Origin of the sequence: Nocardia cyriacigeorgica (assembly GCF_029868385.1) — a bacterium.
Classification (GTDB): Bacteria; Actinomycetota; Actinomycetes; order Mycobacteriales; family Mycobacteriaceae; genus Nocardia; species Nocardia cyriacigeorgica_F.
Genome location: NZ_JARWNX010000023.1, coordinates 57,672 through 115,017 on the forward strand (window position 1 = coordinate 57,672; position 57,346 = coordinate 115,017).

The 57,346-nt window shown below is 67.1% G+C and carries 53 protein-coding genes (2 of these 53 only partly in view); 23 read left to right on the forward strand and 30 right to left on the reverse strand.

Annotated elements, in window-relative coordinates; genetic code table 11:
* Positions 1-67 carry the beginning of a peptide-methionine (S)-S-oxide reductase MsrA gene (msrA, locus tag QH168_RS03495; RefSeq protein ID WP_280232921.1) on the reverse strand. Its footprint begins 449 nt before the window's first position, so the window shows 67 of its 516 coding nt (coding positions 1-67); the start codon lies at positions 65-67; its stop codon lies beyond the left edge, outside the window.
* A gap of 241 nt (positions 68-308) precedes the next feature.
* Positions 309-1,859, reverse strand: coding sequence for an alpha/beta hydrolase (locus QH168_RS03500; RefSeq protein WP_280232922.1), 1,551 nt, complete (start codon positions 1,857-1,859; stop codon positions 309-311).
* A gap of 302 nt (positions 1,860-2,161) precedes the next feature.
* Between QH168_RS03500 and QH168_RS03505 the strand changes: the two genes are divergently transcribed.
* From QH168_RS03505 to QH168_RS03520, 4 genes are all read left to right on the forward strand, one after another.
* Positions 2,162-3,985, forward strand: a complete 1,824-nt coding sequence (locus QH168_RS03505; protein WP_280232923.1) for an alkyl/aryl-sulfatase — start codon at positions 2,162-2,164, stop codon at positions 3,983-3,985.
* Between the two features lie 115 nt (positions 3,986-4,100).
* Positions 4,101-4,523 carry a DUF6325 family protein gene (locus QH168_RS03510; protein WP_280232924.1) on the forward strand — a complete coding sequence of 141 codons (423 nt, stop codon included), beginning with the start codon at positions 4,101-4,103 and terminating at the stop codon, positions 4,521-4,523.
* 11 nt (positions 4,524-4,534) lie between these two features.
* Positions 4,535-4,849, forward strand: a complete 315-nt coding sequence (locus QH168_RS03515) for an SHOCT domain-containing protein (protein ID WP_280232925.1) — start codon at positions 4,535-4,537, stop codon at positions 4,847-4,849.
* A 672-nt stretch (positions 4,850-5,521) separates the two neighbouring features.
* Positions 5,522-7,888, forward strand: coding sequence for an arylsulfatase (locus QH168_RS03520; protein WP_280232926.1), 2,367 nt, complete (start codon positions 5,522-5,524; stop codon positions 7,886-7,888).
* Between the two features lie 144 nt (positions 7,889-8,032).
* On the opposite strand, the gene QH168_RS03525 is transcribed toward QH168_RS03520, so the two are convergent.
* The gene (locus tag QH168_RS03525) at positions 8,033-8,704 is read right to left on the reverse strand and encodes a flavodoxin family protein (RefSeq protein WP_280233003.1); all 672 of its coding nucleotides are present in this window, start codon (positions 8,702-8,704) and stop codon (positions 8,033-8,035) included.
* Positions 8,705-9,081: 377 nt separating this feature from the next.
* Positions 9,082-9,660 (reverse strand): TetR family transcriptional regulator, encoded by a 579-nt coding sequence (locus QH168_RS03530; RefSeq protein WP_280232927.1) that lies wholly within the window; start codon positions 9,658-9,660, stop codon positions 9,082-9,084.
* An 87-nt stretch (positions 9,661-9,747) separates the two neighbouring features.
* Between QH168_RS03530 and QH168_RS03535 the strand changes: the two genes are divergently transcribed.
* Both QH168_RS03535 and QH168_RS03540 read left to right on the forward strand, forming a co-directional pair.
* Positions 9,748-10,989: an MFS transporter gene (locus tag QH168_RS03535; protein WP_280232928.1), complete on the forward strand. Its 1,242-nt coding sequence runs from the start codon at positions 9,748-9,750 to the stop codon at positions 10,987-10,989.
* A gap of 55 nt (positions 10,990-11,044) precedes the next feature.
* The gene (locus QH168_RS03540) at positions 11,045-11,434 is read left to right on the forward strand and encodes a nuclear transport factor 2 family protein (protein WP_280232929.1); all 390 of its coding nucleotides are present in this window, start codon (positions 11,045-11,047) and stop codon (positions 11,432-11,434) included.
* 100 nt (positions 11,435-11,534) lie between these two features.
* Here the strand turns inward: QH168_RS03540 and QH168_RS03545 are convergent, their stop codons facing one another.
* Both QH168_RS03545 and QH168_RS03550 read right to left on the reverse strand, forming a co-directional pair.
* Positions 11,535-12,761: an FtsX-like permease family protein gene (locus QH168_RS03545; protein ID WP_280232930.1), complete on the reverse strand. Its 1,227-nt coding sequence runs from the start codon at positions 12,759-12,761 to the stop codon at positions 11,535-11,537.
* A 92-nt stretch (positions 12,762-12,853) separates the two neighbouring features.
* Positions 12,854-13,645, reverse strand: coding sequence for an ABC transporter ATP-binding protein (locus QH168_RS03550; RefSeq protein ID WP_280232931.1), 792 nt, complete (start codon positions 13,643-13,645; stop codon positions 12,854-12,856).
* 56 nt (positions 13,646-13,701) lie between these two features.
* Between QH168_RS03550 and QH168_RS03555 the strand changes: the two genes are divergently transcribed.
* Entirely contained in the window at positions 13,702-14,259 is a 558-nt protein-coding gene (locus tag QH168_RS03555) for a TetR/AcrR family transcriptional regulator (protein ID WP_280232932.1), read from the forward strand.
* A 41-nt stretch (positions 14,260-14,300) separates the two neighbouring features.
* On the opposite strand, the gene QH168_RS03560 is transcribed toward QH168_RS03555, so the two are convergent.
* The 5 genes from QH168_RS03560 to QH168_RS03580 all read right to left on the reverse strand — a co-directional run bounded on the left by QH168_RS03560 (position 14,301) and on the right by QH168_RS03580 (position 19,013).
* Positions 14,301-14,717, reverse strand: a complete 417-nt coding sequence (locus QH168_RS03560) for a hypothetical protein (protein ID WP_280232933.1) — start codon at positions 14,715-14,717, stop codon at positions 14,301-14,303.
* A 114-nt stretch (positions 14,718-14,831) separates the two neighbouring features.
* Entirely contained in the window at positions 14,832-15,395 is a 564-nt protein-coding gene (locus QH168_RS03565; protein ID WP_280232934.1) for an LGFP repeat-containing protein, read from the reverse strand.
* Positions 15,396-15,536: 141 nt separating this feature from the next.
* Entirely contained in the window at positions 15,537-15,752 is a 216-nt protein-coding gene (locus QH168_RS03570) for a dodecin (protein ID WP_280232935.1), read from the reverse strand.
* A gap of 59 nt (positions 15,753-15,811) precedes the next feature.
* Entirely contained in the window at positions 15,812-17,605 is a 1,794-nt protein-coding gene (locus tag QH168_RS03575; protein ID WP_280232936.1) for a hydroxysqualene dehydroxylase, read from the reverse strand.
* Positions 17,598-19,013, reverse strand: a complete 1,416-nt coding sequence (locus tag QH168_RS03580; protein WP_280232937.1) for an NAD(P)/FAD-dependent oxidoreductase — start codon at positions 19,011-19,013, stop codon at positions 17,598-17,600. The genes QH168_RS03575 and QH168_RS03580 overlap by 8 nt, the downstream gene beginning before the upstream one ends.
* A 176-nt stretch (positions 19,014-19,189) precedes the next feature.
* On the opposite strand from QH168_RS03580, the gene QH168_RS03585 reads away from it, so the two are divergent.
* From QH168_RS03585 to narI, 6 genes are all read left to right on the forward strand, one after another.
* Positions 19,190-19,840, forward strand: coding sequence for a TetR/AcrR family transcriptional regulator (locus QH168_RS03585; RefSeq protein ID WP_280232939.1), 651 nt, complete (start codon positions 19,190-19,192; stop codon positions 19,838-19,840).
* 115 nt (positions 19,841-19,955) lie between these two features.
* Positions 19,956-20,246 (forward strand): hypothetical protein, encoded by a 291-nt coding sequence (locus tag QH168_RS03590; RefSeq protein ID WP_175583219.1) that lies wholly within the window; start codon positions 19,956-19,958, stop codon positions 20,244-20,246.
* A 473-nt stretch (positions 20,247-20,719) separates the two neighbouring features.
* Complete coding sequence (locus QH168_RS03595) at positions 20,720-24,403, forward strand: nitrate reductase subunit alpha (RefSeq protein ID WP_280232940.1); 3,684 nt, start codon at positions 20,720-20,722, stop codon at positions 24,401-24,403.
* The gene (gene narH, locus QH168_RS03600; protein WP_280232941.1) at positions 24,403-26,073 is read left to right on the forward strand and encodes a nitrate reductase subunit beta; all 1,671 of its coding nucleotides are present in this window, start codon (positions 24,403-24,405) and stop codon (positions 26,071-26,073) included. The genes QH168_RS03595 and narH overlap by 1 nt, the downstream gene beginning before the upstream one ends.
* A complete protein-coding gene (gene narJ / locus QH168_RS03605) occupies positions 26,070-26,735 on the forward strand; it encodes a nitrate reductase molybdenum cofactor assembly chaperone (RefSeq protein WP_280232942.1) in 666 nt (221 codons plus the stop codon). The genes narH and narJ overlap by 4 nt, the downstream gene beginning before the upstream one ends.
* A gap of 2 nt (positions 26,736-26,737) precedes the next feature.
* Positions 26,738-27,469, forward strand: a complete 732-nt coding sequence (narI, locus tag QH168_RS03610) for a respiratory nitrate reductase subunit gamma (protein WP_280232943.1) — start codon at positions 26,738-26,740, stop codon at positions 27,467-27,469.
* Between the two features lie 47 nt (positions 27,470-27,516).
* Here narI and QH168_RS03615 read toward each other — a convergent pair whose 3' ends face one another.
* The 11 genes from QH168_RS03615 to QH168_RS03665 all read right to left on the reverse strand — a co-directional run bounded on the left by QH168_RS03615 (position 27,517) and on the right by QH168_RS03665 (position 40,852).
* Complete coding sequence (locus QH168_RS03615; protein WP_280232944.1) at positions 27,517-30,213, reverse strand: fumarate reductase/succinate dehydrogenase flavoprotein subunit; 2,697 nt, start codon at positions 30,211-30,213, stop codon at positions 27,517-27,519.
* Positions 30,210-30,947, reverse strand: coding sequence for an ABC transporter ATP-binding protein (locus tag QH168_RS03620; RefSeq protein WP_280232945.1), 738 nt, complete (start codon positions 30,945-30,947; stop codon positions 30,210-30,212). Before QH168_RS03620 ends, QH168_RS03615 begins: the two co-directional genes overlap by 4 nt.
* Positions 30,944-31,951: an ABC transporter permease gene (locus QH168_RS03625; RefSeq protein WP_280232946.1), complete on the reverse strand. Its 1,008-nt coding sequence runs from the start codon at positions 31,949-31,951 to the stop codon at positions 30,944-30,946. Before QH168_RS03625 ends, QH168_RS03620 begins: the two co-directional genes overlap by 4 nt.
* A complete protein-coding gene (locus QH168_RS03630) occupies positions 31,948-33,324 on the reverse strand; it encodes an ABC transporter substrate-binding protein (RefSeq protein WP_280232947.1) in 1,377 nt (458 codons plus the stop codon). Before QH168_RS03630 ends, QH168_RS03625 begins: the two co-directional genes overlap by 4 nt.
* 8 nt (positions 33,325-33,332) lie before the next feature.
* A complete protein-coding gene (locus QH168_RS03635; protein WP_030519968.1) occupies positions 33,333-33,560 on the reverse strand; it encodes a 4Fe-4S dicluster domain-containing protein in 228 nt (75 codons plus the stop codon).
* On the reverse strand, positions 33,561-34,334 hold the full coding sequence (locus tag QH168_RS03640; RefSeq protein WP_280232948.1) for a GntR family transcriptional regulator: 774 nt from the start codon (positions 34,332-34,334) through the stop codon (positions 33,561-33,563). It lies immediately after the preceding gene.
* Between the two features lie 161 nt (positions 34,335-34,495).
* Entirely contained in the window at positions 34,496-35,128 is a 633-nt protein-coding gene (locus tag QH168_RS03645) for a QsdR family transcriptional regulator (protein WP_280232950.1), read from the reverse strand.
* A 43-nt stretch (positions 35,129-35,171) separates the two neighbouring features.
* Positions 35,172-36,965: an acyl-CoA dehydrogenase gene (locus QH168_RS03650; RefSeq protein WP_280232952.1), complete on the reverse strand. Its 1,794-nt coding sequence runs from the start codon at positions 36,963-36,965 to the stop codon at positions 35,172-35,174.
* Positions 36,966-37,178: 213 nt separating this feature from the next.
* Positions 37,179-39,011, reverse strand: coding sequence for an adenylyl-sulfate kinase (gene cysC / locus QH168_RS03655; RefSeq protein WP_280232953.1), 1,833 nt, complete (start codon positions 39,009-39,011; stop codon positions 37,179-37,181).
* Complete coding sequence (cysD, locus tag QH168_RS03660) at positions 39,011-39,943, reverse strand: sulfate adenylyltransferase subunit CysD (RefSeq protein ID WP_280232954.1); 933 nt, start codon at positions 39,941-39,943, stop codon at positions 39,011-39,013. The genes cysC and cysD overlap by 1 nt, the downstream gene beginning before the upstream one ends.
* 9 nt (positions 39,944-39,952) lie before the next feature.
* Positions 39,953-40,852, reverse strand: coding sequence for a helix-turn-helix domain-containing protein (locus tag QH168_RS03665; protein WP_280232955.1), 900 nt, complete (start codon positions 40,850-40,852; stop codon positions 39,953-39,955).
* An 82-nt stretch (positions 40,853-40,934) separates the two neighbouring features.
* On the opposite strand from QH168_RS03665, the gene QH168_RS03670 reads away from it, so the two are divergent.
* From QH168_RS03670 to QH168_RS03680, 3 genes are read left to right on the forward strand one after another with little or no spacing between them, the layout of a single operon-like run.
* The gene (locus tag QH168_RS03670) at positions 40,935-42,098 is read left to right on the forward strand and encodes a hypothetical protein (RefSeq protein WP_280232956.1); all 1,164 of its coding nucleotides are present in this window, start codon (positions 40,935-40,937) and stop codon (positions 42,096-42,098) included.
* Positions 42,098-42,874 (forward strand): SDR family oxidoreductase, encoded by a 777-nt coding sequence (locus QH168_RS03675; RefSeq protein WP_280232957.1) that lies wholly within the window; start codon positions 42,098-42,100, stop codon positions 42,872-42,874. Before QH168_RS03670 ends, QH168_RS03675 begins: the two co-directional genes overlap by 1 nt.
* A gap of 14 nt (positions 42,875-42,888) precedes the next feature.
* On the forward strand, positions 42,889-44,052 hold the full coding sequence (locus QH168_RS03680) for a sulfotransferase family protein (RefSeq protein ID WP_280232958.1): 1,164 nt from the start codon (positions 42,889-42,891) through the stop codon (positions 44,050-44,052).
* Positions 44,053-44,106: 54 nt separating this feature from the next.
* Here QH168_RS03680 and QH168_RS03685 read toward each other — a convergent pair whose 3' ends face one another.
* Together QH168_RS03685 and QH168_RS03690 are read right to left on the reverse strand one after the other, a co-directional pair.
* Positions 44,107-44,775, reverse strand: coding sequence for a PaaI family thioesterase (locus tag QH168_RS03685; RefSeq protein ID WP_280232959.1), 669 nt, complete (start codon positions 44,773-44,775; stop codon positions 44,107-44,109).
* Between the two features lie 52 nt (positions 44,776-44,827).
* Positions 44,828-45,424 carry a TetR/AcrR family transcriptional regulator gene (locus QH168_RS03690; protein ID WP_280232960.1) on the reverse strand — a complete coding sequence of 199 codons (597 nt, stop codon included), beginning with the start codon at positions 45,422-45,424 and terminating at the stop codon, positions 44,828-44,830.
* A 30-nt stretch (positions 45,425-45,454) separates the two neighbouring features.
* Here QH168_RS03690 and QH168_RS03695 point away from each other — a divergent pair, with 30 nt between their 5' ends.
* From QH168_RS03695 to QH168_RS03710, 4 genes are all read left to right on the forward strand, one after another.
* A complete protein-coding gene (locus QH168_RS03695; protein WP_348537569.1) occupies positions 45,455-45,814 on the forward strand; it encodes a hypothetical protein in 360 nt (119 codons plus the stop codon).
* Entirely contained in the window at positions 45,811-46,296 is a 486-nt protein-coding gene (locus QH168_RS03700) for an SRPBCC family protein (RefSeq protein WP_280232962.1), read from the forward strand. Before QH168_RS03695 ends, QH168_RS03700 begins: the two co-directional genes overlap by 4 nt.
* A gap of 368 nt (positions 46,297-46,664) precedes the next feature.
* Entirely contained in the window at positions 46,665-47,924 is a 1,260-nt protein-coding gene (locus QH168_RS03705) for a cytochrome P450 family protein (RefSeq protein WP_280232963.1), read from the forward strand.
* A 118-nt stretch (positions 47,925-48,042) separates the two neighbouring features.
* Positions 48,043-48,555, forward strand: a complete 513-nt coding sequence (locus QH168_RS03710) for a mycothiol transferase (protein ID WP_280232964.1) — start codon at positions 48,043-48,045, stop codon at positions 48,553-48,555.
* 138 nt (positions 48,556-48,693) lie between these two features.
* On the opposite strand, the gene QH168_RS03715 is transcribed toward QH168_RS03710, so the two are convergent.
* From QH168_RS03715 to QH168_RS03730, 4 genes are all read right to left on the reverse strand, one after another.
* The gene (locus tag QH168_RS03715; RefSeq protein ID WP_280232965.1) at positions 48,694-49,497 is read right to left on the reverse strand and encodes an ABC transporter ATP-binding protein; all 804 of its coding nucleotides are present in this window, start codon (positions 49,495-49,497) and stop codon (positions 48,694-48,696) included.
* Positions 49,494-50,165, reverse strand: a complete 672-nt coding sequence (locus QH168_RS03720) for a FadR/GntR family transcriptional regulator (protein WP_280232966.1) — start codon at positions 50,163-50,165, stop codon at positions 49,494-49,496. The genes QH168_RS03715 and QH168_RS03720 overlap by 4 nt, the downstream gene beginning before the upstream one ends.
* Positions 50,166-50,408: 243 nt before the next feature.
* A complete protein-coding gene (locus tag QH168_RS03725; RefSeq protein ID WP_280232967.1) occupies positions 50,409-50,930 on the reverse strand; it encodes a DinB family protein in 522 nt (173 codons plus the stop codon).
* A gap of 271 nt (positions 50,931-51,201) precedes the next feature.
* Positions 51,202-51,831, reverse strand: a complete 630-nt coding sequence (locus QH168_RS03730) for a maleylpyruvate isomerase family mycothiol-dependent enzyme (protein WP_280232968.1) — start codon at positions 51,829-51,831, stop codon at positions 51,202-51,204.
* Between the two features lie 334 nt (positions 51,832-52,165).
* On the opposite strand from QH168_RS03730, the gene QH168_RS03735 reads away from it, so the two are divergent.
* The 3 genes from QH168_RS03735 to QH168_RS03745 all read left to right on the forward strand — a co-directional run bounded on the left by QH168_RS03735 (position 52,166) and on the right by QH168_RS03745 (position 55,291).
* Positions 52,166-52,618 (forward strand): thioredoxin family protein, encoded by a 453-nt coding sequence (locus tag QH168_RS03735; RefSeq protein WP_348537570.1) that lies wholly within the window; start codon positions 52,166-52,168, stop codon positions 52,616-52,618.
* 128 nt (positions 52,619-52,746) lie between these two features.
* Positions 52,747-54,240, forward strand: coding sequence for a serine/threonine-protein kinase (locus QH168_RS03740; RefSeq protein WP_280232969.1), 1,494 nt, complete (start codon positions 52,747-52,749; stop codon positions 54,238-54,240).
* Between the two features lie 136 nt (positions 54,241-54,376).
* Positions 54,377-55,291, forward strand: a complete 915-nt coding sequence (locus tag QH168_RS03745; protein ID WP_348537571.1) for an IclR family transcriptional regulator — start codon at positions 54,377-54,379, stop codon at positions 55,289-55,291.
* A 22-nt stretch (positions 55,292-55,313) separates the two neighbouring features.
* Here QH168_RS03745 and QH168_RS03750 read toward each other — a convergent pair whose 3' ends face one another.
* Both QH168_RS03750 and QH168_RS03755 read right to left on the reverse strand, forming a co-directional pair.
* Positions 55,314-56,987, reverse strand: a complete 1,674-nt coding sequence (locus tag QH168_RS03750) for an FAD-binding dehydrogenase (RefSeq protein ID WP_280232970.1) — start codon at positions 56,985-56,987, stop codon at positions 55,314-55,316.
* Between the two features lie 2 nt (positions 56,988-56,989).
* Positions 56,990-57,346, reverse strand: the 3' portion of a protein-coding gene (locus tag QH168_RS03755; protein WP_280232971.1) for a TetR/AcrR family transcriptional regulator. It continues 282 nt past the right edge of the window; only the last 357 of its 639 coding nucleotides appear in the window; the start codon falls outside the window, past its right edge; the stop codon is at positions 56,990-56,992.

Sequence of the window (57,346 nt, forward strand, 5' to 3'; positions counted from 1 at the left end):
TACGGATCAGGTCCTGCATCCCCCAGAAGCACCCACCCGCCAGCACCGCTTTCCGTGGACTGCTCACACCGTCTCCTTCTCGATCGCGAATTCCTGGTATCGCCGTTCGTCCGGTACGAGCCGCGCCGGGGCGGACCGGGACGTCGGGTCGACGGGTACAACGTGGCAGAGGGTCGGGCGTATTCCATCAGGCAGGCACATATGCGCCGTGGTCGGCGGGCGTGCGAACCTGCCCGAACACGGTTGGGCCCGGCGGCGGGGCAGGTGCCTCGAACGGCGTCGGGGCGACGTCGGCGCGGGGCCGCGGTTCAGCCGGTGAACGGCACGTGTGCGGGTGGGCATTCGGTGGTCGGCAGCTCCAGATCGATCAGATACCGCTGCTGGACGGCTCGCACGCAGGGGCTGGTCGGATCGTGTCCGTATCCGGGGACGACCAGCAGCTGCGCGTTGCCGAGGGCGCGTTGTGCGCGTTCGGCGTGCGGTAGTGGCGTGGCCGGATCGAAACGGTTGTTGATGAGCAGCGCCGGGGTTTGCGTATGCAGCGTCCACGGGCCGGTGTACCGCTGCGGGTAGCCCGCCGGCGGAGCGGGCCAGGAGGCGCAGGCCTGGAGCGGATACAACCAGTACGGCCCGTAGCCGGGCGCGGTCGCGGCGAATTCGGGCCAACGGTCCGGGTCACGGGGGAAGGAGTTGTCGGCGCAGGAAATCGCGGTGTAGGACTCGAGGAAATCCTCGGTGTACGGCGCCGCCGACAGGATTTCGGCGGTGGTGCGTGGATCGCCGTTCGGGCCGCGTTCGAGCTCGGCGAGCAGCTGCGCCAGCGCGGCCCAACCCTGTGCGGAATCGTAGAGCAGGGCCACATGTACCAGCATCACGTCGTGGTAGCTCACCGGCAGCGCGTCCGCACCCGAACCGACGACGATCGGCTCGCGCTTCAGCCGGTCCAGCAGCGCTGTATCGCGTTGTCGCACTCCATCACCCGCGAACGCGCACGCACCGGGACCAGCGAGTTCACACAGCCGCGCGAACTCGGCGAACACCTCCTCGGTGCCGGCCGCGGTGCCGGTGAGCGCCGCGACGCTGTCGTTGGTGTAGCGCTCGGGGTCGATCATCGAACCGAGCTGCAATGCCCGCACCCGCTCCCCGAACAATGCGCCGTACACCTGACCCAGATAGCTCGCATAGGAGTAGCCGATGTAGTTCAGCTGCGCGTCACCGACCGCGCGTCGCAGCAGATCCAGGTCGCGCGCCGCGTCGACGGTGGTCAGATGCGGCAGCAGATCACCGCTGTGCTCAGCGCACCCCGCGGCCAGTTCCCTGGCGCGGGCGGCCGCGGCGGCCCGCTGGTCGGTGTCCACCGGCGGTAACGACAATCCACTCCAGAACCTGTGCTGGGCATCGGGATCGGCGAAGCAGCGAACCTGGCCGCTGCGCCCGATACCACGCTGATCGAAGGTCACCACGTCGAAGCGGCGCGCGAGTTCACCCGACAGGATGTCGGTATCGCGAGCCCAGTCGTACCCGGAGCCGCCCGGTCCGCCGACGGCGGCGAACAACGTACCGATGCGCTGATCGGGATCGGTGGCCGGTCGGCGGATCACCGCCAACGGCAGCGAGCGCCACTCCGGCCGCGCATAATCCAGCGGCACCTGCGCCTGTGCGCATTCGTAGCCGTCGAGTTCGGGTTCGCCGCATGAGCCCCATTCCAGCCGTGGCGTCGGCACGGCATCGGCTTCGGCGACCAACCGCGCCACACGCGGCGACGGCCCATCACCACCGCCCGATTCCGTCTCCGAATCGACGCATCCGGTCAGCGTCGCCGCCAGCACCACCGCAAGAACAGCTCTCGTCCATCGCACCGCTCGATGATCCGTGGGCACGGTGGACGCGACATCCTCCTTTGGATCGATATGCGACCCGGAGATCACCATGACCCGGGGTTCGCCGGGTGCCGGGACGGAGTCGACGGCGGGCACCGGGTGGAATTCACCCGCGACGGGTGAACCGGCCGCTGATATTCCTGGTTAGCGTTCGCGATGTCCGCTGCCGGTCGGCAGTGGCCGGGGCTCGAGCCGATCCGAGCAACCGGCGCGCCCCCGAACCGAGGTCGGCGCCCGCTACGGCGCCCTGACCTGTACCGGAATGTCGAGGTGGAGGAAACATGGCGGCACAGCCGAACTTCGATGACACGACCGACTTCGAGAACGCCGACCGCGGCTTCATCGAGGCGCTCGACCCGCCGGAGATCCGCGCCGCCGACGGACGCGTCATCTGGGATACCGGCGCCTACGAGTTCCTGTCCGGCGAGTGTCCCGCGACCGCGAATCCCAGCCTGTGGCGGCAGGGGCAGCTGTGCAGTAAACAGGGGCTGTTCGAGGTCACCGATGGCATCTATCAGGTGCGCAATCTCGATCTGTCGAATATGACGCTGATCGAAGGGCGCGAGGGCGTCATCGTCATCGATCCGCTGATCTCCGCCGAGACCGCCGCCGCGGCGCTCGCACTGTATCGGCGCCACCGCGGTGACCGCCCGGTCACCGGCATGATCTACACCCATTCGCACGTCGACCATTTCGGCGGGGCACGCGGAATCGTGCCGGAAGGGCACGCACCGGTGCCGATCCTCGCACCGAGCGGCTTCCTCGAACATTCGGTGAGTGAGAACGTCTACGCGGGTAACGCGATGACCCGCCGCGCCATCTTCATGTACGGCACCGGATTGGACAAGGCGCCCGACGGGCAGATCGGCGCCGGCCTCGGTATGACGACATCGACCGGGACCGTCACCCTCATCCCGCCGACGGTCGACATCACCCATACCGGTCAGGTGGAAAAGGTCGACGGTGTGCGGATCGTCTTCCAGCTCACCCCGGGCACCGAAGCCCCCGCCGAGATGAACTTCCTGTTCCCGGACCGACGGGCGCTGTGCATGGCCGAGAACGCGACACACAATATGCACAATGTGCTGACCTTGCGTGGCGCGGTCGTGCGCGACAGCCGGGTCTGGGCGCACTATCTGGACGAGGCGATCGGCCTGTTCGGCGACAAGGCCGATGTCGCCTTCGCCTCCCACCACTGGCCGACGTGGGGCGCGCCGAACTGGATCGCCTGGCTGGTGAAGCAACGAGACATGTACGCCTATATGCACGATCAAACCCTTCGCCTGACCAATCGTGGACTGACCGGCGCGGAGATCGCCGAAGAACTCGCCCTGCCACCGGCCCTCGACGAGACCTGGGCCGATCGGGGCTACTACGGTTCGCTCAGCCACAACGTCAAGGCGATCTATCAGCGCTATATGGGCTGGTTCGACGGCAACCCCGCTCACCTGTGGGAGCATCCACCCGTCGAGCTGGCGCAACGCTACGTCGCCGACTACGGCGGCGTCGACGCCGTGATCGCCAAAGGACGCGAGTACGCCGAGCGCGGTGATCTACGGTTCGCGGCCACCCTGCTCAACCACGCGGTGTTCGCCGAACCGGGCCACACCGCGGCCCGAGAGGCGCTGGCCGAGGTGTACGACAAGCTCGGCTACGGGGCCGAGAACGGACCATGGCGCAACTTCTTCCTGGTCGGCGCGCGCGAACTGCGCCACGGCGCCACACCCGTCGATATCGATACCGCGAGCGCGGAACTGATGTCCGCGCTGAGCGTCGATATGATCATCGACTCGCTGGCCGTGCGCGTGGACGGGCCGAGGGCCGCGCGGTCGGATTTCACGATGGACTGGAAACTGACCGACGAAGACCGCGTCGTCCGATTGACCATGTCGAACGGTGCGTTGACCCATCGCACGGGCACCGCCGACGCGCCATTGCGAGGCTCCGCCGATCTGACCCTCACCTTGACCAAGGACCAGCTGCTGAGCATGTTCGCGGGCAAAGCCACCGCGGGCATCGGCATCGATGGCGACCAGTCGGTCCTGACCACCCTCACCGGCCTGCTCGACGCCCCCGACCCGCGTTTCCCGATCGTCACGCCGTAGCGGCGCTTCTGGGTGTCGCCTCACCGGGAATCCGGGTCCGGCGCTCCTGTGGCACGCGCCAGATCATCCGCATCGGGTGAGGCGCCGGGCGGTCGGGTCTCGGCACGATGAGGTCATGACGCGCTCATCCGAACTCGGGCCGGTGGAGATGGTCGTTCTCGCGTTTCCAGGCACACGCATCGACCGAGCCGTCACCACCGCGCTGGCCGAAGTGGTCGACCGCGGCTACGTGACCGTGCTCGACCTCATCTACCTGGCGATGGACGACACCGGCGCGATCCGCCAGGTCGAAGTGGACGAGCCGCTCACCGATATCGGCCTAGACGGTGTCACCGTCGACTCACGCGGCCTGGTCAGCGATGACGATCTTGACGTCGTCCGAGCCGCGATGGACCCCGGCACTTCGGCGGTCGTGATCGTCTACGAGCAGACGTGGGCACGGAAGTTGGCGGGCACAGTTCGCGGCGCAGGCGGAGAAGTCGCGCTGCACGTGCAGATCCCCCGCGACGCGGTCGAAGCCGCCCTGTCGGTTCAATAGGAGGAGGACACATGGTTTTTCGCGGAGGACGAGCCGGGCGACCAGGTCTGCTCGGCACAGTCGCACGCACGGCTGTCATTTCGGGCACTGCGCGCGCCACATCGAACGCCGTCGACCGACGAGCACAACGCCGTGCGGCCGAAAGCCAGGTGTATGCCGAACAACAGCAAGCCCCGCCGCCACCGCCCCCGATGCCAACGCCACCGCCTACTCCTTCCGGTTCCGAAGACCTGGTGGCGAAGCTGCAACAACTCGGCCGGCTACATGAGTCCGGTGTGCTGTCGGACGACGAGTTCGCCGCAGCCAAGCGTAAATTGCTGGGGTGAGGAGCATGCACGGGCAACGGCATCCACACGGCGCTCACCCCACCGCGAATCCGTTCTCCAAGTGGCTGCGGTCTCCGGTCCGTTTCGCTCGAGACCCGCGTTGATCGCATCGGGCCTCCTGGCCTTGGGAAAGCGTGCTCGATCTCGGTGTGATCGCACGATGACATCGATGCCGTCCTCGGTAGGAGAGCGGCGACCATCAGTTGGATCGCTCAGGGCGTCTCCGGAGTGCGTGGCGACGGTCACGATGGAGTCACGACGGGGCAACGCCGGGGGTGTCGGTGTCCGAAGACTTCGACCGCCGTGCGCTGCGCTCGGCCGCGAATCCACATCCCGGCCGAAGTGGCCGTCCCCGAATGAGAAACTTCGGGAACGCAAGCGGAATCGGCTGGCACACGAAAACTTTCGAGGTCCGCGACTTTACCGAATCGCTCCCGCAGTCGAATTCGATTGCCCCCGTCGAACCATGAAGCCAAACGCCGGAAGTCACGGAATGAACACAGATGCCGAAGAGATGTGCAGTTCGATAACAACTCTCGGTATATGAGGGAATACCGGGAAGCATCGGGTTTTCGAGTACTCGTCTCCGGGATATTGTTCTCGCAGCAGTGCACTCTCGGGCCGGCCGAGGTCTGCGAGCGCTCCGATATCGGCAGAGGAATGTGAGTAGCCATGGTGGAGCGAAAGAACGTGCGTCGCGAGGTACTTCCGATTCCCGATCGGCAGCATCTGGGCCTGACCACCTACGATGCGAAAGATCCCGATACGGCGTTTCCGCCCATCGAACCCTTGTTGCCGCCGGCCGGGGCGCCGAACGTGCTGGTGGTTCTTCTCGATGATGTCGGATTCGGTGCGAGCAGCGCCTTCGGTGGTCCGGCGCAAACCCCGACTGCGGAACGATTGCAACGCGGTGGATTGACCTACAACAGATTTCATACCACCGCGCTGTGCGCACCGACCAGGGCTGCATTGCTCAGCGGGCGCAATCATCATTCGGTCGGCATGGGGATGATCACCGAAACCGCGACCTCCGCGCCCGGTTCATCCGGGCTGCGACCCAATACCAAGGCCACATTGCCGATGATATTGAAGCTCAACGGATATTCGACAGCGCAATTCGGCAAATGCCATGAGGTCCCACCGTGGCAGACCTCGCCGATCGGACCGTTCGACGCGTGGCCGACCGGCGGCGGCGGATTCGAGCACTTCTACGGCTTCATCGGTGGCGAGAACAATCAGTACTACCCAGCGTTGTACGAGGGCGTCACCCCGGTCGAACCGGACACGACGCCCGAACAGGGCTACCACCTCACCGAAGACCTCGCCGACCACGCCATTGATTGGATCCGCACCCAAAAGTCGCTCGCTCCCGACCGGCCCTTCTTCGTCTATTTCGCACCCGGTGCGACCCATGCACCGCACCACGTGCCCACCGAATGGTCGGACAAATACGTGGGAAGGTTCGCCGACGGGTGGGATGCGCAGCGCGAAGCGATACTCGCCGAACAGAAGCGGCGCGGTGTGGCGCCTGCCGATGCCGAACTGACCGCACGCCCCGACGTGATTCCGGCGTGGGATGATATGGACGACACGCTCAAACCGGTGCTGGAGCGGCAGATCGAGGTCTATGCGGGATTCCTCGAGCACACCGACGTCCATGTCGGCCGGGTCATCGACGCCATCGAGGCACTCGGCGCGCTCGACAACACGCTGATCTTCTACATCATCGGCGACAACGGAGCGTCGGCGGAAGGCACGGTCAACGGCGCCTTCAACGAGATGGCCAATTTCAACGGCCTCGCCGCGATCGAAACACCCGAGTTCATGGCGCAGGTCAAGGAAAAACTGGGAACGCCGGAAGCCTATAACCACTATTCGGTCGGCTGGGCGTGGGCGATGTGCGCACCGTTCCAATGGACCAAACAAGTTGCCTCGCACTGGGGCGGTACCCGCAATGGCACGGTCGTCCATTGGCCGAACGGCATCAAGAGCAAAGGCGCGGTGCGGTCGCAATTCACGCACGTCATCGATGTGGCGGCGACAGTGCTCGAGGCGGCCGGGCTGCCCGATCCCACGTTCGTCAATGGCGTTCAGCAGTCCCCGCTCGAGGGGGTGAGCATGGCGTACAGCTTCGACGAGCCCGATGCACCAGAGCAGCACGACGTGCAGTACTTCGAGATGGCGGGCAACCGTGGGATCTACTACAAGGGCTGGAGTGCGGTCACCCGGCACAGCACGCCATGGCTTCCGAACGAGGTACTTCCGTCCCTCGACGACGATGTGTGGGAACTGTACGACGGCAGCACCGACTGGACACAGGCGCGCGATCTGGCCGCCGAGCAGCCCGAAAGGCTCGCGGCACTGCAACGCCTGTGGTTGATCGAGGCGGTGAAATACAACGTCCTGCCCATCGACGATCGCAGGTTCGAACGTCTGAATCCGACCATCGCGGGCAGGCCGCAGCTGGTGACGGGCAATAAGCAGGTGATGTTCCCCGGGATGCGCAGGCTCAGCGAGCACAGCGTCATCGATATCAAGAACCGGTCGTTCTCGGTGACCGCGGCGATCGAGACGTCGAAGGAGGGACCGACCAACGGTGTGGTCATCGCCCAGGGCGGTCGATTCGGCGGATGGGCGTTCTATGTCCGGGAAGGGCGGGTGAAATTCGTCTACAACCTGCTCGGCATGACCGAGTGGGTCATCGGCGCGACCGAAGATCTGACCACCGGTCGTCACCAGATCCGGGCGAGCTTCGCCTACGACGGCGGTGGTCTGGCCAAAGGCGGCGAAGTCACCCTCTACGTCGACGGCCGAGCCGTTGGCAGTGGACGGGTCGAGCAGACCCAGCCGATGATCTTCTCCGCCGACGAGACCACCGATATCGGGGACGATTTCGGTATGCCTGTCAGCGCCGACTACTCCGGGGTCAGCAAATTCAACGGAAGCATCGACGTGGTTCAGCTGGACGTAGGCGACGACGACCACTCCCATCTCATCGACCCCGCTGAGGTGGCTCGCGTCGCGACCTCGCGTCAGTAGCAGTGAATCGTCGAGCGGCGCGCAGCAGGGCGAGGTGGCGCTGGTGCGCGCTGATCTCGTATCCGGCTGGCGGTGATCCCCAGTCGCAGCCGAATGGCCGGGCACTCTCGGTGCGGTCGGACGATGGGCCTGCTGTGCCGATCGTTATCGGTGTTCGGGGTTGGCGAACTCGGGGCGGCAGCCTGCGTCCCATTCGCTGCGCCGGTTGCCCTCCGCGGGGAAGCCTCCGGTGTCCCGCAGCATCGCGGCCAGGTGCAGCAGGTTGTAGGTCATGAAGGTCAGGTTGCGGTTGGTGAAGTCGTTTGCCGGGCCACCTGAGCCGGGGTCCAGGTAGGAGGGGCCTGGGCCGGCTTCGCCGATCCAACCGGCGTCGGCTTGCGGCGGGATGGTGTATCCGAGGTGCTGCATGCTGTAGAGCAGGTTCATCGCACAGTGCTTGATGCCGTCTTCGTTTCCGGTGATCAGGCATCCGCCGACGCGGCCGTAGTAGGCGTACTGTCCGGCGTCATTGAGCAGGCTCGAACAGCCGTAGAGGCGTTCGATCACTCGTTTCATCACCGAACTGTTGTCGCCGAGCCAGATCGGACCGCAGAGCACAAGGATGTGCGCCGACATGACCTTGTCGAACAACTCGGGCCACGCATCATGCGCCCAGCCGTGCTCGGTCATATCCGGCCACACACCGGTCGCGATGTCGTAATCGACGGCACGGATCGCCTCGACGTCTACGCCGTGCTGCCGCATGATGTCTGCCGAACGGTCGATCAGCCCGCCGGTATTGCTGACTTCGGGCGATGGTTTGAGAGTTGCGTTGATGAACTACGCCCTCAGTCCCTCGAACTGGCCGGATACCTCACGCTGTTGTGCTGGTTGATCCACGCTCAGCTCCTTTCTTCGCGGCCGACCACTGGCCGAATTATCCGCGCGGCAGCCGCGCTTCGCACTCCTCGAACGGCACTCCGGACTGGACGCAGTCGTAGAGGCCGCTTTGGACGTCGCCGGAGGTGGGTGGCTCACCGCAGAGAAGTCCGCAGCGTCGATAGCCTGGTACTTCAGATCCATCGGGGAAGTGGCAACCGCTGGTCGGCGAATTCGATGGGGGTGCAAGGCGGCCGTGATCGGGGTGCGGCCGGCCCGATCACGGCTGGCGGGAGTTGCGCCCGCCTTGAAGTCCGGATCTCGCCACGCCAGTTCTACTTGTCAGAGGCTGACCTGCCGGCCAGCGCGCGAACGGCGGAGGAGACGGCCGCCCGGAGCTGATCCGGCGTGTAGTCGGGACCGAGAATCATGCGGCGCAGCTGCGGCATGGCGAGGCTCCATCCGACGAGTCCAAGGGTGAAGAACATGAGGGCACGCGGATCGTCGTCGCGTGCTCCTGTTGCAGCTTCGGCAGCGTTGATTTTATCGAGGTAGTGCTGGGTACGTGCCTGCTCGTCCGGAACCGGATCGTCGCCCATTTCGAGCGCCTCCCACAGCAGGAGCCGCAGGGCCTCGGGATGGGCGTGGTGGTAGTCGAACAGGGCTGCGGCATAGGCGCCGAGGTCGGCATCGTCGCGGGGCGGCACTGCTGCGGCCAGGTCGGTCATCAGCCGTTCCAGCACAGCGGCGAACAGTGCCTTCTTATCGCCGAAGTAGTCGTAGATGGCTCGCTTGTTGGCTTTGGCCGCGGCGGAGATGCGATCCACACGTGCTCCGGCGACACCATGGGCGGCGAATTCCTCCGCCGCCGCGATGAGGATACGTTCCTTGGTTGCCGCTGAGTCGTATGCCATGCCCTCGAGTGTAACGAACCAGTTCGTTTGACAGTGTTGAGCACAGACTCCTAGCATTCGAACTAACTAGTTCGATCGCTTATGGAGATGGTGATGACCACTACTGAAGATCAGCAACTCGCCCCACCCGCCGCCGCCGGTTTGTCCGTGCGCCCGTTGTTGTTCGCGGTGATGGCGATCTGCAGCGGAGTGACCGTGGCGAACGTGTATCTGGCGCAACCGCTACTGACGTTGTTCGCCCGAGGTCTGGGTGTCGCGCCGTCGGCGACCGGTGTGGTGGTGACATGCGCGCAGTTCGGGTACGCCGCGGGGATCTTGCTTCTGGTGCCGTTGGGCGATGTCCGCCGCCGGCGGCCGTTGCTGATCGTCATGCTGGCCGCGACCGTGATCGCGCTGCTGCTCGCTGCGGCTGCGCCCGGCCTGTCGCTGCTGGCGGCCGCTGCGGCGCTGGTGGGCGCATTCACTGTCGTCCCGCAGGTGTTGGTGCCGCTGGCTGCGGAGCTGGCCTCGCCGCAGCGGCAAGCCTCGGTTGTCGCCTGGGTTCAGATCGGGCTGATGACCGGCATCGTCGGTTCTCGCGTAATCGGCGGCGCGGTAGGCGAGGTGTTCGGTTGGCGGGCGGTTTACCTGCTGGCCGCCGTGCTGACCGGCGCGTCCGGGCTGCTGACCGTTGCCCTGGTTCCGCGTGAGCCTGCCCGTGCGGCCACGATCGGCTACGGCCGCCTGCTCGCCTCGCTGCCACGACTGGTGCGGGCCGAACCGGCTCTGCGCCACTCGTGCCTTCTGCATGCGAGCCTGTTCGGCGCCTACAACGCCACCTGGACCTCGCTGGTGCTGGTCCTCACCCACGAGCCGTATCACTTCAGCACCGCCGCCGCGGGATTATTCGGGACGCTAGGGCTGGCAGGCGCGGTCGCCGCGCCGTGGGCCGGGCAGTTCATCGACCGTCGCGGCGCTCTGCCGATCATCACCGCGGCGCTGGCGCTGACTCTGCTCTCTGCCGCGGCTTACGCACTCGGTCGCACCGCGCCGGCCTTCATGATTGTGGCGATCGTCTTGGTCAATATCGCGGTGCAGTGGAGTCAGATTGCCAACCAGGCCCGCATTTTCGCCTACCTGCCCGAGGCACGCAGCCGCGCCAACACCGTCTATATGGTCGCAGTCTTCCTCAGTGGCGCGATCTGCGCCGCTGTGGCGGGAGTCTGCTATGCGGCCTTCGGCTGGCCCGGTGTCTGCGCCTTGCAGGCTGCGCTCGCCATGGCCGGACTGGCGGTGCTGCCCTTCGCCCGCCGCCACGATCGCAGGAACCGCACAACGGTATCCTCCTGAGCCCCAACGACTTCCCTGATTCCACTGTTCCCGCAACCATTCCAGGAGATCACCGATGGCCATGCCCGCGATGCCCACCGCCGTGATGCAGTTCTTCACCGCTTCGCAGTCCGGCGACGCCGACGCCTGGGCCGATGCTTTCGCCACCGACGGCGTCTTCCACGATCCGGTCGGTGAACCGCCGATCGTCGGCCGCCCTGCCATCCGCGAGTTCATCGCCTCGGTGCTACCGAACTTCAATCCCTTCTTGGGCCTCACTCCCCGCGATGCCTACACCGTCGCAAACTCGGTCGCAGTGTCATGGACCGGCGCGGCTGTCACCGGCACGGGCATTCCGGTGAACTGGTCAGGCATCAACGTCTACGACCTCGACGCCGACGGCCTCATCCGGGAAGCTCGCGCCTACTTCAACCGGGCCATCTTCCAGGTCCAACTCGACCGGTAACCCGACCGGCGCGAGCCCAAGGCCCGGTCGGCGGGCCAATGCCTGCTGTCGAGGGCTCGCGCACCCGAGGCATCCCTCGGACTATGTCAGGAAACCCCGATCATGCTGTGGCTGTGTTGATTACGCGGCGGCCCGCTAGTGCGGTCACGCTGAGGGTGATGATCGCGCCGGCAATGATGGAGAGGAGGTAGGGAAGCGGGGCCAGGGCGGCGAGTGGGTTGCCGGTTTTGGTGATCGCGAACGGGACGGTGCTTGCGAATGCGCCGAGGCCACCTGCGACGGCGCTGACTGTGACGGCTGCGGTGGCTTCGCCGATGAGCATCTGCCGCGACTGCGCGGCCGTGGCTCCGATGAGGTGCATGGCGGCGAACTCGGTGCGGCGGCGGGCGATGGAGGCGACGAGGTTGTTGGACAGTGCGATTGCCATGAACGCGGCGATGAGGATCACCACGAGATAGTTGATAGCCGCCAGTAGTTGCCCGTCGCCGCCCTCGGCGCCGTACCGGTTCTCGATGCCCTGCATGGAGAGCGTGCCCGCGGCGACGCCGATGAACAGGGTCAGAAAGGTGACCGCAGGGCGCACTCGCTCCGGGGCAGCGGCAAGGTTGAGTGCCGTCAGGTGCCCGGCCGGGCCCGCGCGTAGGGCGGGGATCTTCCCGAAGACGAACTCGGCCATGGTGATCAGTTCCGGCGCCAGCAGGCTCAGCCCGACCGCGACGAGCACGCATCCGGGGCCGGTAAGCGCGGTGGTCAGGATATCGTCCGGATCGATGGCGAGTACGGGGAACGAGGAAGCGAGCCCGGCGACCAGCAGTGAGATCGCTGCCATCGGGCGGGCACGACCGGTGCGGCCATGTGCCCGCGCCGGGCTCGGGTCGTCGACCGGGCTGCGGGAAGCGATGGCGCGGCTGCCGATCCAGGCGGCGGCGATACTGGCGCCGAGCATCAACCCTGCCCCGATCAGCGGGAGCGCCGCACCAGGGACATAGCCGGTCGCGTCATCGATGAGGCCCGTACCGCGGATGCCGGCAAGCAGGCCGGCGCCCAGCAGCTGCCCGCCGCCGAGGCCAGGAATCGCTGCAATGGCAGCCACCACCGCGGTCTCGGCGACCACCATCCGGCGCACCTGCGACGGGGTCGCGCCGACGAGGCGGATACCCGCGATCTCGCCTGCCCGGCTCTGAAGCGCCACGCCGATCGTGGAGACCATGGCAAAAACGACGATCGCCAGCACCCAGCCACCGAGGATCAGCGGGAACTGGACCAGAAAGTCGCGGTCGCCGGTGGTGGTGTCCGCCGAGAGGCCGGTGCCGAGCAACCCCGCCATGGCGGTGACCAGGGCTGTCCCGACCATCGCCACGAGTCCGGTGGTGACCGCGGACGCGCGGTGGTGCGCGAAAGAACGCACCGCGAGGCCGATCATCGCGCGCTCACATTCGAGGCCCGCTCGGCGGATTCGACCAGCATGGCCATGCGGTTCGCGACCTCGCGAGCGGTCGGCCGCGCGACGCGGTCGACCAGCCGGCCGTCGGCGAGGAAAAGAACCGCATCGGAGTATGAGGCGGCGACCGGGTCGTGGGTGACCATGATGATGGTCTGCCCCTGGTCGGCGAGTCCGCGCATGAGTGTGAGGACTTCTCGGGCGCTGCGGATGTCGAGCGCTCCGGTGGGCTCGTCGGCGAAGACCACTTGGGGGTTCGTGATCAGCGCCCTGGCGATTGCGACGCGTTGCCGCTGGCCGCCGGAGAGCTGGTCGGGGCGGTGCGCGGCCCGCTCGTCGAGGCCTACTCGAGCGAGAAGCGCCCGGGTCGAGGTGCGGTCGGGTCGATGCCCGTCCAGGCGGATCGGCAGTTCGACATTGTCCACGGTCGACAGCGCCGGAAGCAGGTTGAACGACTGGAAAACGAATCCGATCCGGCGTCGGCGCAGCTTCGCCAGCTGATTTTGGTCCAGTGCGTCGAGGGGCTGCCCGTCGAAGGCTATATGGCCCGAGGTCGGCACCTGGAGCCCGGCGGCACAGTGCAGCAGGGTGGTTTTGCCGGAGCCCGACGGGCCCATGACAGCGGTGAACGAGCCCGGCGCGATGTCGAGGTCGACGCCCCGCAGGGCGTGGACCGATCCGCTCTCCCCGGGGTACTCGCAGCGCAGGCCCCGGAGTCGAAGTACAGGTGGGGCCGAAGTAGAGGTGTGCATGGTGTCCCTTCGCAACATAAACAATCGTTATAAACATACGTTATAAACGAACGTTTATCTAATACTATAGACACATGAGCAACCGAGACAAGCTCCTACAGGCAGCGCGCGACTGCCTGCTCTCGCTGGGGTACGCCAACACGACCGTGCGCGAGCTGGTCAAGGCTTCCGGGGCCAACCAGGCCTCGATCAATTACCACTTCGGGTCCAAGGAACGCCTGCTCACCGACACGCTGCACGATCTCAACCGCGAATGGGGCGATATCCTCTTCGCCGCCATCGGCGGTGACGATCCGCCCGGCCCGGCGGGCAACGAGGCGCGCTGGGACCGGATCGTCACCTCTATCCGCAACAACCGCGCGCTCTGGTATGTGAATTTCGAGTCCGTGTCGGCGGCCCGCGACGACGAAGAGATCCAAGCGATGATCGCGGCCGGCCAACGCACCGCTCGCCGCAGCCTCGCCCACGCCTTCGGCGGACTCGACCCCGATACCGCCGACCCGGAAACAGTCGAAGCCGTCGGTTCCCACTACTTCGCACTACTCGTGGGCGTGGCGAGCCAATGGCTCGCCGACCCCGACAACGCCCCGGACGCCGCCCGAATCGTCGCAGCCGACACCCGGAGCCGCTGACCGCTTCACGTCCTGTGGGGTGGGCTGCGCGTCCGTCGGCTCTATGGAGCGGTTCGCTGAAAGTCGAAGGAGCCCGGTTTGTGTGGGGCGTTGGTGGCGAGGGTGCCGGTGATGTGGCCGGGGCCCGGGTCGAATTGGATTTGGGTGCCGCCGGTTCCGTAGATCTGCTGTCGGACTGTTCCGGTGGCGCCGGTGTCGAGATTGCGCCAGTTCACTGCGACTTCGACCGAGCAGGGGGTGATGCCGTGGAGGGCGCTGATCAGGCCGAAGTAGGGGGTGTTCGGGCCGTAGATGAGTGCGAAATCGATATGGCCGACGCAGAAGCCGTTGCTGGTCAGTGTTATTGCGTCGTTGAGTGGGTTGCTGTCGGCGGTCGCGGCGGGGGCGACGGCGAGCAGAGGGGCCGCGACGGCGGCGGCTGCGATGAGGGATCGGGTGGTCCTTTTGCTCAGATGCATTGGTGCCTCTTCCGTCTCGGTTGTCAGCGGAACACGCGGGAGGTCATGCGGCCGATGATGCTTGGCCGCTGACGTCGGGTGGTGGCGGGCCGGGCTCGACCGGCCCGCCACAGCTCACGGCTCCCAGGTGATGCGTCCGCCCTGGAAGTCCTGGGCCTTGCCGCCCTCGTAGTCGAATTCGTCGCCGGTCGGGTAGCCGTAGCGGCCGTTCTCGCCTCCGGCGGCGAGCCAGGTGTCGCGGATGGATCCCCAGATGATGTGGGCGCCGGTGGTGGGTGACCAGTAGATGTCGCCGCCGTTGAAGCGGTTGTAGCGACCGTTGTTCTTGGCGGCGGCCTCATCGGTGATGGGGAAGCCGAGGGGGCTGTTCTCCCAGCCCGCGGCGCCCCATTTGTCGCGGATCGCGCCGCCGATCTGGTGGGCGGCGGTGCCGAGGGACCAGTAGATGGAGTTGTTGCGTTCGAAGGCCTGGAAGCGGCCGCCGGTGGCGTCGAGTTCGGGAGTGATGGGGTTGCCGAAGGTGTTGTAGCCGCCGGCCTGGTCGTATTTGACCTCGATGGCGCCGCCGACGTCGAAGGGGCCGATGGGTCTGGCGCCCGCGGTGGTGGCGAAAACCGTGGTGAGCGCAAGGCCGGTGGCGGCGAGGGCGGTAGCGGTGGTGATGTGGTGGCGTGCCATAGGGAGCCTCCTGAGGTGAAGTGATGCGGGGCCGGGAGTCGGCAGGATGCGGACGTGTGGCATCCCCGAATGCTCATCAGCCCTATCGAGCGACCGATGATCGCCGTTAGCGTGGCCGCCGTCTCGCCGTGGCGGCCGCGCTCAGCCCGCCGGGTCGATCCGGAACCCGATCTTCACGGTGACCTGGGTATGGGCGATGGCGCCGTCGACGATGTGGCCGCGCACGTTCACCATCTCGAACCATTCGAGATGGCGGACGGTTTCGCCCGCGCGGGCGATCGCATTGGCAATGGCGGCGTCGACGCCGTCCGGAGCGGAACCGACCACCTCGATGACGCGATAGACGTGATCACTCATGCGATGAGTGTGGCAGCCATCACATCATCGCGGGGCAGGTTGCGCCGAGATACGGGGATTCATACATCGAGCACGTGTGGCAAGCCCGCCCGGAAGCGGTCGGCGTCGAGCTGCTTGGCCGCCTCGAAGATCGGCGGACTCACCAGCGGATGGATCGTGGCGCGCGGCGCGGGATCACCGGCGGCATCGAGGACGGCATTGGCGGCGGCACGCCCCGCCTCGTTGGCCCCCTCCATGGTGGCCAGGTCGATATGGGTGCGCACATGATCGCCGCCGAAGAACAGATTGGGGATCGCGCAGTGCGCGTCGGGGCGGTTGTCGTAGGAGCCGACGGTGTTGACCAGCAGTGGAGTGTCGTTGTGCGTGGTCCCGCCGGACCAGCTGATACCGGGGTCCAGATGCCAGGAGTGGATATCGTCGGCGCGTAACCAGCCGGTGCCGGTATTGAGCCACTGTTCGAGCTGGGCCCACACCTCGGCCGCGATCTCCTCCTTCGAGCACTGTTTGGCGGTCTTGCCGTAGAGGACGCCGGGAGTGTCCCAATCGGAGACGTCGACCGACAGACATTCCACCGCGCGGCCGTCGCCGTAGCGTTGTGCGAAATCGCCCACCCACATCGGCGCCTGCCGCAGCGCGGTGATCGCCCACGGCGAGCCGAGCGCGGCAATATGGCCCTCCGGGATGTCGGAGGGCCTGGTCAGGTAGTACTGGATGCCGACCATCCAGTCGGTGACCAGTTCGGCCATCCCCGTCAGCCGCGGATCGGCCGCGAGGATGGCCGGGCTCAGCAGCGGCACGGTGCGCTCCACCGGCATGGCGCAGAGATACCAATCCGCCTCGACCGTCGACGCAGCGCCGCCGGAGTCGACGACCGTGGCACCCGCGATGCGGCCGTTGCGCAGCTCGAGCGCGGTGGCCCGCTGGTCCATCACGAACCGCACACCGCGTCCGCGCAGATACGCGACCCACGGATCGATCCACGCCTCATTGGTCGGCCGGTTGAGGATGCGATCGATACCTGCCGAGTACTGCGGAATCAGTCCGGTCCCCGCGAGGACCAGCGCCTCGCCGATGGTGCCGATGGTGCGTGCCGAACTCATATGCGGTTTCGCCGCCACGGTGATGCGGGTCAGCGCCGAGACCAGATAATCGCGGTAGGCCTGCGATTTACCGTCCGCGCGCAGGATCTGCTCCCACGTCAGGTATTCCCACTGCCCGAACCGTCGTTCGGTGGAGGAGGTGAACCACATCGTCATCTGCTTGGCGAAGAACGCCAGCTCGGCGGGTGGCAGCTCGGGGATGAAGCCGAGCCCCGTGACGATCGTGTTCTGGAGCAGTTCCGGTGTGAGTTGCCCGAGCGCGGCGGGCTCCACGGGCAGGAAGACCGGCGGTTTGCCGCGGAATCCGGCGATGGTGCCCTCGACGCGGACGAGATTGTCGGCCACACCGTTGGGATTTCCGGGAAAAGGGATGCGGCGCATCGTGTCCGGCAGATTCTGATAGCAGCCGGGGAAGAAGCGGAACCCGTGCTCACCGGGCAGATCACGGCGACCATCGGCGCCGGTGCCCGGCACACCGAGACTGCGTGCCTTCCCACCGAGATAGGCGGGTTCGTACACGGTCACCGCATAACCGCGTTCGATCAGTTCGTGCGCCGCCGACAATCCGGCGACACCGCCACCGAGAATCGCGACGTTCCGGTTGCCGGGCGAACCGGGGGAGCGGCGCACGGGTGCGGTACCGGCGGTCGCGGTCGTCCCACCGAGTGCCAGCGCCGCCCCGGCGACGACGGCGCCGCGCAGCACATCGCGCCGGGTCCACGATTCGGCCGTATTCGATTGCGGTTCAGACATATTCGTCTCCAGCACGGAAGAGGTGATCGATGGGTGTCGACGGGATGGAAGATCTGCGGTCGACCGCGCGCAACGCGGTGCGTGCCTCGTGCCAGTCGGCGGCCGCCGCACGCAGTTCCCGGGTGACATCGGCGAGCACCGCACCCGCGGCCGTCGGGGTGTGCCGGACCGCACCGGCGGCCAGACCGACCGCGCGACGTGGCGTGAACACCGCACCGGGTTCGGTGGTGCGGGAGAAGATCCCGGTGACCGCGGCCGCCAGTGACCTGTCGCTGGTGGCCGTGCGATACAGCTCGATTTCCAAGGGGTGCATAGCTTCCGCACGCGCGAGCCGATTGGTCCACTGATAGATCGGCAGGCAGTCGCGCACACGCGCATCCGCCCAGTGGGCCAGCGCGATATCGAGCGCCTTCGGATGTTCGAGCAGCGGGGCGGTCGTCTCGCCGAGCAGCCTGCCGTAGCGCAGTGCGTCCCGGATGCCCTGCGCCGTCACCGGATCCTTGAAATGTCCCGCGTCCCCGGCCAGAGCCCAGCCCGGTCCGCTGGAGCGCCGGAAGTAGGAGACGATGCCGGTCGCCGACCGTACCCGGCCGACCCGTTCGCAATCGCGCAGCCGATCGGTGAGACCGGGAAGGCGTGCGATCGCATCGGTATAGCGCTGTTCGGCGCGGCCTGGGCGGAGGCCGCCGTCGTTCGAGACGGGTGGCTGCACCAACGACAGCAGCAGCCCGTCATCGCAGGGGAACGCCGTACCGAGATCGCGTCCGGCACGCCACTGGGCGGCGATGTGCCGCCAGGACCGCGCGCCGTCGCGCCAGTAGGCGTAATAGCATTCGCGCCCGCTCGGCGCGCGCAGAAAGGGTTCGTCCGCACCGCAGAGCCGCGCCACCGTGCTGCGCCTGCCGTCGGCGCCGACCACCAGCGGTGCGCGCACCTCGACGACATTGTCGTCGCGGTCGCGATACCGCACACCGGCGCATCGACCACGCGTCCACCGCAATTCGGTCACCCGACAGCGTTCCCGGACATCGGCGCCCGCCGCACGGGCGGCACCGACCAAGACGGCATCCATACCGGTGCGGCGCACGCACATCGCGTAATCGATGCCATCTGCCGCCGCAAACTCCGAGGGCACCCGATACCCGCCACCGGCGGCGAACGCCGACGTCAGGCGCGGTGCACCGAGGCGTTCGACCTGGTCGAGCACTCCGAGCGCGCGCAATTCGGCGAGTCCGCCGGGCCACAGCAGATGAGTCGAGAGCGTGTCGGACGGGAAACGCGCGCTGTCGAGGACCACCACACGGCGTCCGGCCCCGGCCATCGTGATCGCGACGGCGGAGCCCGCGCACCGGGCGCCAACCACGATGACGTCGGTGTATTCGACCGCCGTACTGGAGGAATCGGCCATTCTCACGCCTCGGTCATCGCGTCTCGGACACTATGTCCGATTGATGGTGAACCTCCGGCGCGCCGCTGTCAACGGCCGATGCCGATCCGCGGTGCCCGAGGCACAATGGGCCGCATGCAGCATTCGACCGAACAGCGAGCAGACCGCGGCTCGACGGCTGCGCGGACGGGCGCCGGATGCCGTCGCTGACCCGGGTCCCCCGCGGCGGACGCAAACCGGCCGACGACCGTCGAGCCGAATTCGAACGCCGGGTGCTGATCGCGGTCGAGGAATTGCTGGCCGATGGCACGCCCTACACCGAACTGGCCGTGCAGAAGATCGCCGCCGCCTCGCACTCGGCGAGATCGACCTTCTACCGATACTTTCCGGACAAGAGCCAGTTGCTGATCCGGATGGCAGATCTGGCCACCACCGACCTGTTCCACGCCGCCGAACAGTGGTGGACCGCCGATCACACCGACGGCGTCGACGGTGTGGTGCAGGCGATTCGGAGCATGATCGCGGGTTTCCGCGCCCACCGGCACCTGCTGCTCGCGCTCACCGAGGTCTCGGCCTACGACCGCGACGTCGGCGCGTACTGGCATGCGCGGGTGGCCACTTTCGCGGCGATGGTCCGGGCCAGGCTCGACGCCGACCGGACCGCCGGACGGATCAGCTCAGCCATCGACCCGACGGCCACCGCGGTGGTACTGACCTCGATGGTGGAACGGTCCATCGCGGTCGCTTTTTCGGCCGATACCGGCGTTTCCGACGAGGTCCTCGCCGATACGCTCGGGCGTGCGATCTGGCTCGTCGTCTACGGCGACGCGCCGCGCGCCACGCCGTGACGCGCCGATCGTTCGTGTGTCTTCCCTCGGATCGCGAAGGCGTGCTGTTCAATTGATGCCGTCAGCGTCTCCGGCATCACTCGACAAGCATCCGAAAAGGAGCATGAACGTGAGCATGATTCTCGTTGCGCTGCACGACAGCTACGGCACGGTGGTGGCCCAGATCGGCAACCCCACCCCGGAAGCTCCGCCGCTGGCGGACAAGATCATGCAGTTGACCAGGTATCTCACCTGGTTCGTTCTGCTGTCGGGCATCACCGCCATCACCTACGGCGGCGGCCGATTCGCCTGGGAGAAGTGGAGCGGCGGCGGTTTGCAGTCGCCCAAGATGGTGGCCGGCGCCATGGCCGGTGGCGTGGTCGCCACCAGTGCGGGCACCATCATGAACGCCGTGATCGGCGCCTGATCGGCGCCCTACCGTGCTGCGGGTGTCCGCGCCGACGCAAGGGCGCCCGCACATCCGAATCGATCGGCCGCGGTGACGACGCCATCGCCTGATCCGTCGGCCATTGTGGCCGAAACGTAATCCGCATCGACGGTTTTACACCCGCGGAACGCGTGCCGACATGTTCTGCTGGGACGGTGACGTCAGTTCCCACTGAAACGCACAACCCCACGGAAACGCCCGATCGGACGCGAGCCCGCGCCGACATCCCGCCGGGCCCGGCCGATCGGCCCCGAATCAGCACCGACACCGGGCGATCAGACCTCATCCCGCCACCGAGCCGCGCGATCGACCTCGCCGCAGGCCCGTCGCCGCGCCGTCCGTCATCGAATCTGCACTGCCCGGTCGTCGCCCCCGCTGTAGTCGAACCACGCGGCCCGTGCACCCGATCCGACGTTGCGGCGACCCCGTAGAGCGGACGAGAAGGAGACCACGTGGCGGCGAGCGAACACACCGACGGCTCCATCGAAGACCTGCTGCTGCGCAGCGGACGGTTCTTCACCCCCGGCGAATTCTCGCCGGACCGCCGCACGGTCACCAGGGACGGCGGCCGCGAAGGCGACGTCTTCTACCGCGACCGTTGGAGCCACGACAAAGTGGTGCGCTCCACCCACGGCGTCAACTGCACCGGCTCCTGCTCATGGAAGATCTACGTCAAAGACGACATCATCACCTGGGAAACCCAGGAAACCGACTACCCGTCGGTGGGCCCCGATCGCCCCGAATACGAACCACGCGGCTGCCCACGCGGCGCCGCGTTCTCCTGGTACACCTATTCGCCCACCCGCGTGCGCTATCCGTATGTGCGCGGAGTGCTGCTCGATCTCTACCGCGCGGCCAAGGCCGAACACGGCGACCCGGTGACGGCGTGGGCGGCGATCCAAGCCGATCCCGATCTGCGCCGTCGCTACCAGCAGGTGCGGGGCAAAGGCGGGCTGGTGCGGGCGAGCTGGGACGAGGCCACCGAGATCATCGCCGCGGCGCATGTGCACACCATCAAGACCTACGGCCCGGACCGGATCGCCGGATTCTCACCCATCCCCGCCATGTCCATGGTGTCGTTCGCCGCGGGCTCACGGTTCATCGAACTGCTCGGCGGGGTGATGACCTCGTTCTACGACTGGTACGCCGACTTGCCGGTCGCCTCACCCCAGGTGTTCGGCGATCAGACCGACGTCCCGGAATCCGGTGATTGGTGGGATGCCGCGTATCTGATGATGTGGGGCTCCAATGTGCCGGTCACCCGCACACCGGACGCGCATTGGATGGCCGAGGTGCGCTACCGCGGCACGAAGGTGGTCAGCGTCAGCCCCGATTACGCGGACAACACCAAATTCGCCGATGAATGGATGCCGTGCGCGGCGGGCACCGATGGCGCGATGGCCATGGCGATGGGGCATGTGATCGCCACGGAGTATTTCGTGCACCGCCGGGAGCCGTTCTTTGTCGACTATGTGCGCCAGTACACGGATCTGCCGTTCCTGATCAAGCTCGAAGAGCGCGACGGTCGCTTGGTCCCCGGTAAGAACCTGACCGCCGCGGATCTGGGGGAGTCGTCGGAAAACGCTGCCTTCAAACCGGTTCTGCTCGACGGCGCCACCGGCGAGGCCGCGGTGCCGCACGGCTCACTCGGTTTCCGGTTCGGCGCCGAAGGTGTCGGCAAATGGAATCTGGACCTCGGCGATCTCGCACCGGCACTGACGGTCGAGTCGAGTGTGGCCGATACCGCCGTCATTACGCTGCCCCGCTTCGACACCGTCGACGGCAGTGGTAGCACCATCGAGCGCGGCGTGCCCGTGCGCACGGTCGCCGGGCATCGGGTGTGCACGGTATTCGACCTGATGCTGGCGCAGTACGGTGTCGCGCGGGCGGGTCTTGCGGGGGAATGGCCCTCCGGCTACGACGATCCCGGCTCGCCGTACACCCCCGCCTGGCAGGAAGCCCTCACCGGGGTCTCCGCGGCACAGGTGATCCGCATCGCGCGCGAATTCGCCGATAACGCCATCGAATCCGGTGGCCGTTCGATGATCATCATGGGCGCGGGCATCTGTCAGTGGTTCCACGGCGACGCCACCTACCGCGCCATCCTGAGCCTGCTGCTGTTGACCGGATCGATGGGCCGCAATGGCGGCGGCTGGGCGCATTACGTCGGGCAGGAGAAGTGCCGGCCGGTGACGGGCTGGGCGACCGTCGCGATGGGCACCGACTGGAACCGGCCACCACGCCAGATGGCGGGCACCTCCTACTGGTATGTGCATACCGACCAGTGGCGCTACGACGGCTATCGCGCCGACGCCCTCGCCGCACCGACCGGACGCGGCCGGTTCCGCGGTAAGCACACCATGGATGTGCTGGCCTCGGCGGCGGCGATGGGCTGGACGCCGTTCTACCCGCAGTTCGACCGTTCGACGCTGGAGCTGGCCGACGAGGCCCGCGCCGCGGGTGTCGATCCGGTGCGGTATGTGACCGAAAAGCTCGCCGACGGCGAGCTGAAGTCCGCACTCGCCGATCCCGACGCCCCACAGAATTGGCCGCGGGTGTTGAGCGTGTGGCGGGCCAACCTGCTCGGTTCCTCCAGTAAGGGCAACGAGTATTTCCTGCGGCATCTGCTCGGCACGACATCGAATGTGCAAGCCGAACAGGCGAAGCCGCCGCTGCGGCCCAACGATGTCGTATGGCGTGAGCAGGCGCCGGCGGGCAAGCTCGATCTGCTCATGTCGATCGATTTCCGGATGACCTCGACCACGATGTTGTCCGATGTGGTGCTGCCCGCCGCCACCTGGTACGAGAAATCCGATCTGTCCAGCACCGATATGCACCCCTATGTGCACGCCTTCACCCCGGCGATCGATCCGCCGTGGGAGGCGCGCTCGGATTTCGATGCCTTCGCCGCCATCGCCCGCCGGTTCTCCGCCATGGCCGAGAAGCATCTGGGCAGGCGCACCGATCTCGTCCTCGGCACCTTGCAGCACGACACTCCCGGTGCCATGGCCTATCCCGGTGGTACCGAACGGGATTGGCGCACCCTGCGCGTGGCGCCGGTGCCGGGTACGACAATGGGGCCGCTGGTGGCCGTCGAACGGGACTATCCGGCGATTGCGCAGAAGTGGTCGGCGCTGGGTCCGCTGGTCGAATCCGCCGGTCTGACCACCAAGGGCGTCACGGTGCACCCGGAGGAGGAGGTCGTCGAACTCGGCCGCAAGCACGGGGTGATGAATTCCGGTGCGGCGGCGGGACGTCCGGCGTTGGATACCGCCGACAAGATGGCCGAGACGATTCTCGCCCTGTCGGGCACCTCCAACGGCAGACTGGCGGTGGCGGGGTTCCGCGAACTGGAACGACGCACCGGTCGCAGGCTCGCGCATCTGGCCGAGGGCAGCGAGGAACGCCGGATCACCTTCGCCGATACGCAGGCCAGGCCGGTGCCGGTGATCACTAGCCCGGAGTGGTCGGGCAGCGAAACCGGTGGCCGGCGGTACGCGCCGTTCACGGTGAACATCGAAGAACTCAAACCGTTCCACACGCTCACCGGCCGTATGCATTTCTATCTCGACCACGATTGGATCGAGGAACTCGGTGAACAGCTGCCGATCTACCGGCCACCGCTGGATATGGCGCTGCTGTTCGACGAACCCCGAGTCGGCCAGGCGCGTGACGGTGTCGGGCTCACGGTCCGCTATCTGACCCCGCATTCCAAATGGTCCATCCATTCGGAGTATCAGGACAATCTGCTGATGCTGTCGCTGTCGCGCGGCGGCCCGACCATGTGGATGAGCCCGGCCGACGCGGCGAAGATCGAGGTCGCCGATAACGAGTGGGTGGAGGCGGTCAACCGCAACGGTGTGCTGGTGTGCCGCGCGATCGTCTCCCATCGCATGCCCGAGGGCGTGGTCTACGTCCATCACGCCCAGGAACGCACCATCGACGTGCCGCTCACCGAAACCACCGGCAACCGCGGCGGTATCCACAATTCGCTGACCCGGCTGCTGATCAAACCCACCCATCTCGCCGGTGGCTACGCCCAGACCTCCTTCGCCTTCAACTATCTGGGCCCCACCGGCAACCAACGCGACGAGGTGACCGTGGTCCGGCGCCGTAGCCAGGAGGTGAGCTACTGATGAAGGTGATGGCGCAGCTGGCGATGGTGATGAACCTCGACAAATGCATCGGCTGCCATACCTGCTCGGTGACGTGCAAACAGGCCTGGACCAACCGTTCCGGCACCGAATACGTGTGGTTCAACAATGTGGAAACCCGTCCGGGACAAGGATATCCGCGCACCTACGAAGATCAGGAGCGCTGGCGCGGCGGATGGGTGCGCGACCGCAAGGGGCGGCTGCGGCTGCGTGACGGCGGCCGACTGGCGAAACTGAGCCGCATCTTCGCCAACCCGAAGATGCCAGCCATGGACGACTACTACGAGCCGTGGACCTACGACTACGAGAACCTCACCAATGCCCCGCTCGGTGACCAGATGCCGGTGGCGCCGCCGCGCAGCCTGCTCACCGGCAAACCGATGAAGGTGGGATGGTCGGCGAACTGGGACGACGACCTGGGTGGTTCACCCGAGATCGTTCCGGGCGATCCGGTTCTCACCCAGGTGAGTGAGCAGATCCGGTTGGAGCTCGAGCAGACGTTCATGTTCTATCTGCCGCGTATCTGCGAGCACTGCCTGAACCCGGCGTGTGTGGCGTCGTGTCCGTCGGGGGCGATGTACAAGCGTACCGAGGACGGCATCGTGCTGGTGGACCAGGACAAATGCCGCGGCTGGCGGATGTGTGTGTCCGGCTGCCCGTACAAGAAGGTGTATTTCAACCACAAAACCGGCAAGGCCGAGAAATGCACCTTCTGTTATCCGCGCGTGGAGGTCGGCATCCCCACCGTCTGCGCGGAGACCTGCGTCGGCCGGTTGCGCTATATCGGCCTGGTGCTCTACGACGTGGACAAGGTGCTCGACGCCGCCTCCGTCGCCGATGACCGTGACCTCTACCGGGCCCAGCTCGACACCTTGCTCGACCCGGCCGACCCGGACGTGATCGCGGGCGCGCGGGCGCAGGGCATCCCGGACAGCTGGATCGAGGCCGCCCGGCGTTCACCGGTGCACGCGCTGATCACGAAGTACCGCGTGGCACTACCGCTGCATCCGGAATACCGCACCATGCCGATGGTCTGGTACGTGCCGCCGCTGTCGCCGGTGGTGGACGCGGTGAGCCGCGACGGGCACGACGGCGAGGACGCGGGCAACCTGTTCGGCGCACTGGAGGCGCTGCGCATCCCCATCGAGTATCTGGCGGGCCTGTTCTCCGCCGGGGACACCGAGGTGGTCGCGGGTGTGCTGCGCAAGCTGGCCGCGATGCGGTCCTATATGCGCGATATCAATCTCGGGCGCGAGCCGCAGGGCCGTATTCCGGCCGCGGTGGGGATGAGCGAAGAGCAGATGTACGAGATGTACCGGCTGCTCGCGCTGGCGAAATATGAAGACAGATATGTGATTCCATCGGCCTATGCCGAGGAGGGGCATCGGCTGGAAGAAGCGGTCAGTGAATGCGCGCTGGATTTCGACGGTGGACCGGGCATGTACGGGGAGGGCCCGTTCGGCGAATCCAGCGGCGGGCCGGTGCCGGTCGCGGTGGAGACCTTCCATGCGCTGCGCCAGCGGCAGACGAGTGAGTCGTTCGGCGCGACCGCGAGCAATCCGTCGCGGGTCAATCTGCTCAACTGGGACGGTAACGGCGTCCCCGAGGGACTGTTCCCTGCCGGTCATGACGGGCGAGGCAAGAGCCGATGATGTGGGGGAGGCGTCGCGGCGCCGCGACGGATCAGCGCAGGCTGGTGTGGCAGTCGGCGTCGCTGCTGCTGGCCTACCCGGACGCCGCGCAGGCCGTGCGCCTCGACACGGTCGAGGCACTGTGCGCTCGGCTTCCCGAGCAGCGCGCCGAACCGCTACGGGCCACCGTCGCGCATCTGCGCCGGACCACCGTCACCGAATCCGCCCGCCACTACGTCGATATCTTCGACCTACAGCGGCGCACCACCCTGCTGCTGACCTACTGGACCGACGGCGACACCCGCAACCGCGGCACCGCGATGCTCGCCTTCGCCCGGGCCTACCGCGCGGCGGGCGCGACACCACCCAGCGGTGAGGCACCCGATCATCTCGCGGTCGTCCTGGAATTCGCCGCGACCGTCGACCCGGAGGCAGGTGGCCGACTGCTGGCCGCGCACCGCCACGCCATCGACGCGGTACACACGGCATTGACCGATCGCGAATCGCCCTACGCCGCCGTCCTCGGCGCGGTCGCGGCGACTCTGCCCGCCGCGACCGACCAGGATGCGCGACGCGCCCGCGCACTGGTCCTGACGGGCCCACCCGCCGAACAGGTCGGTCTGCAACCGTTCACGCTGACGGTGCCGCCGCGTCGCAGTGCCGCGCACCAGGGAGGTGGTTGATCATGTCGGCCGCGGAGATCTTCTGGGATGTCATCCCCTATGTGACGCTGGCGATCCTGGCGGTGGGGACCTGGTGGCGTTACCGCTACGACAAATTCGGCTGGACCACCCGCTCCTCCCAGCTGTACGAGAGCAGGCTGCTGCGAGTCGGCAGCCCGCTGTTCCATTTCGGCATCCTCGTCGTGATCGTCGGCCACATCATCGGATTGGTGATCCCGCGGTCGTGGACCGACGCGATCGGGCTGAGCCAACACGCCTACCACATCCAGGCGCTGACACTCGGCGCCATCGCCGGGATCGCCACCCTCACGGGCGCGGCCCTGCTCGTGTACCGGCGTCGCTCCACCGGTCCGGTGTTCACCGCGACGACCTGGAACGACAAGCTGATGTACGTGGTGCTGATCGCCGCGATCGTGGCCGGTCTGGCGACCACGCTGATGGGGTCGGGAGTCGTCGGCGAGGAACACAACTACCGTGAAACGGTGTCGCCGTGGTTCCGGTCGATCTGGATTCTGCAACCGCGCGGTGACCTGATGGCGCAGGCGCCGCTGTCGTTCCATATCCACGTCGTCATCGCGTTGACGCTGTTCGCGCTGTGGCCGTTCACCCGGCTCGTGCACGCGTTCAGCGCCCCCGTTGCCTACCTGTTCCGGCCCTACATCGTGTACCGCAGTCGCGGGCACGCCCGTCCGGGCGAGCTGGTGGGTTCGCGGCCGCAGCGGCGCGGTTGGTGACGGGACCGGGGCGCGCCGAACACAGGTTCGGGCGCCCCGGCCGCCGATCACCCGGTGAGGGCGCGGCGGGCATAGGCGCGGACATCGGCATCGGGATCGTCGACCGCCTGTTTCAACGCGATCCTGGCGGCGTCGAGTCCGGCCCAGTGCGACAGCGCCAAAACCGCGGCCTTGCGGACATCGAGATGCGGATCCGACAGTGCGTCGGTCAGTGCGGGCAGCGCGAATTCCGGGTCCGCGCCGACCAGCCCGCGTGCCGCTCCGACCCGCACCTGCCAGGCCGAATGCCGTAGCGCGGTGACGAGCTCGGCGGTCGTGTCGACATCGGTGCCGAGCGCGGCGAACGCGGCAAGCGCGGCGGCGCGCACCAGTGGATCACGGTCGGCGGCGAGCGTACGCACCACCCCGACACCACCGGCGCCGATGGTCGCCAAACCCTGTGCGACCGCGATACGCACCTCCCGGTTCGGATCGGCCGCCAAGGCCGCGACACGGTCGCCGTCGTCGAGGGAGACCAAGGCGCGCACCGCCTCGATCCGCACCCGGTGATCGGCGTCGGCGAGCGCGGCGGTGAACTGGGCCGCGGTCCCGGCGCGCAGGGCGCGCAGCAGATCCACCACCGTCGACCGGACCACCGGATCGGGCGAATCAAGCCGCTGCGACAGCCCATCGGCCGAGGGCAACACCTCGACGAGTTCGCGCAGGCCCGCCGTCGCCGCCGCGCGGACCGCGGCGGATGCGTCGTCGAGCGCGGCGATCAATGCGGGAGTGAATCCGTCCGGGGTGTGCTCGGTGAGCACCGACAGGGCGGCCACCCGGACCACCGGGTCGGGGTCGGCGAGATATTCGGCGAGGTCGGGCACCGTCGGCGCGTCCAACCCGAGCAGGGTGACCAGACGGGGAGACGGCGGCGCGGCCGGTTCCCGGACGATGTTCGCCACGGTGTCGGTCGCCGGTGCGCGTTGCGCGATCAGTTCCGGTTGCTCGACGAATTCGATCTCGGCGTCGGCGTCGGGCAGATCGTCGAGCCCGGGGACCGGCACCAGATACGGTGCCACCGGACGCTTGAGGAACTCCATCGCGCCGTCGGCGTTCTTACGCAGATTCAGGTGATACCGCCAGCCCACATCATCGCGTTCGGGCAGATCGGCACGTTCGTGATAGAGCCCCCAGCGTGATTCGGTGCGGGTCAGCGAACTACGCGCCGCCATCTCCGCGCAATCGCGAATGAACGACACCTCCACCGAGCGCATGAGTTCATGCGGGGTGCGCGCACCCATCTCGGCGATCTCACCGCGCATCCGCTCGAAGGTCTCCACCGCGATGGACAGCTTCGCCGCGGTCTTGGGCGGGGCCACATAGTCGTTGACGAACCGGCGCAGCTTGTATTCGACCTGCGGCTGCGGCGGGCCGTCCGGATGACGCAGCGGACGGTAGATCAGCTCATGGGCCTGCGCGAGCTGATCGCGCGGCAGCTCACCGGGTGTGGTGAGGTCGGGCAGCGTCGAAGCCGCATGCGCTCCGGCCAGATCGCCGTAGACGAAGGCGCCGATCATGTAGTTGTGCGGTACGCAGGCCAGGTCACCTGCGGCGTACAGGCCGGGAACCGAGGTCCGCGCGTTTTCGTCCACCCACACACCGGAAGCGGAATGTCCGCTGCACAAACCGATTTCGGAGATGTGCATCTCGATATCGTGAGTGCGATAGTCGTGGCCGCGGTTGGCGTGGAAGGTGCCGCGGGTCGGGCGCTCGGTGGTGTGCAGGATGCCCTCGAGCGTCGAGAGCGTTTCGTCCGGCAGATGTGAGACCTTCAGATAGATGGGACCGCGCGCGGATTCGATCTCCCGCTTGACCTCCGACATCATCTGGCCCGACCAATAATCGGAGTCCACGAACCGTTCACCCTCGGCATTGACCTGATAGCCGCCGAACGGGTTGGCGACATACGCGCAGGCCGGACCGTTGTAATCCTTGATCAACGGATTGATCTGGAAGCATTCGATACCGCTCAACTCGGCACCCGCGTGATACGCCATCGAGTAGCCGTCACCGGCATTGGTCGGATTCTCGTAGGTGCCGTACAGATAGCCGGACGCGGGCAGTCCGAGCCGCCCACACGGTCCGGTCGCGAGAATCACCGCCTTGGCGCCCACCGCGACGAACTCACCGGTCCTGGTGTTCAATGCCGCCGCACCGACCGCCCGGCCGTGCTCGGTGAGCACCCGCACCGGCATCAACCGGTTCTCGATGCGGATCCGCTCGCGCATCTTGCGTTGCCGCAGCACCCGATACAGCGCCTTCTTGACATCCTTGCCCTCGGGCATCGGCAACACATACGAGCCGGAACGGTGTACCCGGCGCACCGCGTACTCGCCGTACTCGTCCTTCTCGAACTTCACCCCGTAGCTCTCCAGCCGCTGCACCATGGCGAAGCCACGGGTCGCGGTCTGATAGATGGTGCGCTGGTCGACGATGCCGTCGTTGGCGCGGGTGATCTCGGCGACGTAGTCCTCCGGTTCGGCCTTACCGGGGATGACGGCATTGTTCACCCCGTCCATACCCATGGCCAGGGCACCGGAATGCCGCACATGCGCCTTCTCCAGCAGCAGCACATTCGCGCCCTGTTCGGCGGCGGTGAGCGCGGCCATCGTCCCGGCCGTACCGCCACCGATGACGAGCACATCACAGTCCCAGCGGACGGTCTCGGCGAGATCCGGCGCCGTGAGCAGGGTCGGAGCGGTCACGACAGGGCCTCCAGGATCCGGGTGCGTTCGGCGGGCCGGTCGGCGGCCGTACGCGGGGCGGGAACATCGACGACGGCGCGCAGTGGTGTGCCCGCTCGCCCGAGCACGGCGACCCGGTCGCCGAGCAGCAGCGCCTCGTCCACGTCATGGGTGACGAAGACGACGGTGGTGGGATGGGTACGCCAGGTATCGATCAGCAAGCGCTGCATGGTGGTTCGCGTCTGGGTGTCGAGCGCGCCGAACGGTTCGTCCATCATGACCGCCCGCGGCGCGCCCGCCAGACCACGGGCCAACTGCACCCGCTGGCGCATTCCGCCGGACAGGCTCTTGGGCAGGAAATCGGCGAACCCGGTCAACCCGACCTCCTCGATCCACCGATCGGCGGCGGCGCGGCGGCCCTGTTTCGGTTCACCGCGCAGCGTCAGCGCGAGTTCGATATTGGATCGCACACTGCGCCACGGCAGCAGCGCGTTGTCCTGGAAGACGACCGCGCGGTCGCGGGAGGTGGTCGTCACCGGTTCGTCATCGGCGAGGACTCGGCCCGCATCAGGGGCGAGCAACCCGGCCAGGGTGCGCAGGACGGTGGACTTCCCGCATCCGGACGGTCCGGTGAGCACCAGGATCTCACCGGGACGCACGTCCAGGCTCAGGCCGCTGATCACCGGTTCGCCGGTGTAGGACAACGAGATATCGTCCAGACGCAGGCTCATGCCGACGGCGGTGGCCGTGGTCATCGCGAGTTCTCCTCTCCGCGCGGCAACCAGCGGGTGACGCGGCGGCCGAGCAATTCCAGCGCCGCGGACGTAGCGAATCCGAGGACGCCGATGGTGATGATCCCGACGAATACGCCGGGATAGTCGACGATGGTGTAGGCCTGCCAGGTCCGGTAGCCGACACCGAGGCGGCCGGAGATCATCTCGGCGGAGATGAGGCAGATCCACGCCACACCGATACCGACCGACAGCCCGCCGAAGATGCCGGGCAGTGCACCGGGGAACACGACCCGCACCAGCACATCCCAGCGGCTGCCGCCGAGCGTGCGCACCGAGTCCTCCCACAGCGTCGGCAGCGCGCGCACCGCGTGCCGGGTGCTGACCATGATCGGAAAATATGCCGCCAGCGAGGTGATGAACACGATGCCCGCCTCGTCGTCGGGGAACAGCAGTATGGCGATCGGCACCACCGCGATGGCAGGCACCGGCCGCGCGAGTTCGGTGAGCGGCCCGAGGATATCGGCGAACAGCCGCGACCGGCCGAGCGCGATACCGCTGGCCACCCCGAGCACTGTCGCGATGGCGAACCCGGTGAGGATGCGGATCAGCGATTGTGCGAGATCCAGATAGTAGACATCGGTGCCGAGCTGACGACCGAACGCGGTCACGATCTCGGTGACCGTCGGCAGGGTGTCGAAACGCAGCCACAGCCGGAAGTCGTTGGCCGTCAACAACTGCCAGAGCAAGACCGCGGCTACGACCGAACCGAGGCGCAGGGCGCGCGAGGACCATATCGAACCGACACCAGCACGTGGACGTGCGCGCTTGGTGGGGATTGCGGTGTCTGTGTCTGCGCCCGTGCCGGACTCGCCTACCGGGCCACGTGCGGTATCGGTACCTGTGCCGGATCCCTCGCCTCGGGCAGCAGCGGTGCCCGCGCTGCTGTCCGGTTCGGCATCGGTGCGGTTGCCCGTATCGATCACCTCCGCCTCGGCCGGAACCGCGTCTGTGCGGGAAGGCGTCATGGCCGGACCTCCGTGACGGCCTGGTCATAGCTCACCGGCTGTGCGGCGGGGTGGGCCTGGCGGTAGCGCTGGGCGGCGGCCGGTGTGGTGAAGGGCAGGAAGGTGTCGCCGTCGCGCAGCCAGACCGCTTTGTCGGCGAACCAGCGGGTGCCCAGTTCGGTGTCGACGATGTAGGCCGAGCGCACCGCGTTGCCCTGGGCCCGCGCGGTGTTGACGGCGCGCAGCAGCGCCGTGGCGTCGGCGGCAGGCTGGGTGGTGTCCTGGCCGTCGAGCCAGAGTTCGGTCCCGGAGCCGGTGGTCTGGTTGGTGGTGTCGGCGAGGGCGCTGTCGTAATCGCGGCCGCCGCGAGCGGTGAAGGCCGACCGCAGGCGGGTGTCGTCGACGAAGCCGTCGATATCGAGTTCGGCGAAGTCACCGATCGACTTCAGGTACTGGACATCGTCTTTGAACGCACTGATCAGGCTCGGCTTGAGCGTGGTGTCGAACGAGGTGCCGCCGGGACCGTTGTACAGATACACGACCTCCTGCGGCAGCTCCGAACCCTCGGCCACGATGCGCGCCGCCTCCAGCGGTTCCCGCCACAGGAATTCGGTGGCGTCGAGTTGCGCCTGTAAGAACGCGTCGACCACCTCGGGATGTTCGGCGGTGTAGTCCTCGCGGGCCACCACCCCGTGGAAGGTCGGCACGTTCAGTTCGGCGCCGTCGTAGAGCAGCTTCGCTTTGTCCTGGAACACCAGCAGACCGGGCCAGGCCACGAACTGTGACAGCGCGCCCACCTGCCCGGACTCCAGCGCCGATGCACCCACCTGCGGTTGCTGATTGAGCACTTCGACCCCGTCGACCGGGTCGATACCCGCGCGGGTCAGCGCCTGCACCAGCGTGCCGTGCCCGGCCGAACCCACACTGGCCGACACCTTCTGCCCCGCCAGATCGGTCAGCTCATCGGCCGTCGAATCCGGTGCGACGACCACCATGTTCAACGCGCCCTTCGGGTTGTACCCGGTGACGGAGATGAACTCGGTGCGCGAGCGTTCATTGGCCTGCGTGCGCGACCCGTTGATCAGCAACGGGTAATCGCCCATCGAACCGATATCGATCTTCTCCGCCACCATCTGCGCGGTGATCGGCGCACCGGTGTCGTAGTCCTGCCATTCCACCTCGTACTTCGCGCCACCACCATCGGTGATCTGCTGTAGCCGCTGTTCCAGATAGCCCTGGGCGCGCAGCAGAGTGCCGGCGGTGACGGTGTTGATGGTCTTGGACTGGTATCCGATGACGACCTTGACGGTGTCGCCGGAGCCCGCATCCTCGAGGGAGCATCCGGTGAGTGCCAGTGCGGCGGCGACGGCGGCCAGGCGTTTCCAATGTTTCATGATGTGAACTACCTCAGGAGATAGGGCATGTTGACGGTGACGGCGCCGGTAGGGCAGCGCGCGGCGCAGGGGCCGCAGTACCAGCACTCGTCGACATGCATGAAGGCTTTGCCGTTGTCGGGATTGATGGCAAGGGAGTCGAGCGGACAGATCTCGACGCACAGCGTGCAACCCTGGATGCACAGCGATTCGTCGATGGTCACGGGGATGTCGGTGCGCTGGTTCGCCAGAGCCATCTAGAGGACCTTCCATTCGGGGATGCTGCGGGACAGGCTGCCGCGCATGGTGATTCGGTCGCCGCGCATGCGGATGTACTCGAGGTCGACCGGGGTGCCGTCCTCGAGGCGGGTGAGGCGTTCGAGCATCAGCAGTGCGGCGCCGTCGGGAGTGTCGAGGGTGGAGGCGGTGTGCGCGTCGGCGGAGACGGCTTCGACCGCGAGATCGGCCGATCCCAGCGATTGCCCGGTGATCTGTTCGAGCAGAACGAAGATATCGGTGCGTTCCAGATCGTGGCCGAGGACTTCGGCGCCGATCTCGGGCGCGAGGTAGGTGAGGTCGAGGCTCAGTGGCAGATCCGCGAGATAACGCAGGCGTTCGATGTAGACCACCTGTGCACCCGGTGCGAGCGCCAAGCGGCGCGCCACGGCGGGCGGTGCGCTGATCGGGGTCGCGGCCCGGACCTCGTTGCGGACGACGCCGTGGCCTTTCAACGTTTCCTGCAACCCGAGCAGGGTGTCGAGCCCGTGGTCGAACTTGCGGGCGGCCACCTTGGTGCCGACCTTGGGGATGCGGGCGATCAGCCCTTCGTCCCTGAGCAGCGCGAGGGCTTCGCGCACGGTATTGCGGGAGGCCTGATGTTCGGCCGCGAGATCGTGCTCACCGGGCAGCGTATCGGTGAATGCGCCGGTGTGGATCTGCTGGCGCAGGATATCGGCGACCCGGCGCGCATGGTCGGCCCGCAGCCGCCGCACCGGGGCGGGCGCCTCCACATTTTTGTCGCTGACCTGCATGGACAGCGACGATAGCGGCGATTTCGGGCGATCGATTCCGGCTGCCGGACGGGCTCGGATCGGGCTCGGCTATTGCGCCGGGTACGCCCACGTCACGACCTGCGCAAACGAGTTCGGCGCCGCCCATTGCGCCACTTTCGCCGCGTGAACGAAGGTTCTGATCACGCCGATTCCAATGAACGGGCCGCCACACCGCCGGGGTCCAGACCCAGCAACGCTGCCTGCACCTGGCGTAGCCGGTCGACGTCGCTGCGCAGGCCGGTGACGTTGTCGCTGTAGAGGAAGGCCTCGCCGAGACGGACCAGGGTGTAGGCGAGCAACGACCGCTCCAGCGGGGGGTGATAGTCGTCCTGTTCCTCGGTGCGTGCGATGAGCGCGTCGACGGCCGCCACCACCCGCGGCTGCACGGGGCCGTCGCCGGTGGTGAGGATGCGCAGGCCGTTGATGGGCTCGTTCTCGAAGTACCGCCGGAACGGCTCATTGCCCGCCATCCAGCGGTTCACCCGATACAGCACGTCGAGGATGCGCTGGGCGCCGGTGGCGCGGCGCCGGGCATCGGCGCGATCGATCAGGTTCTCGAATTCACCGGCGAGTACCGCGCCGAGGACACCGTCACGCGAGCCGAACCAGCGATACACCGATGCGCGACTGAGCCGCAGCTTCGCCGCGATCGCCTGCACATCCACTCGTTCACCGGCCAGGAAGGCCACCCGCGCCAGCTCGACGACCTCTTCCCGGGTCGCGGAGGCCGGACGCCCTGGTGGGCGGGGTGCGGTAGGCTCATCGCTGGTCACCCACAAATGATACATCTATATGGATGTGTATCTAATAGTGGTGTCAGAACCAGGCGTCCCGCATCTGCACCGTTGTGGTGTCGCGGGCGGCCAGCAGATCGAGTTGCGGTGCGGTGCGGGGGAGTTCGAAGCGGAAGAAGTAGCGGGCCGCATGACGTTTGCCCTCGTAGAAATCGCCCTGCTCACCGTCGGCGGCGAGCATCTGCTGTAACCAGATCCAGGCGAGGGTGATGTGCCCGAAGGCTTCCAGATAGACCGAACTGTTGGCGAGAGCGGCCTCGATGTCACCATCGGCGAACAGGCCAGCGGTCACCTCGACCAGGCGCTGCCAGGATGATTCGAGCCGGGCGGCCAGTTCGGCGGCCTTACCGCCCTTCGTGCGAGCGTCGGCGATGGTGGCTCGAATTCGTTCGTCGAGTGCGCGCAGACTGGCCCCGCCGTGCTGGGTGACCTTGCGGCCCAGCAGATCGAGCCCCTGGATACCGTGCGTGCCTTCGTGAATCGGATTGAGCCGGTTGTCGCGGTAATGCTGTTCGACGTTGTATTCGCGGGTGTAGCCGTAACCACCGAGCACCTGGATGGCGAGACTGTTGGCCTCCAGGCACCACTGGGCGGGCCAGCTCTTGGCGATGGGCGTGAGGATGTCGAGCAGCAGCGCCACCGCGCGCCGGTCGTCCTCGGAAGCGGCGGTGCGGTGCTCGTCCACCAGCCGTGCGCAGTACAGCACCAGGGCCAGTGCGCCTTCGGCGTAGGCCTTCTGCGCCAGCAGCATTCGCTTGACGTCGGCGTGCTCGACGATGGGCCGCTGCGGTGAAGTGGGATCACCTGCGCCCTTGGTGCGGCCCTGAGCGCGAGTGCGCGCGTACTCCAGCGATTCGAGGTATCCGGTGTACCCGAGGGCGGTGGCGACCAGCCCGACGCCGATGCGTGCCTCGTTCATCATCGTGAACATGTAGGGCAGCCCGCGATGCGCTTCACCGACGAGATAGCCCACCGCACCCGCCTCGCCGCCGGGCATCCATTTGCCCTCGCCGAAATTCAGCACCGTGTTCACCGTGCCGCGATAACCCATCTTGTGGTTGAGCCCGGCCAGCGCGACGTCGTTGCGCTCACCGAGCGAACCGTCCTCGCCGACGAGGAACCGCGGCACGACGAACAGCGAGATCCCCTTGGTGCCCGCTGGCCCGCCGGGGATCTTGGCCAGCACCAGATGCACGATGTTCTCGCCGAGTTCGTGATCGCCGCCGGAGATCCACATCTTCGTACCGAAGATCCGGTAGGTGCCGTCCGGTTGGGGCTGCGCGCGGGTGACGATATCGGCCAGTGACGAACCGGCCTGCGGCTCCGACAGGCACATGGTGCCGAAGAACCGGCCCTCGATCATGGGCCGCACGAACCGATCGATGTGCTCGCGACCGTGGGTGAGCAGCAGATTCGCATTCGCCATGGTCAGGAACGGATAACCGGACGTGCCGGGGTTGGCGGCCTGGAACCAGGCGAAACTCGCCTGCGCGACGGTCGCGGGCAGCTGCGATCCGCCGAGTTCGTAGTCCATCGCCGCACCGGGCAGCCCGGCCTCGGCGAAGGCGCGCAACGCGGTCTCCACCTCGGGGATGAGGGTGACGCGCTCACCGTCGAAGGTCGGCTCGTTGGCGTCGCCGAGCTTGTTGTGCGAGGCGAAATACCTGGTCGCCAGCTGTTCACTCAGCTCGAGGACGGCGTCGAAGGTCTCCCTGGAATGCTCGGCGAACCGTTTCCGCTCGGTGAGTCGCTCGACGTCGAGCCATTCGTAGAGCAGGAAGTCGAGATCACGCCGAGACAGGAGAGTGGACCGCATCGAACATCCCTTCGGTACAAGTTGCCTCCTGTGTACCATACTCCGACGCGGTGACGCGCGGCCGGTCGCGATGGCCGACCGCCGCCGCCCGCCGGATGCGGTGCGGGTCGAGTTTCTGCCGGAACTCCCTACGGTGGGTCGGTGGTCGGCAGCATCGGTGTTTCTCGCCCGACGATAGGCGGTACGGCCCGGCTACGCGGGATCTTTGCGGTGTCAGTCCATGCCAGCCAGTAGGGCGAGCACCGTCGACGCCATCGCGGCCGGATCGCCGTCGGCCGGGCGCAGTACCAATCCTGGTGTGAGCGGATGCTCGTACGGGGCGTCGACGCCGGTGAAATCGCGTATCTCGCCCGCGCGGGCCTTCGCGTACATGCCCTTCGGGTCGCGCGATTCGCAGACATCCAGCGGTGTATCCACGAACACCTCGAGGAACGGGATGCCCGCGGCCTCGTGCACCGCTCGGGCCTTGTCCCGGTCGGCGCGGTACGGGCTGATGAGCGAGACGATGGCCACCACACCGGCCTCGGCGAAGAGCCGGGCGACCTCGCCGACGCGGCGGATGTTCTCCACCCGATCGGCGGCGGAGAACCCGAGGCCGGCGTTGAGGCCGTGGCGCAGATTGTCACCGTCGAGCAGGAAGGCGGGTCGCCCGGAGGCGACCAACCGACGCTCCAGCTCCACCGCCACCGTGGATTTGCCCGATCCGGACAGCCCGGTCAACCAGACCGTCATCCCGCGGGTCGCGCGCTCCTCGCGGCCGACGGCGGTGGAATGCCACACCACCCGCGAGGACGGCAGGCTCGGTCCGGTGATCATGCCCGCGCCGACGGTATCGCCGGTGGAGTCGTCGACCAGGAGGAAACTGCCGGTCGAGCGGTTGCGGCGGTAGGGGTCGAACAGCAGCGGTTGCCGGGTGCGCAGCTGAACGCGGCCGATCTCGTTGAGCGACAACGTGGTCGCGTACTCATCGCGGTGCAGTGTGTTCACATCGAGGCGGTAGTCGAGCGAACGGACCTCGACCGGGCTGGAGCGGGTGGTGTGTCGGATCGTGTACGTCGCGCCCGCGGTGAGGGTGGCGTCGTCGGCGAACCAGCACACCATGGCGTCGAGATCACGCCCGGTGTGCGGGCGGTTCGCGGGACGGCAGAGCAGGTCGCCGCGCGAGACGTCGAGTTCATCGGCCAGCTGCACCGTCACCGCCTGGGGCGGGAACGCTTGCTCGATGGGGACTCCGCCCGGTCCGAAGATGGACCGGACCGTGGTCGTCAGACCCGACGGCAGCACCGTCACCTCGTCGCCGGGTTTGAAGACACCACCGGCGACGGTTCCGGCGTAGCCGCGGAAATCCGGTGTGTGACTTCGGATCACATACTGCACCGGCAGGCGCGCATCGATGAGATTACGGTCGGAGGCGATATGCACCTCTTCGAGATGGTGCAGCAGCGGTGTGCCCTCGTACCAGGGCATGGAGCTGCCACGGTGCACGATATTGTCCCCGTGCAGCGCCGACATCGGTACGAACGTCAGGTCCGAGACGTCGAGCTTGGCGGCGAATCCGGCGAATTCCTCCCGAATCTCGGTGAACCGCTCCTGCGACCAGTCGACCAGATCCATCTTGTTCACGCACAGCACCAGGTGGGGGATGCCGAGCAGACCGGCGAGGAAGGCGTGCCGCCGGGTCTGTTCGACCACGCCCTTGCGCGCGTCGACCAGCACCAGCGCGAGATCGGCGGTGGAGGCGCCGGTGACCATGTTGCGGGTGTACTGGATGTGGCCTGGCGTATCGGCGATGATGAATTTTCGGCGCGGCGTGGCGAAATAACGGTGCGCCACATCGATGGTGATGCCTTGTTCCCGCTCGGCGCGCAGGCCGTCGGTGAGCAGCGCGAGGTTCGGATAGTCCTCCCCACGATCGCGGCTGGTGCGTTCCACCGCGTCGAGCTGATCGGTGAACAAGGTCTTGGAATCGAACAGCAGACGCCCGATCAGCGTCGATTTACCGTCGTCGACGCTGCCTGCGGTCGCGAGGCGCAGCAATGTGCTCATCAGAAGTAGCCTTCTCGTTTGCGGTCTTCCATCCCGGCCTCGGAAATGCGGTCGTCGGCGCGGGTCGCGCCGCGTTCGGTGACCCGGGCCGCGGCGACCTCGGCCACCACCTCGGCGGGGGAGGCGGCAGGGGATTCGACACAGCCGGTGCAGGTGGCGTCGCCGACGGTGCGGAACCGCACCGTCGACTCATAAGGCGTCTCACCGTCCAGCAGGTGTAGAAAGCGGGTGTGCGCCAACAGCATTCCGTCGCGCTGGACCACGGGCCTGCGGTGGGCGTAATAGAGCGGTGGCAGTTCGATGTCCTCGGCGGCGATATAGCTCCAGATATCGAGTTCGGTCCAATTCGACAGCGGGAACACCCGGATGTGCTCGCCGGGTCGATGGCTGCCGTTGTAGAGGTTCCACAGCTCGGGGCGCTGCCTGCGTGGATCCCACTGTCCGTATTCGTCGCGGAAGCTGAACACCCGCTCCTTGGCGCGGGCTTTCTCCTCGTCGCGGCGGGCGCCGCCGAATACCGCGTCGAAACGTCCCTCGCGGATGCTACGGAGCAGGGTGGCGGTCTGGAGCCGGTTGCGGGTGGCGCGTGGGCCGCTGTCCTCGGTGACGCGTCCGGCGTCGATATCGTCCTGCACCCGCCCGACGATCATCCGCAGTCCCAGCCGCCGCACGGTGCGATCGCGGAACTCGATCACCTCGTCGAAATTGTGTCCGGTGTCGATATGCAACACCGGGAACGGTAGGGGAGCGGGCCAAAATGATTTGGCCGCGAGGTGCAGCATCACCACCGAATCCTTGCCGCCGGAGAACAGCAGCACCGGACGTTCGAAAGTCGCTGCGACTTCACGGAATATATGTGCCGACTCGGCCTCGAGCGCGTCCAGATGGGGAAGCTCGTAGGTGTTCGCCGTCGACTTCGCGTACTGGCTCACACTGCAAAATTAGAACACGTTTCGGGAATTGGTCAACGGTTTGCGCCCGCCGGACTTCTCGGTGACCGTATCGGCCGCGGCGACCAGCGCCTCGCCGCGGCGGGTGATCTCGGCGCCGGTGATGGACGCGCCGACATACATCGTGAGGACCATGTTCTGCCTGCTGTCGGCGTCGTAAGTCGGCGCGGCGAGCAGGCTCACCGGATGCTCCTTCCGCGGGCGCAGATCGGTGCCGAGGTAGACCCGTTCGCCCAGGCTGGTGACCAGTTCGGCGACGACTTCGCGCAGTTCGTCGGGCAGTTCGCGTGCGGCAACACCGGCCAGCAGCGAGTACAGTCGCCGCCCCGCGCCGGTCATGCTCTCCACCAGGTAGCCGCGTTCCCGGCATTCGGCGACGATGCGGCGCAGACGCGCTTCGTCCTGCTGCAACGGCACCGTCGGCGGCATGGCGAGCCAGGCGTCGAAGGCCGCGTCGGTATCCCACAGCACGTACATCAGGCCGACCGGCGGCGCGAAATGGTAGGTCGCGCCCACTTTGACCATGCCGGGGCCCGCGCTCTCCAGCACGATGATCTGTTCGCCGACCAGCGCCGATGCGGTGCAGGTGGTGCGGTAGATCTCGCTGAGGCGTGCCAGTTCGGGATGGGCGGCGCCCGCGACGGCGAAACTGTCCTGGGCCACCCGGCCCGCGGCGATGAGTGCGGGACCGGGGCCGTAGGTGCGGGTGCGCGGATCACGCACCAGATAGCCACCGGCGGTGAGTTCGGTGAGGATGCCGAGCGCGGTGGGTTTGGCCAGGTCGAGGGTGCGGGCGAGTTCGGAGAGCCCCACCCGCTTGCCCTGCTGCTCGACGATGAAGTCCAGCACCTGCACCACCCGTTGGGTCGGCGCGGATCGTCGTTCGACCATTGACCACTCCTAGAACACGTTCTAATGTCTTCGGTATCGAAATGTACCAGAGCGGTACATATATGGAACACCGGAGAGTCTCTTGCTGACGCAGCCGTTCGCGGACGCCATCGCCGCCGCCGAGAAGATCATCACCGAGGCACCGCACATTCGGACCGAACAGGATCTCGTCGAGGGCTACGACTATCTGGCGGGCAGTATTCGCGCCGCCATTCAGATGGCATGGGCTTATGAACGTGATTTTCCGTTCTTCGTCCAGTCGACGGGCCCGTACACGAAAATGGGTCTGGACAATCCCGATACGCTCTACTTCCATTCCTATCTGCGCCCGGACGCCGAGTATGTGGTGACCGGCACCCGCGGCACCACCCGCGATCTGAGTTTTCAGGTCTTGAACGGTGACTATTCGCCGGTCGATGTGCCGGACAGCCGCACCGCATTCGATGATCGCGCCATCGATATCGCCGCCGACGGTTCCTTCGAGGTCCGTTTCGGGCCGGGCGAAGCGGGGCCGAACTACATCACCCTCGCCCCCGATTCGGCCATGCTCGTGGTGCGCGAGGTGTTCAGCGACTGGACCGCCGAGCAGCCGGGCACCCTGCGCATCCACCGCGCCGACAAGGTCGGCGACGCGCCGCCCGCGTTGACCCGGGATCTGATGACGAAGCGATACGGCGTGGCGGGCAAGATGCTGCTGTCGCGGCTCCAGACCTTCCTGGCCTTCCCCCAGTGGTTCTATCTGAATCTGCCGGTCAACACCATGACCGAACCACGCAGCACCCCCGGCGGCCTGACCACGCAGTTCTCCTCGGCCGGGCACTACGAGCTGGCCGACGACGAGGCGATGATCATCACGGTGCCCAGATCGGACGCGCCGTATCAGGGCTTCCAACTCGGCAGCATGTGGTACCTGTCGCTGGACTACATCAACCACCAGACCAGCCTCACCGCCGATCAGGCGCATCTCGACCCAGACGGAATGATCCGGCTGGTGGTCAGCGAACGCGACCCCGGATTGGCCAACTGGATCGAATGCACCGGTCATGCGCGCGGGTACCTCCAATTCCGCTGGCAACGGCTGTCGCGGGAGATGAAACCCGAGGACGGGCCGACGGTCGAAGTGGTGAAATTCGAAGAACTGGCGGCCCGGCTGCCGCATCACGACCAGGCGAGAGTGACCCCGAAGCAGTGGCGGGAACGGATTGCGGCGCGGCAGGCGGCGGTGGCGGAAAGGATGCTCGGCTGATGTTGTTGCAGGACAAAGTAGTCGTCGTCTCCGGTGTCGGCCCGGGGCTCGGGCGCGCGATCGCGGTGCGGGCGGCGGTCGCGGGGGCCGATGTGGTACTCGCCTCGCGCACCGAATCGCGGCTGGCCGAAGTGGCGAAGGAGATCACCGACCTCGGCAGGCGTGCGGTGGTGGTGCCCACCGATATCAACGACGAGGCCGCGGCCGCGAATCTGGTGGAATCGGCGCACAGCGCCTTCGGTCGGGTGGACACACTGGTGAACAATGCCTTCGCCATCCCGCCGATCGTCGATCTGGCCGATGTGGAGCTGGACGCCGTCCGCGCGGGCTTCGAAACCAATGTGCTCGCGGCACTGCGGTTGACCCGGCTGTTCGTTCCGGCGCTCGAGGAGTCCAAGGGCTCGGTGGTGATGATCAACTCGGCGGTGCTGCACCATTCCCGGCGCACCTTCGGCCCGTACAAGATGGCGAAGGCGAGCCTGCTGGCACTCGCGCAGAGTCTGGCGACCGAGCTGGGGCCGCGCGGTATCCGCGTGAATTCCGTGGCACCCGGCTATATCTGGGCCGACAACTTGAAGTGGTACTTCAACTACCTCGCCCAGCAACGCGGCATCACCCGCGATGAGGTCTATGCCGAAACCGCCGCCACCATCGACCTGCGCAAGCTGCCGGAACCCGACGAGATCGCCGATGCGGTCGTCTTCTTCGCCTCGTCGCTGGCGCGGGCGATCACGGGTGCGTGCCTGGATGTCAACTGCGGCGAATACCACAATTGAGGAGCGAGACGAACATGATCGGAAGGGACGACGTCGGTACCATCGACGATCTGCACGCCTCGGCGAGCAAGGTCGTGGGGCTCACCGATTTCGGGGCCGACGACTACCGCGAGGGGCTCGGGGTGCTGCTCGACTCCTATGCCGAGGATGCGGAACTCACCCCGTTCGGCAACAAGATCAATCGGGCTTTCCTGCGCGGCGCGTTGATCGCGCGCCTGCTGAGTGAGGCGGCGTGGCAACAGTTCCCGCAACACGCGCAGGTGCCGATCCGACGTCCGATCTTCGTCACCGGACTACCGCGTTCGGGGACCACGGCCGTGCACCGGTTGCTGACCGCCGACCCGGCCCATCAAGGGCTGGAGATGTGGCTGACCGAGATGCCGCAGCCGCGTCCGCCGCGTGAGACCTGGGAACAGAATCCGGTCTTCCAGCGGTTGCAGGCCGGATACGACAAACATCATGTCGAGCATCCGGAATTCATGGGCGTGCACCATATCTCGGCCGATCAGGTCGAGGAGTGCTGGCAGCTGCTGCGCCAATCGGCGATGTCGATCTCGTACGAGTGTCTCGGCTATCTGCCGACCTATTCGGAGTGGCTGCGCGAACAGGAGTGGACCGACGCCTACCGCCGACACCGCCGCAACCTGCAACTCATCGGGCTCAACGACGCCGACCGACGCTGGGTGCTGAAGAACCCGAGCCACCTGTTCGCACTGGACGCGCTGCTCGCGGTGTACCCGGACGCACTGGTGATCCAGATGCATCGGGCGCCGAGCACCATCATCGCGTCGGTGTGCAGCCTCAACGAACAGGCGTCGGCGGGCTGGTCGGAGAAGTTCCGCGGGCCGGTGGTCGGACGCACCCAGCTCGAACTGTGGTCACGCGGCGCACAACGGTTCCTCGACGATCGTAAGAACCACGACGCGGCCCAGTTCTGCGATGTCTACTACGACGATTTCGTCGCCGACCCGATCGGCACCGTCGAGGGGATCTACCGCCACTTCGACCTGGAACTCACCGACGGCGCGCGGACGGCCATGGCCTCGTTGCACAGCGAGTCGACCTCCGGTGCGGCCCGTCCGGCGCACAAATACACCCTCGCCGATTTCGATCTCACCGCCGAATCGGTCGACGCGAGTTTCGGGCCGTATCTGGAAGCGCACTTCCCGGCGCGCTGATCCGAGCGAATCCGGCCTGTCCCGCGGTTCGGACGCGGGACAGGCCGGATCGGATCAGGGCTGGCCGGGCTTCAGCACGATGAACAGCCCGTTCGCCTCCGCACACAGCCGGTCGCCGTCGTGCAGGGTCGCCCGGACGTACACCTTGCGGCCCTCACGACGTTCGGCCCAGGTATGCAGACGCAATTCGGTGTTCAACGGGGTGATGGAGCGGTAGTCGACGGTCAACGACGCCGTCCGGGTCACATCGCCCGCGTACAGCGCGGCGGCCATACCGAGAAGATCATCGAAACCGACCACGATCTGACCACCGTGCGCGGCGGCGTTACCGCCGAGGTGGAAGGTGCGGAAGGTGATCCTGGCCTCCACACCGTCTTTGCTCGCCTTGTCGATCACATAGGGCGGGATCGTGATGTTGCCGCGGGCGGGCAGATCGGCCCGGGTCCAGGTGGGGGCCGACCATTCGTCGACGACCGCCGCGTCCAGCCGGTCGTTGAGTTGCTTCAGCACGCCGATCGTTTCCAGGGCCAGCTCATCGGACGGGCATGCCAGCCGTGCCCGGTCCATCAGCGCGCGGACCTGTTCGATGAACGCGCCGTAGTGCGGGCCGCCGCGGGTGATATCGGCATTCTTGGCGGCGTCGATGAGCTCCGACATGGGCCGGAAGCCGCCTTCGTGATGCTCGGCGTCGGGCAGTGCGTTACCGGCCAGGTCTTCGGTCATGAGAACACGTTATCGGTTGCCTGGCGAATGCTCGGTGACCGGGGCGTGCGGATCAGGCCGTGCGGAAGGACTCGAGCAGGGTCCGGGCGGCGCCGGTGACATCCTGCTCCAGCCACTGCGGTAACTCCGCCGCCTGTGCGTGTCTGCGCAGCGCGGCGTAGGGCAGATCGACGATCGCGCGGCTGACGGCATCGACCTCGCGCGCCCCATCGCTGCCGAACAGCCCGGCGGCGATGCGACGCAGATGCTCGATGAGCGGGGCGTTCATCCCGGTGAGCCGCGCGCCGAACTCCTCGTCGGGGTTGCCGTCGAGCAGATCGCTCGGCCGCAGGCTGAGCAGCAATCGGGCGTCATCGGGTAGATCGCGGCCGAATCCGATCGCCGCCCGCGCCATGGCGACCCCGGCCTCGAGGGGATCGGGATCCTCGGCGGCGGCCTTCACCCGGTCCTGGAAGCGTTCCAGAGCGCGGAGCCAGGCGGCGGTCAGCACGCCGTTGCGGTTGCCGAAGCGGTGGTAGAGGGTGCCGACCGGTGCTCCGCTGGCCTCGGCGATCGCGGCCACACTCGCTGCCCGCGGCCCATCGGACAGGACCAGGGTGCGTGCTGCGTCGAGGATCACATCGGTGGCGTGCTTGCGGGGCGGTGCCATGTACTAGTACGTTCCTTCCATATGGAGCGGATGCCCTATATCGAGGAGCATGCCAGATCCGTCGACGCGAATCGCGACCGGACCTGGAAAGCATTGCTGAAAGTTGTCTGCCGGGATCACGCCGACCCGTCGACCGTGCCGCGCGGCTTCGCGTTGGACGCGATCGATCCGCCGCGTCGGCTCGCGCTCGCGGGCGGACATCGATTCTCCCGCTACACCCTCACATTCGAACTCGACGACGACGGCCCGCGCCACACCGTCGTGCGAGCCGCGACCAGAGCCGAATTCCCCGGTGTCGCAGGGGCGATCTACCGGGCGCTGGTGATCGGCAGCGGCGGGCACAAGCTCGTGGTGCGCACGATATTGCGCCGGATCGCGGCGGCGTCATGAATACCGGACTGGTGTGGGGCGCCACCGAGGCCGAACGCGCCGCCGCGCTGCCCTGCGACGAGCTGGAGCCGAACGCGCTGAGCGCCGACCGGGCGATCAGTATCGACGCATCGCCCGCGCTGGTGTTCGCGTGGCTGTGCCAGCTTCGGGTGGCCACCTACAGCTTTCGCCTCGGCAATCGCGGGAAACCCAGTCCGCGGGTGCGTGATCCGCGGCTGACCGAACTCGCGGTGGGGCAGCGGTTCATGGGGCAGTTCGAGCTGGAAGCGTTCGAGCCCGGCAGGCACGTCACATTGCGCGCGGACGATATCTGCGTCACCTACGCGGTACACCCGGAAGGGGCGGGCACCCGGCTGGTCGTCCGGGTGCGCTTCGGAGGTCCCCGATGGGTGGGCCGGATCTTCGCTGTCGGTGATGTGATCATGATGCGTAAGCAGTTGCGGACCTTGAAGGAACTGGCCGAAGCGGAGGAATCTTCCTGACCCGCTGTGCCATCGAATTCCCGGCGGTCCGACCCACTTTCGGCGATCCGCTGAGTTCCGTGCGGGCGGGCGTGCAATGATGTCACCCGGAAAAGCGGCCGCTGCGGCACAGAGTTCGAGATGTCGTCGGTCATGACCGGACCAGCGCCGGGCTTTTCCGCGTCACACCGATCGACACTGCTCGACCACGCACCGTCGCAGACCTGATCGATAGCTCGCCGCGCCGACCGTTCCCACACCGCCGTGCGCCGACCACAGTTCGGGCTGCCTCCGGTGCACGTCAGAACCGTTCGAACGTGGAAAGGACTGTGGCACGTGCACTACCTCGAATCATGGCCGGACGCGGCAGCGAAGGCCGGTGGTCGTCCATGACGGCCGCGCAGCAGATTCTCGAGTTGACCGACGAGTTCTATCAGGACCCGCACTCCGTCTACCGGACGCTGCGTGAACGCGGTCCCATTCATCGGATCAGATTGGATGGTGTGGTCGGCTGGCTGGTCGTCGATCACGAGATCGCCAAACAGGCCTTCGTCGAACCGAACATCAGCAAGCGCATCGGCTCACCGGAAGGTCAGGCGGTGCTGGCCAAGCACGGCGCGGCGGGCATGTTCAATGCCGCGATCAACGACAATATGCTCTTCGCCGATCCGCCCCAGCACACCCGGCTGCGCAAGCTGGTGTCCAAGGCGTTCGCGGGCCGCGCCATTCGCGGTCTCGGTCCGCGGATCACCGAGATCGCCGACACCCTGCTCGACGATATGGCCGGACGCGAAGTGGTCGATCTGCTCGACGCCTACGCCTTTCCGCTGCCCATCGCGGTCATCTGCGAACTGCTCGGCGTCCCCGACGACGACAAGGACGATTTCCGTTCGTGGACCGCGATTCTGGTGAACGAATCGGCTCCCATCGAGGACCGCACCAGCGCGGGCATCAGCTTCTTCACCTATCTCACCGAGCTGATCGCCACCCGCACCGACGACCCGCGGGAGGATCTGCTCTCGGAGCTGATCATCGCCAAGGACGACGACGACCGCCTCGACCAGACCGAACTCATCGCGATGCTCTTCCTGCTGCTGGCCGCCGGGCACGAGACCACCGTGAACCTCATCGGCAACGCGGTGCTCGAACTGCTGCGCGATCCGGCCACCGCCGAGCGGTTGCGTCGCGATCCGGAGGCGATACCGGCCTTCCTCGACGAGGTGCTGCGCAGCCAGGGCCCGGTCCACCTGGCCACGGCACGCTATACAACCGCGCCGATCACCTTGGGCGGTCAGGACATCGACGCCGGTGAGTTCATCATGATCTCCCTCGCCGCCGCCAACCGCGACCCGCGAATGTTCCCCGATCCCGACCAGGTCGACCCCGCTCGAACCGACAACCGCCACATCGCCTTCGGTCACGGCATCCACTACTGCCTCGGCGCAGCCCTCGCCCGCACCGAGGCCACCATCGCCCTCACCCGCCTCCTGGCCCGCATCCCGGCCATATCCCTGAACGCCGAGTTCAACGATCTGACCTGGCGCAAGAGCCTGCTGATCCGCGGCCTCGCCGAGCTGCCGGTGCGGTTGGGTGCCGCCGACCCGTATGTGCTGCCACACATGAGTGCGGCGAGCATCTCGAACAACTGAGTGGCTCCACACGATGTGGGCGGATGCACCGGCACCCGCCCACATCGTCGAGCGGCCACGCGGTGAACAGGTGGCGGGTGTGGGAATATCGTTCGGCGCGCGGGTCTTGGACACGGATATGACCAGTGCTGACTTGTTGATCGATGGGTTCGGCCGGATCCGGGAGAACGTGCACCGGGTGGTCGCCGGGTTGAGCGGTGCGGAACTGGGGGCTCGGTTGGACGCGGAGGCCAACTCGATCGCCTGGCTGGTGTGGCATCTGACGCGGGTGCAAGACGATCACCTCGCGGATGTGGTGGGTATCGAACAGGTGTGGACCCGCGACGGGTGGGCGCGCAGGTTCGGGTTGCCGTTCGATGACGCCGACACCGGATACGGGCACAGCGGCGGCGACGTGGATGAACTCAGTGGTGTTACTGCCGAACTCTTGCTCGGATATCACGACGCCGTGCACGCGCAGAGCATCGAGTACGTCGCCGGGCTCACCGATGCCGACCTCCCACGCGTGGTCGATACCCGGTGGGATCCGCCGGTGACGCTCGGTGTGCGGTTGATCAGCGTCATCGACGACGATATCCAGCATTCCGGGCAGGCAGCGTTCATTCGGGGCATCCTGCTGCGTCGCAGGTAGTCCGTCCGATTCGCCGGGAATGAGGGTCGGAGATCGGAACGGTGCCCGGTATCAGGCTCCCACGGCGGCCACGCCGGTGACGCGCGGTGCGGCCGGGTCGCACACTGCGCCGAACAGCAGCGCACACGACCGAGCCGCTCAGGGCCGGGCGAGCTGGGGGATGGGGGAGCGCGCAATCCAGCGGTGGTGGACGCGGTGGACTTCCACCGGATGATCGAAGGCCGCCGAGATCGTGTCGGTGGTGATCGTGTCCCCGGCGGTGCCGCATGCGACGGTGCGACCGGCGGCGATCAGCAGGGCATGGGTGGTCGTGCTCGGCAGTTCCTCGAGGTGATGGGTGACCAGGATCGAGGCGACGTCCGGATGGGTCCGGTCGAGCGCGTCGATGGTCTCCAAGAGTTGTTCGCGGGCGGCGACGTCCAGGCCGGTGGAGGGTTCGTCGAGCAGCAGCAGACGAGGTTCGGCGATGAGAGCGCGGGCGATGAGGGTGCGGCCGCGTTCCCCCTGCGACAGCGTCGGCCACACCTCGTCCGCTTTCCTGGACATGCCGACGGCGTCGATCATGCGGTGCGCGCGCTCCAGATCGGCGGCCGAGGGGCTCCAACGCATCGGAGTATCGACGGTGCCGGTGATTCCGGTGAGGACCACCTCACGCACGGTCAGCGGATACCGCAGCGGATGGCGGGGATTCACATGTCCGATCGACCGCCGCAACCGCTGCAATTCGACCCGGCCGAGCTGTTCGCCGAGGATCCGAACGGTGCCGGAGGTGGGATGGGTGAGCGCACCGCAGAACCCGAGCAGTGTGCTCTTGCCCGCACCGTTCGGCCCGAGCAGCGCCCAATGCTCGCCCGCGTGCACGGTGAGCGAGATGCCGTCGAGGATCTGTTTGCCCTCGCGGCGGAAGGTCACCTCGGTCAGATCGAGCACGGGGACGGTCACGAGAAGGCCTCCTTCAGGGCGGTCAGATGGGAGCGGCTGAATTCGGCTGCCGCCGTGGGGTTTCTGGACGCGATGGCGTCGGCGAGTTGTTCGTGAGCCAAGTGATCGGCCTGCTCCGACGGGACCGGTCGGATCTCGAGCATGTCGATCATGGCCAGGCGTAGCCGCGGTAGGAACGCGTCGAAGAGTTGCACCAGGATGTCGTTGTGCGCCGCGAGCAGGACCGCGCGGTGGAATTCCATATCGGCATCGACATGTTCGGCCACCGTCTGCCCCTCGACCGTCCGCGCGGCCAGTGCGCGGCGCAGGGAACGCAGGTCGGCGGGGGTGCGTCGCCGCGCGGCGAGGGCTGCCGCCTCGGCTTCGATGGCGATGCGCGCCTCGATCACCGAGGCGATGGTGGCGCGGCGCAGCACGATATCCCAGTCCTCGCTCACATCGAGCGCGGTGACGAACACACCCGCACCCTGGCGGCTCGCCAGCACACCCTTGCCCGCCAGTTCGCGGACCGCCTCCCGCACGGTCGAACGTCCGACGCCCAGCTGTGCCGCCAACGTCGTCTCACCGGGGAGTCGATGTCCCAACGGCCATTCCCCGCCACGAATCCGAGCGAGCAGAACTTCGGCTGCCTGCTCGGCCAACGGGTGCCGTCGTACCTGGCTGTCCATCGACGAACCTCTCTACTTGTCTGAGGAGTTGGGTATAGTCTAGGCCATACTCGCGCACAGCCTGCTCCTCGACCGCCACGGTGGGGCCACCGCCAGCCCGGAGGCGGTGATCGCTGCGGCGAACTCAGCGGTGCCGGTGGAATTCTGGCGAAAGGGACGAAGGGAGACGGCAGTTTCGCTGCATGTTGCTCCGGTCTGCGGGGGTTGTCGTACAGGCGACTCGGAGTCCGGCGGCGGGCCGCATTATCGGCCCGTGCGCCCGTCGATGCGTTCGCGGAGGAAGTCGGCGTGGCCGTTGTGGCGGGCGTACTCCTCGATCATGTGCAGGTAGATCCAGCGGAGGGTGAATTCGGTGCCGGTGGTGGGGTGGTGGCAGCGGTGGTCGAGGGACAGTGGGGCGATGGCGGCGTCGGCGAGTTCGGTTTCACGCTGGTAGGTGGTGAGGTCGGTGGCGGGGTCGGCGTGGGGGACGTCGTCGAAATCGCCGTCGGGGTTGGATTCGGAGCAGTAGAGGTAGTCGAGGGGTTGACCGGCGGCGGTGATGCGGAACCAGCCGCGTTCGTTCTCGGTGAGGTGCCGGAGCAGTCCGTGCAGCGACATGGTCGACGGGGCGACGCAGCGCTGGGCCAGCTGAGCGGCGTTCAGGCCCGCGCATTTGAGCAGCAGGGTCCTGCGGTGGTAGTCCAGCCACGATTGCAGCATCGGCCGTTCGTCGGCCACGGACAACGTCTCGATCCGATCCACCTCGGGTGCGATCCATGCCACCGGGCGACTGTACCGTGCCCGCCTCGGACCGCCGAGTGATTTCGGGTGTGCGCTTTGCCGCGGATCAGCCGGGATCGCCGAGCCGTCCAGACCGACTCCGGTGGCGCCACGTTGCCGCCCACGGATCCGGCGGTGCAGCAACGCGAACCACCCACGACTGCGCGCGGATGACCATGGCCCCACCTGGTCAGCCATTGCTGGGCGAACGGCTCCGACCTCGGGCCGGGACCGATCGGTCGCGACGCTCGATGGACTACCGGGCGGCGCCGAACTACCGGGCGGCGCTGAATCGATCCGCCGCGGGACCATGCAGATGACCGACGGGCAGTTTCCGCCCGCACAACACCAGCAGCAGATCCTGCGCGCGTCCGGTGAGCGCCGTGCCGGTGCCGTAGCTCCAGTCGAGATCGTCCGCGCGTAGCTGCACCCCGTCCAGGTCGACTCCGAAGTACTTCAACTGCTTGGGTCGCACCGAATCCAGCACCAGCCGCAACCTGTCCTGCGGCACCGTCTGATCGAGGCCGAGTCCGACGGTGATGTCGAGTCCATGGATGACGTCATGGCTGAGCGCGCCGACGAACCCGCCACCCGGCGGCTTCCACGGATGGTCGATGTTGTCGCGCAGCGAAGCGATCAGTTGGTCCGAGCTGAAGTGCGCCGCATCGGCGCGAGCACTGCGGTCGGCCATCCGATGGAAATCGCCGCGCGCCTTGATCATGCCCAGCGCGAAACGGGGCAGCGACAGCCGGAACGGCATGGTGATGTGCGCGACCACCTCGCGTACCCGCCAGCCCTCGCACAACGTCGGCGAGTCCCAGCCCGCCTCGTCGAGCCCGGCCAGCACATCCACGAGGTACCCGCGTTGCGCGGCGATCGCCGCCCGGACATCGGTATCGGTCATCGTCGACTCCTCACTGTTCGGCACACGGACAGCTGCGCACACCGCCCGCTCATAGTCAGGACTCATCGATACGCCGGAATTCATCGGTTGACGCGGAAATATGCGAACACGCCGCATCGTGTCGGGCCACCGGCAAGCACGAACACCGGCAAGCACGAGCTGTGTCGCAGGCGTCGGACGTGACCGGCGCGCGTGAACGCGACCGGGGATCTACGCGCTGCCCATCACCTACGGTGGTCACGCACCGCGGGCCACCCTGTTCTGTGCGAGGATTCGAGGCCAGTGGAACGCGAGGGGCGATTCGATCGGGACAGGGGTCGCCGGGAGGAAGACGATGCCGACGAAACCGCTGACTCAGCACACCTTCGACCAGGTCATCGCCAGCAACCACATCGTGCTGGTCGAGTTCTGGGCTTCCTGGTGCGGCTGGTGCACCCGGTTCGCGCCCGTCTACGGCTCCTCCGCCGACACGCACCCGGATATCGTGCACGCCACCGTCGACGGCGAAGCCGAGACGGCGCTGGTCGCCGCTGCGCAGGTGGACAGCTATCCCTGGCTCATGGGTTTCCGCGAGGGGCTGCTGGTGTTCTCACAGGCCGGTTACCTGCCCGCCGACCACCTCGAGGAACTCGTCCAGCAGATCCGCTGGATGGATATGGACGCCTTCCGCCGAGAACTCCCCGCCGCGGCCCACAGCCCGACCGCGCGATCCGAGCCCACCGCACCACCACCCCGGCTGGCCGGCCTGGCCGCGGGCTCCGATCATTACGGCTGGCCGGGCCTCTGAATACGAGCGCAACGGGCGACTCGGTCCGGCCGAATCGATAGGTCGGGCGCCAAGCGAGGGTTCCCGTACCCGGCCGAGCGGCGCGGATCGACTAAGGTGTGCGGCAGCTTTCGTGGAGGGATATACGGGTGGATCGACGGCTGGCGCCGGGGCAGGAGTTCGCCGGTTACCGGATCGACCGGCTGCTCGGGGTAGGCGGGATGGGGGAGGTGTACCTGGCCCAGGATCGGGATCTGCCGCGGCCGGTGGCATTGAAGCTGCTCACTCCGGTGATCGGCGACGACGGCGAGCTGCGGGCCAGGTTCCTGCGTGAGGCCGATACCGCGGCGCGGTTGGCGCACCCGAATATCGTCGCGGTGTATGCCAGAGGCCAGGAGCAGGACCGGCTCTGGATGGCGATGCAATACATCGAGGGCACCGATGTGGCGACCGCGCTACGCCAGGGTCCGATCCGCCCCGGTGACGCCGTGCGGATCGCCGAGGAGACCGCGAAGGCCCTCGATCACGCGCACCGCTTGGGTGTGCTGCACCGGGATGTGAAGCCCGCCAACATCCTGCTGGAATGGGGTCCGCAACGGCAGGTCTACCTCACCGATTTCGGTATCGCCAAGGCGCTGGACCGCGCCGACGGGCTGACCAGAACCGGCGAGCTGTACGCGAGCTTCCAGTACGCGGCGCCCGAACTGTTCGAACTGCGCGCCGACACCGACCACCGTGCCGATGTGTACGCCCTCGGCTGCACCCTCTACTACCTGCTGACCGGCAGGCTCCCGTATCCGGGCGACACCACCGGGCAGTTGATCAACGCCCACCTCAACGCCCCGATCCCGCGTCCCAGCGAACACGATCCGTCCGTGCCGTCGGCCTTCGACGACGTCATCGCCCGAGCCATGGCCAAGAACCGCGACGAAAGATTCGGCAGCTGCGGCGAACTGGCCGCCGGTGCGCGGCGGGCGCTGACCGCACCGCGACACCCGCCGCGCCCCATGACCATCACCGGTCCGACCGCACAGGCTGCCGTCATGGGTGACAGTACGCGGCACGGCCAGCCGGGTGGCCCGGCTTCTCCCACGGACGTGACCTTCTCTTCCACACCACACCGAGCACCGCTGTCCCGGTGGCGTCGCGCTCGGAAACCGCTCGCCGCGGCGGTGGGCGCGATCGCGGTCTTCGCCGCGGCCGCGGTGACAGCGGTGGTGCTGCGCGGCGGCGATTCGGAGGCGGGCGCCCCGCCGGCGGGGGCGAAGGCGGCCGCCGAACAGGCGGCCTGCGATTACAGCAAACTGATGGCCACCTACGACTATGCCGATCCGGCCGGATGGGAGCAGAGCGTCCGCGATGGCGCCACCGGCGAATGGGCTGCCCAGGCGGCCGGAGTCCTGCCGATGGTCGGCATGCTGGTCGACTCCGACCCGGTCCGTTCCCGTGCCTCCGACGCCGAATGCACCGCGACCATGAGCGAGGCCGACACCGTCGCCGACGTCGATGTGCTGCTCACCCAGATCAACTCACCACCGGACAAACCGGAGGAGACCGAGCAGATCTCCATGTCCACCCGCATGGAGCTGGTCGACGGCCGCTGGCTGTGCAGCCGCCTGGTCACACCGCTACTACCCAACTGATACCTGGCGATATCTACGACACGGGCGCGCCGGGCCGATGCGCGGTGACAACGGGAATGCTGCTCGCCATGCCCTCCCGAACCGACATCCGACGGCCGCCGCTGCCGGTCCTCATGCCCATGTCTCGCGGTGTGTGATGGTGGTCTCGGCCCGCCGAATCCGTGCTGTCGCCGCGCACGCCGCTCGTAAGCTGTACGCGCTGCACAATGGAGGTTTCATCTTGACGGTCGAGGTGCCGATTCACCCCGAGGCCGAGGGTCTGTGGACCGGCCCCGATCCGGCGCCCTGCCCCGAGCCCCCGGCGTCGATGCTCGAGCGGATGACGTTGATCCTGGACGCTTTCGACGGCGCGACCCCGATCCTCACCCTGCACCGGCTCGTCGAACGCACCGGACTACCGCGCTCCACCGTGCACCGGATTCTCGATCAGATGATTCGTTTGCGCTGGCTGGCCCACGCGCCCGGCGGCTACCGTCTCGGCATGCGTGTGCTCGAACTCGGCGGATTGGCCGCCGGGCACAACGAGATCCGCGATGCGGTGAGTCCACTGCTGCATGATCTGTGCCGGCGCAGCGACCTCGACCTCGTCGGACATCTCGGCGTCCTCGACGGCCGTGAGGTGCTCTACCTGGACAAGGTCGGCGGCAGGCACACCGCGAGTGTGCCGACCCGGCTCGGCGGCCGGATGCCCGCGCACAGCACCGCACTCGGCAAGGCGATGCTGGCCGCACTGGAACCGAGCGTGGTCGATGCCTCTTTCCGGGACCGGCTGCCGCAGCTGACCGCCCGCACCATCGGCGACCGCACCGAATTGCAGCGCGAGCTCGCCCGCATTCGCCGCCGCCAAGGCGTCGCGGTCGACAACGAGGAGTCGGTGCCGGGGATCGGTTGCGTCGCGGTTGCGGTGCGCAGGCGCGGCGCCGCGGTGGCGGCGCTGTCGCTGAGCACCCGGATCGCTGCGGACCGGTCGGCGGTCGACCTGAGCGGCCAGGCCCGGATGCTCATCGGCCTGGCCCGCGAAGCTGCCGACCTGCTCGCCGCGCGCTTCTGAGCGAGGCGAGCAGCTCGGCGATTCAGCCCAGCTCTGCCGCGATGGCGCGTCCGGCCGCCCGCCCGGAGAAGATGCATCCGCCGAGGAAGGTGCCTTCCAGCGCGTTGTAACCGTGCACGCCGCCGCCACCGAAACCGGCCACCTCACCGGCGGCGTACAGACCGGGCAGCGGATCGCCGTCCGGTCGCATGACCCGCGATTTCAGATCGGTTTGCAGGCCGCCGAGCGTTTTACGGGTGAGGATGTTCAACCGCACCGCGATGAGCGGTCCCGCCGCCGGATCGAGGATGCGATGCGGTTTGGCGACCCGCCCGGCCTTGTCGCCGAAGTACTGGCGGGCGTTGGTGATCGCCATCATCTGGGCGTCTTTGGAGAACTTGTTGGCCACCTCGCGGTCGCGGGCCACGATCTGGCGTTCGAGATCGGCGTAGTCGAGCTGCGGGCCGCGGGCGATCTTGTTCATCCCGTCCACCAGTTCGCGCAACGTATCGGCCACGACGAAATCCGCGCCATGCTGTTTGAACGCTTCGACCGGACCCGGCGCGCCTTTTGCGACGCGGCTCTTGAGGGTGAGCTTGAAATCTTTACCGGTGATATCGGGGTTCTGTTCCGAACCCGAGAGCGCGAATTCCTTCTCGATGATCGATTGGGTCAGTACGAACCACGAATAGTCGTGGCCGGTGGCCAGGATCGCCTTCATGGTGGTGTTGGTGTCGAAGCCGGGGAAACACGGCGCGGGCAGCCGCTGGCCGTTGGCGTCGAACCACAGGGACGAGGGGCCGGGGATGATCCTGATGGCGTGATCGGGCCAGATCGGATCCCAGTTCATGATGCCCTCGGTGTAATGCCACATGCGGTCACGGTTGACGATGGCGCCGCCCGCCGCCTCACCGATACCGAGCATGCGGCCGTCCACATGGGCAGGAACACCGGAGATCATGGTCTCCGGGCACGGCCCCAACCGTTCGGTGGGCCAATTCTTGCGAATGAGATCGTGGTTGTGGCCGATACCGCCGGAGGTGATCACCACCGCCTTCGCCCGGAACTCGAAGTCGCCGACCACCGTTCGCGACGAGGCCTTACCGCGTTCGAGGTCGGTCGCCTCCAGCACACTGCCGCGCACCCCGGTGACCGCACCGTCCTCGACGATCAGATCGTCGACGCGGTGCCGAAACGCGAACCGCACCAGACCCTTGCGCTCACCTTCCAGCACCGGTTCGGCGAAGATCCGCACCACCTCGGGCCCGGTGCCCCAGGTGAGATGGAAACGGGGGACCGAGTTGCCGTGTCCGTCGGCGGCGGCGCCGCCCCGCTCGGCCCAGCCGACCAGCGGCGTCACCCGCAGGCCCAACGCGTGCAGATAGTCGCGCTTCTCGGTGGCGGCGAAGCGCACATACTCCCGTGCCCACTGCCTGGCCCAGTGATCCTCGTCCTCGCGATCGAATCCGGCCGAACCGAACCAATCTTGCAGCGCGAGTTCGTAGGAATCCTTGATGCCGAGCCGGCGCTGTTCGGGGCTGTCGACGAAGAACAGCCCGCCCAGCGACCAGAACGCCTGACCGCCGAGATTGTTGCGGTTCTCCTGGTCGAGGACAAGCACCCGGCGGCCCGCGCGGACCAGCTCATAGGTGGCGACCAGGCCCGCGAGACCTGCGCCGACGACGATGACCTCGGGTTCGTCGAGAGATGCGGACACGTTCATCCTCCGATGTCGGTGCTGTAGGCCAGCACGATGTGACAGAACAGATCGATGCGCCGGTCGCGCACCGCGGGGTTTTCCGGTTCGAGCAGGATCTGCACGGTGGTGCCGTCATGCGCCGCGACCAGGGCGTGGCCGAGTGCGGCCGGATCGGGAACGGTGCGGCCGACCTGGCCAAGGGCGGTCGTGATGCTCGGTACCAGCGCGGCGACGATCGCGTCCTCGCGTGCCGCCATGACCTGGCTCAGATCCGGTGTGCGCAACGCGTGGGCGGTGAACTCGGCGGTGATGCGGTACCAGCCGTCATCGACCGGGACGGCCGCGGTGAGGCGTTCGACGGCGGTACGCACATCGGT

What these genes read in the sequence shown, in the direction of transcription:
- QH168_RS03505 (WP_280232923.1), top strand. Translation starts at nt 2,162, where the DNA reads ATGGCGGCACAGCCGAACTTCGATGACACGACCGACTTCGAGAACGCC.
- QH168_RS03510 (WP_280232924.1), top strand. Translation starts at nt 4,101, where the DNA reads ATGACGCGCTCATCCGAACTCGGGCCGGTGGAGATGGTCGTTCTCGCG.
- QH168_RS03515 (WP_280232925.1), top strand. Translation starts at nt 4,535, where the DNA reads ATGGTTTTTCGCGGAGGACGAGCCGGGCGACCAGGTCTGCTCGGCACA.
- QH168_RS03520 (WP_280232926.1), top strand. Translation starts at nt 5,522, where the DNA reads ATGGTGGAGCGAAAGAACGTGCGTCGCGAGGTACTTCCGATTCCCGAT.
- QH168_RS03530 (WP_280232927.1), bottom strand. Translation starts at nt 9,660, where the DNA reads ATGGCATACGACTCAGCGGCAACCAAGGAACGTATCCTCATCGCGGCG.
- QH168_RS03535 (WP_280232928.1), top strand. Translation starts at nt 9,748, where the DNA reads ATGGTGATGACCACTACTGAAGATCAGCAACTCGCCCCACCCGCCGCC.
- QH168_RS03540 (WP_280232929.1), top strand. Translation starts at nt 11,045, where the DNA reads ATGGCCATGCCCGCGATGCCCACCGCCGTGATGCAGTTCTTCACCGCT.
- QH168_RS03545 (WP_280232930.1), bottom strand. Translation starts at nt 12,761, where the DNA reads ATGGCGGGGTTGCTCGGCACCGGCCTCTCGGCGGACACCACCACCGGC.
- QH168_RS03550 (WP_280232931.1), bottom strand. Translation starts at nt 13,645, where the DNA reads ATGTTGCGAAGGGACACCATGCACACCTCTACTTCGGCCCCACCTGTA.
- QH168_RS03555 (WP_280232932.1), top strand. Translation starts at nt 13,702, where the DNA reads ATGAGCAACCGAGACAAGCTCCTACAGGCAGCGCGCGACTGCCTGCTC.
- QH168_RS03560 (WP_280232933.1), bottom strand. Translation starts at nt 14,717, where the DNA reads ATGCATCTGAGCAAAAGGACCACCCGATCCCTCATCGCAGCCGCCGCC.
- QH168_RS03565 (WP_280232934.1), bottom strand. Translation starts at nt 15,395, where the DNA reads ATGGCACGCCACCACATCACCACCGCTACCGCCCTCGCCGCCACCGGC.
- QH168_RS03570 (WP_280232935.1), bottom strand. Translation starts at nt 15,752, where the DNA reads ATGAGTGATCACGTCTATCGCGTCATCGAGGTGGTCGGTTCCGCTCCG.
- QH168_RS03575 (WP_280232936.1), bottom strand. Translation starts at nt 17,605, where the DNA reads ATGTCTGAACCGCAATCGAATACGGCCGAATCGTGGACCCGGCGCGAT.
- QH168_RS03580 (WP_280232937.1), bottom strand. Translation starts at nt 19,013, where the DNA reads ATGGCCGATTCCTCCAGTACGGCGGTCGAATACACCGACGTCATCGTG.
- QH168_RS03585 (WP_280232939.1), top strand. Translation starts at nt 19,190, where the DNA reads ATGCCGTCGCTGACCCGGGTCCCCCGCGGCGGACGCAAACCGGCCGAC.
- QH168_RS03590 (WP_175583219.1), top strand. Translation starts at nt 19,956, where the DNA reads ATGATTCTCGTTGCGCTGCACGACAGCTACGGCACGGTGGTGGCCCAG.
- narH (WP_280232941.1), top strand. Translation starts at nt 24,403, where the DNA reads ATGAAGGTGATGGCGCAGCTGGCGATGGTGATGAACCTCGACAAATGC.
- narJ (WP_280232942.1), top strand. Translation starts at nt 26,070, where the DNA reads ATGATGTGGGGGAGGCGTCGCGGCGCCGCGACGGATCAGCGCAGGCTG.
- narI (WP_280232943.1), top strand. Translation starts at nt 26,738, where the DNA reads ATGTCGGCCGCGGAGATCTTCTGGGATGTCATCCCCTATGTGACGCTG.
- QH168_RS03620 (WP_280232945.1), bottom strand. Translation starts at nt 30,947, where the DNA reads ATGACCACGGCCACCGCCGTCGGCATGAGCCTGCGTCTGGACGATATC.
- QH168_RS03625 (WP_280232946.1), bottom strand. Translation starts at nt 31,951, where the DNA reads ATGACGCCTTCCCGCACAGACGCGGTTCCGGCCGAGGCGGAGGTGATC.
- QH168_RS03630 (WP_280232947.1), bottom strand. Translation starts at nt 33,324, where the DNA reads ATGAAACATTGGAAACGCCTGGCCGCCGTCGCCGCCGCACTGGCACTC.
- QH168_RS03635 (WP_030519968.1), bottom strand. Translation starts at nt 33,560, where the DNA reads ATGGCTCTGGCGAACCAGCGCACCGACATCCCCGTGACCATCGACGAA.
- QH168_RS03640 (WP_280232948.1), bottom strand. Translation starts at nt 34,334, where the DNA reads ATGCAGGTCAGCGACAAAAATGTGGAGGCGCCCGCCCCGGTGCGGCGG.
- QH168_RS03650 (WP_280232952.1), bottom strand. Translation starts at nt 36,965, where the DNA reads ATGCGGTCCACTCTCCTGTCTCGGCGTGATCTCGACTTCCTGCTCTAC.
- cysC (WP_280232953.1), bottom strand. Translation starts at nt 39,011, where the DNA reads ATGAGCACATTGCTGCGCCTCGCGACCGCAGGCAGCGTCGACGACGGT.
- QH168_RS03665 (WP_280232955.1), bottom strand. Translation starts at nt 40,852, where the DNA reads ATGGTCGAACGACGATCCGCGCCGACCCAACGGGTGGTGCAGGTGCTG.
- QH168_RS03675 (WP_280232957.1), top strand. Translation starts at nt 42,098, where the DNA reads ATGTTGTTGCAGGACAAAGTAGTCGTCGTCTCCGGTGTCGGCCCGGGG.
- QH168_RS03680 (WP_280232958.1), top strand. Translation starts at nt 42,889, where the DNA reads ATGATCGGAAGGGACGACGTCGGTACCATCGACGATCTGCACGCCTCG.
- QH168_RS03685 (WP_280232959.1), bottom strand. Translation starts at nt 44,775, where the DNA reads ATGACCGAAGACCTGGCCGGTAACGCACTGCCCGACGCCGAGCATCAC.
- QH168_RS03690 (WP_280232960.1), bottom strand. Translation starts at nt 45,424, where the DNA reads ATGGCACCGCCCCGCAAGCACGCCACCGATGTGATCCTCGACGCAGCA.
- QH168_RS03695 (WP_348537569.1), top strand. Translation starts at nt 45,455, where the DNA reads ATGCCCTATATCGAGGAGCATGCCAGATCCGTCGACGCGAATCGCGAC.
- QH168_RS03700 (WP_280232962.1), top strand. Translation starts at nt 45,811, where the DNA reads ATGAATACCGGACTGGTGTGGGGCGCCACCGAGGCCGAACGCGCCGCC.
- QH168_RS03705 (WP_280232963.1), top strand. Translation starts at nt 46,665, where the DNA reads ATGACGGCCGCGCAGCAGATTCTCGAGTTGACCGACGAGTTCTATCAG.
- QH168_RS03710 (WP_280232964.1), top strand. Translation starts at nt 48,043, where the DNA reads ATGACCAGTGCTGACTTGTTGATCGATGGGTTCGGCCGGATCCGGGAG.
- QH168_RS03720 (WP_280232966.1), bottom strand. Translation starts at nt 50,165, where the DNA reads ATGGACAGCCAGGTACGACGGCACCCGTTGGCCGAGCAGGCAGCCGAA.
- QH168_RS03730 (WP_280232968.1), bottom strand. Translation starts at nt 51,831, where the DNA reads ATGACCGATACCGATGTCCGGGCGGCGATCGCCGCGCAACGCGGGTAC.
- QH168_RS03735 (WP_348537570.1), top strand. Translation starts at nt 52,166, where the DNA reads ATGCCGACGAAACCGCTGACTCAGCACACCTTCGACCAGGTCATCGCC.
- QH168_RS03745 (WP_348537571.1), top strand. Translation starts at nt 54,377, where the DNA reads ATGGTGGTCTCGGCCCGCCGAATCCGTGCTGTCGCCGCGCACGCCGCT.